Here is a 57,671-nt window from a genome sequence, read left to right on the forward strand (position 1 = left end):
TTTGTACCAAGAATTAATTACAAATAAAACAATTAAAAAAAGCTGAAAACCAAGTTTGCGAATGAAAGCAATGCTCTTGAGAATTCAAATTAGGATTTTGGAAAACAAAAACTATAATGCCAAAATCTCAAAACTGGAATGAAAAAAAGAACTTGTAAATAATGAAATCAAATATGAGAAAAAACTTTTTGTAGCTTATGCAAAGTCTCAGGCCAAAATGAAATTATTAGAACAACAACTTTTAAAAAATTATAAAAGTCACCGTAAGGTTCGCTTTCAAAGTGCTATCATAAAGTTATCGAAACGTATTAAAAAATATGAAGCCGAAATTGAAGCTATCAACGAAAGAAACCAAAGTGATTTAGAGTGAATTAAAGAAATTGATGAAGAGATTTTGGAAATTCAAGCCGAATGAAATGCAACAAGTATGTTGTCTAAAAAAGAGAATTTGCAATATCGTAAAAAAATAAAAAAATTAGAAATAAAACGTGACGAACTAAGAGAAGGGCGTAACCAATTAAAATTACGTTTAATTTTAGAAAAACTAAAAGACTTGCAACTGCGTTCTCAAGAGCAAATTCAAGATTTAGTTGAAAAGCAAAAAGATTTAAGTAAATTATTGTTCTTACAAATCTCGTTAACAAAAAACATTGATGATAAAATTCAAAAAATTAACTCTAAGTCAGAAATTACAGAAGATGAACAAAAAAATCTGGATAATCTTTTAATTGAGAAAAACGAATTACTAGAACATCGTCGCGATATCATCAAAGATAAAATAATTGACATAGAAAATAAAATCGAAACAATTCAAATTAAAACCGATCAAAAAAGAGAGAAACTTTTCCCGGCTTTAAGTGATGGGGATATTATCGCTAGCCATAACAAGGGGTTCTTACAACGTTCTTGAAAAAGTTTGTTAGTATTTATTCTATTTGCTTCATCTTTTACATTATTAACAGTTGCTTATGTAAGAAATAATATTTACGACCTAGTTATTGGAAATTGAGGATCTTACATTAATCCGGAATTGATTTCTGAATTTGAGAAAAAACATAACGTAACAGTTAATTACCAGCAATTTGACTCAAATGAATCTTTATACAACAAACTTTATACTTTTAACTATGATATTATGGTTCCAAGTGATTACATGGTGCAAAGATTAGTAACTGAAGATAAACTTTTAGAACTTGACTACAATAGAATTAATCTTTTTGGAAGTTTTGAGGATCAAAATCAAGTTAAACACTATTTCAAAGATGTTGAGGGAAATGATATTACCGAAAACCCTAATGGTAAATATAATGTTAATTCAGAATTAATGAAATTGATGTTCGAATCAACAACTGAGGAAAATGATCCAAAAGAACATTTAAATGGTAATATTACCGATTATGCCATCCCGTACTTTTGGGGAGATTTAGTTGTTGTTGCTAATCCTAATGAAAAAGTTTTAAAATTCTTGGAGTCTCAAAATGTTAAGTATGAAAATCAACAAATTGATTCATCAAGTTTAAGTTGGGATATTTTTTGGCAGGCGGCTAATGCTGGTTTAAATGTTCGTCTTAATGAAGATGCTAAAAATATTTTTGCAATTGCTTCTGAAAAAATGTATGGAACTATTCAACCAAAACTAAATCAAATTGATGAAACTGTTAAAGAACTGAAAAAACTTATTTTAAAATCTAATGTTTCTTTACTTGGGGATAACTTAATTGAAAAAGTTGCCCTTGGAGATTTTGATTTAGCATTAATGTACAATGGGGACGCAATATATGCAAACCAAATTTACAACGGTGAAGCTGAATTAGAAGACGAAGATGAAATGTTTAGTTCTAGACCAAAAGTGGATGAAAAATTCTTCATTTACGGAAGACCCGGAATGACTCATGAAGAAGGTCATACCGAAGGAACTAACGTTTTCTCTGATAATATGGTTATTAATAAAGTAAACCGTAATATTGATTTATCATATGAATGAGTTAACTTTATGCTTGAAAAATCAGCTGATTTAACTGAATATGTAGGAATTACATCTCCAGTTCAAGAATCAATGGATGAAATGACCAATCCCGGAGGACCTTTTGAAAGCTATGAATTCCTTTATAAACCTCAAATTACTTTTGACCCAAATGCCAAAGGAACTGCCTTTAAATTCACAAAACAGGACGAAGCTTTAAGTAATAAAATTATTGATGCTTTTAATTCGCTAGTGGCGGGTAAAAATTAACTATTTTTTTAAACATCTTAAAAATATTTTTGGTAACTTTACTTGTTTCAAAATATTTTGGGATGTTTTTATTTTATTTAATAAAAAAGTAAAATAGTTTAAATTATTATTATAATAATATAAACACATATAAGTTTATGCTATAATTATCTAAATCTAAATGAGAAGCGTCTGCTGGGAGTTTTGATTTAAAAAAGGAGAAACAAATATGAAAAAATTATTGAGTATTTTAGCGGCAGCAACTATGACAGTATCTGCCCCACTAAGCGTAGTAGCTTGTAAAAAAACAGATAAAAATTTAGAGGAAACTGAATTTGATTACCAATTTTGAACAAATAAATTGATAAATGAGTTGAATCAAGTTGTTAATTCTGGTCTGCAAAAACAACTAGGTGATTTGTATTTTCAGCCCCAAAAGTTTTTTGAAAATAATAAATATATAAACTATGAAAATATTATGAAAATTCTAGATGGGGAAAGTAGCATGGATTTAAAATCCGAATCCATAGAATTTAAACAAATTGATTCTGAAATTAGGGAGTTTATTGATTGAAATGAAATTTTGAAATCTGTCAATGATAGAATTATTGGTGAAGTTAATTACAAAAACATTTTAGTAAATGGTCAAAATCCCCTAAAAAACGGTTTTGAAATAAGCGAGATAACTTTAACAGAAAAAGCTGCCGGAATTGTTATGATTAATTTTAAACTGGATGTCTCTGTACAATTAAGAGATGAATCTGGAAGTGCTTTTTTTCAAAAGATTGAATATAAGTCTACCATAGGAATTTTTACTGATGAGGCTTTAGTTGAAGAAATTAATAATGCAATCAGCGACTTTAATGAACAATTAAAATTGTCAGAAAATGCCAATAATTTTAGATTCACAAGTTCATCGGGAAACTTTGATGAGAATGCTGCACAATTTTCTCAAAGCGACCACGGAGTTCAAAAATCATTTTCTGAATTTCTAGAAAAATTTAATAACCAGCAATCTGGAAGTAGTTTTGGAAATCTACAAATTAATCAAAATCAAAATAAATACAATTTCCAAAAGAGTGCCTTTTTAAGTGCTTCGGTTGTTGAAAGTAGCGTAAGATCAAAATGATACTTAGAAGATAATTTAAACACAACTCTTAAAAAAGGCTTGGTCGAAGGAGGGGGCGCTCTATTAAATACAATTGACTTAACTTTGGACACAAATGATCGCTCTGATGCTGTTATGGGTTCTAGAGATACAATTCCTGAAAATGTGAAAAAAAACCTAACCTCAAATGATGCTTGAATGTTTAACCATTTATATATTAAAGAAAAAATTGATAAAAAAACTAATTTGAGCTTTGATCAAATTCTTACTGATTCAGACTCAGAATTTGATATTTCAACAAATGATCGAAGCGATAGTAAAGTAATAGCAATTTTCCCAACTGAAGTTCAAAGTTTGTCAATTAGTTTAAATCAAGAAGGTTCTGAACTGAAATTTGACATCCCTAACGTTAATGTTTTTATCAAACAAGAGATGAGAGAAGAAAATTCAAAAAAATTGATGACTCAATGACTAACATTAGCTTTAGAACTATTCAGAGAGATGTTTGGTTTTGAAAGTGGTGAAAATAACGGTAATAACAATGTTGCAATGAAACTTCCAGAATCTTTTAAAAATGAATTTGAGTTTAACAAAACTTATAGCTACCATGAATTGATTGAAGGTGTATACAACGAGGCTGTTGAAAGAATTAAAACTAGATTTCCTGAGGCAAATTATGAATTAATCAGCGGATTCTACCAAAGTCTAAATCTAGATACAGGTAATGCTGACAAATTTCGAGTTGCTGATACAAATAATAACCTTTATTATATGAACACAAGTGGTGACACAGTTGCCTATCGCCAGGGTTTATCACCTAATTTAAAGTCTGTTTTTTGGCAAAAAAAACACAAGCACAATAGAAAAAAATGAATTGACATTTTTATTTATTGGCGGAGTAGCAGATACAATTCAGCCTGAATTTGGCATTGATAAAACTAATATAGTTATTTATAATACAGGGAAATAATTCTCTAAATTGTTCCGAAAACATTTTAAAACACATCTTTGATTGCGAAATGTAATGATTTTTGAGAAATTAACGATTATTTTAGTATAATAATATTTGGTAATGGTGGTATAGCCAAGAGGCTAAGGCGTGGGACTGCAACTCCCTGATCACCGGTTCGACTCCGGTTACCACCTCCAAATGAAAATTAAGAAGCACGAAAGTGCTTTTTTTAATAAATTGATAAAATTTTCAAAAAAATATAGATATTTTGTTATAATAAATAAGTCGCCATAATTGCAAAAAATTAAAAATTTCTTGTAATTATGCGTTGACTTGTAATATAATATCATAGGTATGTTTAATGCGCCCGTAGATCAATTGGATAGATCGTTTGACTACGGATCAAAAGGTTAGGGGTTCGAGTCCCTTCGGGCGCGCCATTTTAAACCCAAAACATGTGATTTCTAATGGACGGATCATGTGTTAAATACCGGGAAGTGGCTCAGTTTGGTAGAGCATTCGGTTTGGGACCGAAGGGTCGCAGGTTCAAATCCTGTCTTCCCGACCATTTATTATTTTATTTTTGGGCCCTTAGCTCAGCTGGGAGAGCACCTGCCTTGCACGCAGGGGGTCGACGGTTCGATCCCGTTAGGGTCCACCATTTTTATTTTTTTTACGGCGGGGTAGCTCAGTTGGTTAGAGCGTTCGGCTCATACCCGAAAGGTCAGGAGTTCAAGTCTCCTCCCCGCTACCATATTTAATTTTGGACCTTTAGCTCAGTTGGTTAGAGCATCCGGCTCATAACCGGACGGTCATTGGTTCAAGTCCAATAAGGTCCACCATGATTAGCTTAAAAAGGCGGATTGTGAAGGACCCAAAATACAACTTTTTGTGGAAGATTACCCAAGCCTGGCTGAAGGGGTCGGTCTTGAAAACCGAGAGTCGGGGAAACCCGAGCGGGGGTTCGAATCCCTCATCTTCCGCCATTTTTATATTATTATCGCGGGGTGGAGCAGTTGGTAGCTCGTCGGGCTCATAACCCGAAGGTCGCAGGTTCAAGTCCTGCCCCCGCAACCAATGGCCCCATAGCGAAGTTGGTTATCGCGCCTCCCTGTCACGGAGGAGATCACGAGTTCGAGTCTCGTTGGGGTCGCCATCATATGGTTTTGTAGCTCAGTCGGTAGAGCAATTGATTGAAGCTCAATGTGTCGGCGGTTCAATTCCGTCCAAAACCACCATTTAAGTAACTTAGAGATGCGCAGCATCTTTTTTTTGTTTAAAAGTAGTTTATAATTATATTTAAGTGATAAAGCGGGGGCATTATGTTTTTAAAAAAATCATTAAATTCTAATTTTATTTTAAACCGCGGTGAGTGACTGGCTTATTTTGACGAAAATAACGTTTTAAACAAGTCAAAGTTATCAATCCGCAGAAGTGGAAGAAAAATTAAAAATTACGAAAATTTCATTCTTTTTAAAAGATGAATATTATGAAGATGAATTACGAAAAACTTCACTTTCGATGAAAAATTTATTAATGGTTTTTTTAAACTCGTAAGGAAAATGGACATCTCGTTGACATCTGAAGAAAATAGATTTATTTTTAATGTACAAGAAATTTATTTCAACAGTTGAAGACCACTAAAAGAACTTCCGGTTCGTTTCCAAATAGAACCAAAGGAATTAATTAATTTTAAAGAGAGTTCTGTTAATGTCCATAAGCTTGTTAACAAGGACGGAAAGGTAAAAGCGGAATTTGAAAATAATTATGATTTATACTTTTCTTTTAAAAATATTTATTTTTGCGATTCAGAACAAAAATTTATCAAAAAAGTAGATTTAAAAAAAATTAGTAAAATTGAGCTTAAACATTTTGGAGTAATAATTACAATTTCTGGTCAAGAATATTTATTTAGGGGAGCAAATAAACTTTTGGTTTATTCAATTCTTCAAAGGGTGATGCCAACATATGTTGAGCCATTAAATAAGTTTCCTGACTTATATGGTTACTTTGACTTCTGGTCAAAAATTCAACAAAATATACTATAATAATTTTCTATACCTCTCTTTAAGAAGTTGTTTAGAAGTGTTATAATTTTTTGGTAATAGAAAAAAGGAGAAACTCATTATGAGAAAAAAAATTATTATTGGTAACTGAAAAATGTATAAAACTAATTCAGAAGCCCTAGAATTTATTAAGGCGGTTGACAGCAAAATTGTTAAAAACCCAGACTTAATTGCAGGAATTGGTGTGCCATTTACTGCTTTAAGTGATGCGGCAAAAGTGGCTAAAAATTTAGTTATTGCAGCTGAAAATGTTCACTTCGAAAAAGAAGGTGCATTTACGGGGGAAATTTCAATTCCAATGCTAAAAGACATCAATGTTAAATATGTAATTATTGGTCACTCAGAACGTCGTGAAATGTTCAATGAAACTGATGAAACTGTAAACAAAAAAGCAAAAGCTTTGTTAGAAAATAATATGGTCCCAGTTTTATGTTGTGGAGAATCACTAGAAATTTTTGAAGCTAAAAAAACTAAATCATGAGTTGAAAACCAAATTACAAAAGGTTTTGCAAACATTAGTGCTGAAGATGCTAAAAAAGTTGTTATTGCTTATGAACCAATCTGAGCAATTGGAACAGGAAAAGTTGCAACTCCAGAAATTGCTCAAGAAGTATGTAAAGTAGTTCGTGAAAAAATTGCAAGTCTATATAATCAAGATGTTGCAAACGAAATTTTAATTCAATATGGTGGAAGTGTAAAGCCTGAAAATATTAAAGAAATTTTAAGTCAAGCAGATATAGATGGAGCGCTAGTTGGAGGGGCTTCTCTAATTCCTGATTCATATTTAGGATTAGTAAACTATAAATAATGCCAGAAATTAAATTATTAGCTTTGGACATGGATGGCACAAGTTATGAGCCAATGGGTGAAATTGTTTTAGAAAATAAAGAAGCAATTATAAATGTTATTGAAAAAGAGATTCCTGTTGTATTTATAACTGGTCGTCCGATTAATAGTCCCAAAAATAAACTATTAGAAAATGGCTTTTTATCTAAAAATACTATAATGGCTGGATTTAACGGTGCCTGCATCTTTGATGTAAAAACTCAAAAAGTAATTGCTTCAAATCCCATTTCAAAAGACATCGTAAACCAAGCATTTAAGTTAACATTAAAAGATGAATATCGCGATGTAATCATTTGAGGTTATAGTACTGATTTTGACGAGTCGGTGATAAATAATTTAAAAACAAATAGTAAAGAAATTATTAAAGAACAAAACTTCTTTACGGGCAATTTTGTTAATTTTGAAGACCTTTCAAAACCTTATGATAAAGACTGTTACAAGTTTTTAATTTTCAATTTTGAAGATTCTTTTATTGAAGAACTTAAAAAGATGGGACTAGAAACCGCTATTAATGCAACTCATACAGCTTGTGAAGTCACTGCTTCAAAAATAAATAAAAAATATGCAATTCAAGAAATTGAAAAATTATTAAAAATTGATGCTAAAGATATTATGGCAATGGGAGATGGAACTAATGATATTCCGATGATGGAATATGTTGGATTTCCGGTTTCTTTTACAAACTGTGTTGATGAGGTTAAGAAAATTTCAAAAGCTCATATCGACTTAGATTGATCACAAGGTGCCGTGGCAAAAGCAATTAATAAATTTATATTAAACAAATAATTAGGAGAACAAGATGAAAACAAAACAACCAATTTTACTAGCAATTTTAGATGGGTGAGGAATCGCTCCAGATAATAAAGGAAATGCTGTTAGTTTGGCTAAAATGGACTTTGTGGAGTCTTTGAAAAAAGATTATCCATGAGTTCAAGCGAATGCAAGTGGAGAATGAGTTGGACTACCAGATGGACAAATGGGTAACTCTGAAGTTGGTCATATTCACTTGGGTTCAGGAAGAATTAAGTATGAATCACTAACTTTAATTAATCAAGCAATTAAAAATGCGACATTTAGCAAAAATGAGGAAATTATTAAAGCTGTTGAATTTGCTAAAAAAAATAACAAGGCTTTCCATATTATGGGTCTTTACTCTGATGGAGGAGTTCATGCGCATATGAATCATATTCTAGCTGCATTTGAAACTGCTGCCAACCTTGGAGCTAAAGAAATCTATGTTCATCTATTTGCTGATGGTCGTGATACAAAACCAACAGTATTAGAAACATACCTAGAACCTTTAGAAAAACTATTTAACCAATATAAAGTTGGGGCCATTGGTTCAATTAGTGGAAGATTTTATGCAATGGATCGTGATAAAAGATTTGAAAGAACCGCTCAAGCTTATGAAACATTATTCACTCGCAATGGTAAAACTTCATTTTCAAATCCAAGAGAGTACATTAAAAACCAATATGCTGCTGGAAAAGATGATGAAGGAATTATTCCTGCATTTAATAGTGAAGCACCAAATGGGTTTATCAAACCAGGAGATGGAGTTTTATTTGCAAACTTTAGACCAGATCGCGCCATTCAAATGGCAGCAACAATCACAAACAATAAATATTTAGCATGAGAAGATAAAGCATTCAAAGACTTGAAATTTATCGGAGATGATATTTATTTTGTTTCAATGATGGAATACTCACAAGTAGTGGGTTCACCAAAAGTTGCCTTCAAATCAATTGAAGTTGTAAATGGACTTGGGGAGTGATTAAGCAAAAAAGATTATCGTCAATTAAGAATTGCTGAGACTGAAAAAATTGCTCACGTAACTTTCTTCTTTGATGGAGGTAAGGACTACTTCAAAAATGGTTTAGCTACTCAATCAGAAATTACTTTAAAAGGGGCTAGTGCTGACTTAATTGCTTCACCAAAAGTTGCTACATATGATTTAAAACCAGAAATGAGCGCAAAAGAAATTACTGACAAATTAATTGAAGAAATTAACCGTAATGAATTTGACGTAATAATTTTAAATTATGCTAACTGTGATATGGTTGGTCATACTGGAATTTTAGAATCAACAATTAAAGCTGTGAAAACTTTAGATGATCAATTAAAAAGAGTTCATGAAGCAATGCAAAAAGTTAACGGGGTAATGATTATTACAGCAGATCATGGAAATGCAGAAATCATGATTGACCAAGAGGGTGGACCAAATAAAAAGCACACCAGTCAATTAGTACCGATAATTATTACTAAAAAAGATTTAAAATTGCGACAAAAGGATGCAGCAATTGCTGATATTGCTCCAACAATTTTAGATTTATTGGGAGAAGAAATTCCTAGCGAAATGACTCAACCAAGTTTAATTGAGGAAAAATAATTACTAATTTAAAATTAAATTTTAAAAAGTCCAAATTAATTTGGACTTTTTTTTATTATCATAATTTCGTACTTATTGAACCATTAAGTCTAATCATATATACTTAATATATAAAAAGTAACGGAGAAACAATTATGAAAAAATTATTATGTATTTTAGGAGCCTCAACAATGGTTGTTTCTGCTCCTTTAAGTGTTATTTCTTGCAAAAAAACAAAAAGTAGAGTGGATGATGAATTTGACTATAATCGAATAATAAAAGAATTTATTGATGAGGTCGCCTCAATTTTTAAAACTGAAATTTCAACTAGATTTAATGAATATCAATTTATAAGCGATCAACAATTACCAGATGAATTGGACTACAAAACAATTAAAGACAGTGATCAACAGTTTAAAGAACGCAAGGGTGAGGTTTACGACAATGTGGTAACTTGAATTTCTGATTTAATTCCTCGTGACAATATTAATAATGTAATCAAAGAAGAAGTTTTAACAAATGTTAACTACAACCCAGTTTTAATTGATAGAAATACCCCACTAAAGGATGGCATTTGGATTGATGAAGTTAATTTAAAAAGCCAAGAAGTTGCTTTAACTTTTACAGTAAAAATTTCTTCAACTATTCATTTAAAGGGCGGAAATGATGAAAAATATTTTGAGTCGATTGATTCATATGTTATTATAAATGTTTTTGATCAAGAGGCTATTTTAGAGCAGGCTAAAAAAATCGAAGCCGAATATGTGGATCTGATTAATAATAAAATCGCCAACAGTATTTTGTTTTTATCTGATTCAGGTAATTTAGATAAAACAACTCTTGAAATCCCGGAAAATGAAATTCTTAAAAAATACTTGAAAGATGAAATTAATAATTTAAAAATAGATGATGGTCAAATGAATGATAAAAATTTGAGTCTGAAAGTAGTAGATGGTGGAATTGTAGATGCAGGAACCGGAATGCATACAAATGAATTTGAGGCAAACGCCGTACCTTATCAAACTTTTTTAAAGGCACTCCAAGATGATCAAGAAGCTGAACAAACTTTATTGGAAAATATTAAGGGAAACGATGGTAAGTGAAAAAGAATTGAAAGTTTTACCTCAAGTGATTATGTTGAAATTGATAAAGCAATTGCTAGAGGAGAAAAAATTTCAAGAGCTCTAAACCAGTATGGACTATCAAGTCATGTTAAAGAGGAATCTATTTTCAAAAGACTTCTCTTAAGTTCGAAATCATCATTTAAAATTGATTTTGAAAAAGACGCGAATATAATTGCTGTTTTTGCAACCGAATTAAAAGGTTTGAGTTTCACTCTAGCAAAATCAGATTTTGAATTAAATAGCAGAACTATTTTTATTAGACAAAAAATAACCAGGGAAAATACTTTAGAATACTATGATGATTTTATTCAATCAGCCTGAGAGTTTCAAAAAACTTTTTTACAAGCTGAACGTGATAGAAACGGAGATGTTATTTTTAACCTACGTGCTCCTCAATTCTGACAGAAATCAAATTTTGCTGAAAAATTTTTCACTGGAGATGATTTTCCTATTCAAGAACTATTTTTAGCAAATGAACAAGCTAATGAGAAAAATTTGGTTTTCAATTTTAGCCAAGATATGCTTCGTTCAAATCAATATTTAGGATTTGCAAGGCCTAAATACATTTATGTCAACAAAGATTTTAATATTTTCTATTATGATTTACACCAAACCACAGGAAGAGTTGTAGCGCTAAATAACATAGCAATTACCACATCTTTATTTCCTGATGTATTAAAAAATTATGGCCAACCTCAGTTAACTTTCGAAACATATAATAAGTCGAATCCTAACTATAATCCTGACGATATTAAAGAGATTTTGGATTATATGAAATCTCCATTGAGTCTAAAGTTTTAAAATTTAAATATAGGATAAAAATTAACTTCGGTTAATTTTTTATTTTAGGAGTTAAAAAAAATTTAAACTTTAAGGTATAATATAAAAATAAGAATTTAAGGAGAAAAATATGAAAACAGATTTTGATTTAATAATTATTGGCGCAGGACCAGGAGGTATTACGGCTGGAATATATGCTGCTCGCTCAGGGCTCAAAACCGCTATTATTGAAAGAGAAGTTCCCGGAGGGAAGGTTAATAAAACTGCTGAAATTGAAAACTATCCTGGATTCACCTCAATTATGGGACCTGATTTAGCTGTTAGTCTTTTCTCGCAAGCCCAAGCGGTTGGTGCAGAATTTGTCTTTGACGAAGTTTTAAAAATACATAAAAATCCACAAAATATTTTTGAATTAAATTTAACAAATCAAGTTCTAAAATCTAAGTCTGTCATTATTGCTACAGGTACAAAGGAACGCAAACTAGGAGTCCCTGGAGAAGAACGCCTTTATGGAAAAGGGGTTTCTTATTGCGCTGTATGTGATGGAGCTTTCTTCAAAGAAAAACCTTTAATAGTTGTTGGAGGAGGATTAGCGGCAGTCGAAGAGTCGCTCTATTTAACTAAATTTGCTAGCAAAGTTACTTTAGTTCACAGAAGAGAGGAGTTCCGCGCGGCTGAATCGGTTGTTGATAAAACCCGTCGTCATGAAAAAGTTGAGTTTATGCTAAATTGTGTTGTTGAAGAAATTATCGGAGACAAGGTTGTTGAAGCCGTTATAGTCAAGGATTTAAAAAATAACACAACTAAAAAAATCGAGGTTGCTGGAATATTCCCGTTAATTGGTAGTGATCCTATTACTGATTTTGTTAAGGATTTGAAAATTCTAAATGAAACAAATAGTATCATCACTGATATTGAAATGAAAACATCAATACCAGGTCTTTTTGCGGTAGGTGATGTTAGAAACACTCCGTTAAAACAAATTGCAACTGCAGTTGGAGATGGTGCTATTGCGGCTCAAAAAGCAATTGAATACTGCGATAATTTTGAATAAAAAAACCCTTTATAAAAAAGGGTAAAATATTTGAATCACAACTAGGTTGTGATTTTTATTTTTCAACACCAAGCATTCCGCCGGCTAAATTAATAACATTACTAAATCCTTCGCTCTTTAGCTGTTCAAAAGCAATTTGCGAACGCATCCCGCTTCGACATATTAGGGCGAATTTTGAATCAAGTTTAAAGTTTTCTTGACAATGCTTAATTAATTCTCCTAATGCGATATTTTCAGCAATTTCAAGCTTGGGTAGCAATTCAAGTTCACTTGAATCACGCACATCAATAATCTTGTATCCTTCTTGAAAAAGTTTTTCGATTTCTTGATATTTCAAATCTATCACCCCTTGTTCGCTATTTTTTTGTGATTAATCATCATTTCGATTTTGCTTAAAGCAGTAACGGCTTCCTGAAAACCAAAGATTAAGTTTCTTTTTTTAGTTGGATAAATAACAGCATCTCCTGCTGCAAAAACCCCTGGAACACTTGTGCTCATTTCTAAGTCAACAATAATTTTATTCAAATCATTTCGATCCAAATTAAGCCCTTTTAATGGATGGGGTTTTATCACGGCCCCAAACTGTACTAAACATTCGTCAAACTTAACTTCTTTTTCCAGTCCATTATTTGCTACTACAATACTTTTAACTTTTTTGCCATCCGTTTTTCTAATTTCTTTAAATTCAAAAGGCGTTAAAATTTCAACATCATCTTTTATGCTATCTATTGGACCTCTAAACTCTTCTCTGCGATGAATTAAAGTTACATTTGCATTAGGTGAGAGATTTTTTGCTCAATCAATGGCAGAATCCCCACCTCCAAAAATAACAACTTTTTTATTATTAAAATCTTCTTTATTTTTTACAACATAATGAATATTTTCTCAATCATCGTCCACCAAACGGATTGACTGGTATTGTCCCAATCCTTCGCAAACCAAAATAGACTTGTAAGTGGCTTGACAATGGTCGCTAAATTTAACTAAAAAATGAAATTTGAAATCATCGGGAGTTTTAACCTTAATAACTTCAACCACAGAAGTGTTAGTTTTTAGTTCAATTTTTGAATTATCATTATTGGCATCATCAAGCATGTTGCGTACAAAGTCTTTGGCTTTAATTTCACTAATTCCAGGAAGGTTATGAATTGTTTTTTCTGGATAAGCTAAGTTTGCTTGTCCTCCAACTTCGTAATTAGCCTCAATTATAGTTCCGCTCAAAGATAAATTATTCGCGAACTTTCACGCATAAAGTCCGGTCGGTCCTGAGCCTATAATTAATAAATCTTTCACCATTTTTTATCATTCCTTCCCAAAAATTATAGCATATTGTTATAATAAGATTAGGTGAAATGATGGAAATAAAAAAAATCACAGATTGAGACCCCATTATAGAGGAATTGGATAATTTTAAAAATCAAGAATTTTTTTTATTGTTAACCGGTGACTTAGGAGCTGGGAAGACTACTTTTACTAAGGCACTTTTAAAAAAATTTGGAATTACCCAAGTTGTTAATTCCCCAACATTTGTAATTTTAAATCAGTATGAAATTAAAAATGGCTTGCTAAATCATATGGACGCCTATCGTCTGGATAAGACTGACGATTTCGAACTTTATGAAGAGCAATTTGAGAATTCTTTTAATGTAATAGAATGGCCTGAAAATTTAAATTTAGATTTCAAAAATAAATTAGGTTGACATTTAGATATAAAATTTAACCAACAGGGTAATCGAGAAGTCAGGGTTATAAAAAATTTGAAGGATTTTAGAGGAGAATAGTAATGGAACTTTTTATAGACACTTGTAACAACAATTTGGTTTTCTTACTAATACAAAATAATAAAATCATTGATGAAATTATTTTGAAAGACAATAAACGTATTTCAGATATTTTTCAATCAAATCTTGATGATCTTTTAAAGCGCAATTCAGTTAAATTGAAGGAAATTAAGTCGATTTATATAACAAAGGGTCCGGGAAGTTACACTGGTGTCAGAATTGGTTTAACAATGGGTAAAACTCTTTTTTGTATTAATCCAGTAGTTAAAATATTCACTATCTCTAGCTTGTTATTTCAAGCAGGATTGAAAAATGTAATCTCTATTTTGGATGCTCGATCACAAAAATCTTATTTTGGTGTTTATGAAAATGGAGTCTCAATTATAGAGGACCAAATCTTGCCAAATGAAACTGTTGAAGACATTAGCAAGAGTTTTGAAGGCTTTTTAATAGTCCAAGATCAAATCGATTTAGATTACGCTAGTAATTTTCTTGAATTAAAAACAAAATTTAAATTGGTAACAAAAGCTGAAGAATTAAATCCAAACTATATCAAAAACTTTATTTAATTTCAAAAAAACAATGTATAATAGTATTTGTATGGATTGATACTCAAGTTGGTGAAGAGGGCACCCTGCTAAGGTGTTAGGCCGGGCAACTGGCGCGAGAGTTCGAGTCTCTCTCAATCCGCCATTTAAAAAATATTAGGTCACTGCGGTGGCTTTTTTATTTTTTGGGGCATTAATTAATGGGTAATTTGAAAAATTTGTTATAATTAAATAATACTAAATATTTCAATAAAGAACGGATGGTGCAAGATGGCCAAAACACCAAAAAAAGAAATAAATTTATCAGAGGTTGCTCCAAAAAAAGGAATAATTCAAAAATTATTTAATAAACACTCAGAGCGAAAAACTATCTTGTCAAAAATTCGTGAACATAATGTCAAAAACTTTTTATTCTATACAAATGTTGATAATATCTACTTAATTTTAGAGAATGGCATCAGATTGCTTTCACAAAAGAATTTAAAAAAAGGTGAAGAATATACCGTCTGAACTTATTTGGAAAATGATAATTCAATTGGTTTAGAATTTGATTCTTCAACAAGAGCGTCTTTTTGAAAATGGGCATTGGAAGCCGGATTAAGTGTTGAAGAAGTTGGGGTTATTGGTATTAATCCAGCTAAACTTGCTGAAAATACAATTAAAGATTGATCGATTGATGAAAATAGTAATATAGTTTATGTTTATGAAAATATTCCAGTTAAAACAATTGAATGAATCATGGTAAAAGACAGAAAGAATTTAGATAAAATAAAAGTAATTGTGGAAAGTAATGATTTAGACATAGCAGTTTATTTTGGAGAAAAAGGAAATATTAAAGAGGTAGGAAAAAAATAATTATGGCACAACAATTAAAAAATATAACAAAACGATCAGAGGATTTTGCAAAGTGATATACTGACGTTGTTAAAAATTCAGGATTAATTGATTATGGTCCAGCCAAAGGGACGATGATCATCAAACCATATGGTTTTGCAATCTGAGAACTTATTCAAAAATATTTTGACTCAGAGTTTAAAAAATATGAAGTGGAGAACGTTTATTTTCCATTACTAATTCCTGCTTCGCTTTTTAATAAGGAAAAAGATCACATTGAGGGTTTTGCCCCCGAAACTTTTACCGTAACTAAAATTGGTGATAAGCAATTAGAAGAAGACTTATATATTCGACCAACTAGTGAGGTGTTGTTAGCGACTTATTTCTCTAAAGTTGTAAAATCTTATCGTGATTTACCTTTAATTTATAATCAATGAGTTAATGTTTTGCGAGGAGAAAAAACTACTAGACCATTTTTGAGAACAAGTGAATTCCTCTGACAAGAGGGACACACTGTTCATGAAACCAAAGATGAAGCTTTTTTAATGACTAAAAATATTTTAGAAGTGTATAGAAAAGTTGTTAGTGAAAAATTGCTACTCCCAGTAATTACAGGAGAAAAAACTGTTCATGAAAGATTTGCGGGAGCAGAAGCGACATTCACAATTGAAAGTTTAATGCATGATGGTCAAGCATTACAATGTGGAACTAGTCATTATTTGGGTAATAATTTTGCCAAGGCTTTTGAAATAAAATATCAAGGTCGTGATTCAAATTGACATGAAGCCTTTTCAACAAGTTGAGGAGTTTCAACAAGATTGATGGGGGCTATAATCATGACTCACTCTGATGATTCAGGATTAGTTCTTCCAAGTTCAATTGCACCAATAGAGGTGCAAATTATAATTGTTAAAGAAACTGATGAAGTAAACAAAGCGGCTGAGGAGATAAGAAAACAACTGAGTCATACATATCGCGTTAAGATTGATAAGTCTGATAAATCATTTGGATTCAAAATGTCTGAAGCGGAAATTAAAGGTATCCCAGTTCGAATCGAAGTGGGACCAAGAGATTTAGAGTCTAAAATTGTAGTAATTTCAAGAAGAGATACTAAAGAAAAAACCCAAGTTGAATTGAAAAATGTCGAAAAGCAAGTCAGAGAAATGATTTCCGAGTACGATAAAAATATTTATAACATGGCTTTACAAAATCGTCAAATGAGAACTTTTGAAGCTAGTTCTTTAAAAGAATATATTGACGTTCTAAATGAGAAGCAAGGTTTTGTGCTTGTGCCATTCTGTGGAGAAATGTCTTGTGAGGCTGATATCAAAGCAAAAACCCAAACAACATCAAGGTGTATACCAGATGGTGTAGACCAGTCAAAGGGTAAATGTTTTAACTGCGGAAAAGAATCAAATTTAAAAGTTTACTTTGCTAGATCTTATTAGGAGGAAAATTATGAAAGAATTTAAATTAACAATGCGCGACAAACAAGTGTTGCATATGACTGTTTGAGATGATGTTAAAAAGCCAATTGGTGTTATGCAATTGGTTCATGGTTCTTGTGAAGAGGCTTCTCGTTATGATGAGTTTGCCAAGTATTTGAACCAAAATGGCTATATAGTTGTAGCAGATGATCACCGTGGCCATGGTCACACAGCCAACTTGAAGGAAAATGAGTTAGGTTGATTTGCTGATGAAGATGGTTGACAGAAAATAATTGATGACTTAAAAGAAGTTAATGATTATATTAAGTCAAACTTTAAAGATTTGCCAATTACAATTTTTGGACATTCAATGGGAAGTTTTATGGTTCGTCACTATTTAACTTTATATGGAAACACAGTTACTAAAGCGATTATTTGTGGAACAGCTGAGCATAGTGCTTTATCATTAAAACTAGGTATCATGCTTTCAAAAAAATATCAAAAAAAACACGGGGCAAAAGAAGTTCCGGAAAAAATTTGAGAGTTAAGCTATAAAAATTTGAATAAGCGTTTTAAAGACATTCCTAACGCAACTGGTTTTGAATGAATGAATAGTTCACCAGAAGAAATCCAGGCTTTCATCGATAATCCTCGAGTTGGTCAAAAATTTAGTGCCAGCGCATTCAAGGATATGTTCACAGGATTGGCGTACATTCGCAAAAAAAGCAACTACAAACAAACTCCTATTAACCTACCATTATTTTTCATAGCTGGTTTGGCAGATCCGGTTGGAAATTATGGTAAAAGTGTTTATAAGGTAAGAAAAAAATATCTTCGCGCCGGTTATAATACTAAATTGAAATTATACCCACAATTGAGACATGAAATTCTTTTAGAACCCAAGCAATTTAGCGACATTGTTAAGAATGACATTCTAAATTTTCTTAACTCAGAAACAAGCAAATAAAATTTAATATTTCTTAAAACCAACTTTTTAGTTGGTTTTATTTTTCATAATTACTACTTATAAGATAATAAATAAGTTATAATTAAAGAGTATTCGATTAAACGATAATTGGTAAAAATATATTGCATTAAATACAGAATAGTCACGGAGGTCTTTTTATGGAAAGTCTTAAAAAAGGTGATTTAGTCCTAGTTCATGCATACAAACACAATGGAACTCTATATCGTTCCTGAGAACACTCAATAGTTCTAGAAAATGATGAAGATAATTTGATTTTGGTCAACGAAGAGGTAATTGTCACAGAATTAAATGGTAGAAAGTGAAAAACTAGCGAACCAGCAATTTGATTTTTTTCTAAAAAGGACTGATATAATGTTATTTGTATGTTCAAACAGTGAGGCATAAATTACTATTGTAATATGGCTTCCCCCCATATTGTTGAAGAAAATACTATTAAATATATCGATTACGATTTAGATGTCAAAGTGTTTAACGATAATAGTTTTCGCATTCTTGATTTAAAGGATTTTAACCGCAATCGTATTGCTTGGAGTTATTCTTCAGAAATCATTGAAAAAATTTGATCACAAATTGAAGTACTAAAAGAACGTATCAAAGAACAAGATGGAATTTTTAGTCATAGTAAAGTAAAAGAATATTGAAATCAATATGAAAAAGAATTAAAACCGGCTTCTAAAAAAGTCGACAAAGAATAGAGGGTTGTTTATGGACAAGTCAAAAATTAGAAATTTTAGTATTATCGCCCATATCGATCACGGTAAGTCAACTTTGGCAGACCGAATTTTAGAGTTGACTCACACCGTTGAAAAACGTGATATGCAAGCCCAACTACTTGATTCAATGGATATCGAAAGAGAGCGTGGAATTACAATTAAATTGAACTCGGTTCAATTAAAGTACAAAGCCAAAGATAACCAAGAATATATTTTTCACTTAATTGATACTCCTGGTCACGTAGATTTCACCTATGAGGTTTCTCGTAGTTTAGCTGCTTGTGAGGGGGCTGTTTTAGTGGTTGACGCTTCTCAAGGTGTTGAGGCCCAAACTTTGGCTAATGTTTACTTGGCCTTAGATAATAATTTGGAAATCATCCCGGTTATTAATAAAGTTGATTTACCAGCAGCTGATGTTGAAAGAGTTAAAAACGAAATTGAAAATGTTATTGGAATTGATACATCTGATGCCCCATTAATTTCCGCTAAAACGGGCTTAAATGTAGAAGATGTTTTAGAAGCGATTGTGGCTAAAATTCCTGCCCCAGCTAATGCTGATGATAGCGCTCCATTACGAGCTTTAGTTTTTGATTCTTACTACGATAAATATCGTGGAGTAATGGTTTCAGTTAGAATTAAAGAAGGAACTGTTAAGGTTGGTCAAAAAATCAAGATGATGGCGTCCAAGGCAATTTATGAAGTAACTGAATTGGGAATTAAAAATCCTTATGAAGTTAAAAGAGAATCTCTTGAAGCTGGAGAAGTTGGTTGAATTGCCGCTAGTATTAAAAATATCAAAGATATTCACGTTGGAGATACAATTACCACAGAAAAAAATGGAGCCACTGAATCGCTTCCTGGATACAAACAAATGAACCCAACTGTTTATTGTGGAATTTATACCGTTGATAATGCTCGTTACAAGGATTTAAAAGATGCTTTAGAAAAAGTTAACTTAAGTGATGCGGCTTTGGTTTATGAACCTGAATCTTCTCAATCGTTAGGATTTGGTTTTCGTTGTGGGTTTTTAGGATTATTGCATATGGATGTAATTCAAGAACGCTTGGAGCGAGAATATGATTTAACCTTAATTGCCACAGCTCCATCAGTAATTTATCATGTTTATCTGACTAATGGCACAAAAATTGAAATTGATAATCCTGCTAATTTACCAGATGTACAAAAAATATCACACATTGATGAGCCATTTGTTAATGTTAAAATAATGACCCCAGATAGATTCTTGGGAGACCTAATGGAATTATGTCAAAACAAGCGAGGGGTTTATAAAAATTTAGAATACATCGATGAAACTCGAAGAACTCTAACTTATGATATGCCGTTAAATGAAATAATTTTTGATTTTTTCAATAAATTAAAATCAATTTCAAAGGGTTATGCTTCATTTGACTATGAGCTAATTGGATATCAAACTAGCAAATTAGTTAAAATGGATATTCTACTAAATGGTGAAATTGTGGATGCTTTAAGTTTAATTGTTCATAAGGACTTTGCTTATGCTCGAGGAAAAGTTTTGACAGAAAAGTTAAAAGAAATTATCCCACGCCAAAACTTTGAAGTACCAATTCAAGCAGCCATCGGAAGCAAAATAATTTCTCGTGAAACAATTAAAGCGATGAGAAAAAACGTTTTAGCAAAATGTTACGGAGGAGATATTTCTCGTAAGAAAAAATTGCTTGAAAAACAAAAAGAAGGTAAGAAACGAATGAAGTCAATCGGATCGGTTGAAGTTCCCCAAGAGGCTTTTATTGCAGTTTTAAAACTAGACGATTAAAAACTTGATGAAATCAAGTTTTTTTTAAATTTTGTGGTAATATCAATTCTCTGCTAAAATTTTAATCTCAATTAATTGGTATTATTAGGCAGATTTTATTATAATAGAGTTATCTTAAAGGAGGTCTTATTATGAAAGCTTTAAAAATCGTCAATCAATTTATTCTGGCCTTGACAGTTTTTTTAATTGTTTTTGTCTCTCCTTTCGTTGATTTCTCGGCGACAAAGCCTGAAGAAATCATAAATTTTGACTGAGCTAAATACTTTATTCCTCAAATTGTTTTGGGAGTTATTTTTGGAATAGTCGGAGTTATGGTTATTTTAATCAATCATAAAATTTTTAAAAATATTTTATTATTTACAAATATAATAATTGCTTTGGTAATTTCTGGATTATTAGGAAGTAAATTTTTTCTAATTTGAAACATTGCTGTATTACGAGGAATCTTGCCATTGGTCTTTATGGTAATATTTTTATTTATCGAATCTTTGGTGATTGTCAGAAGTTTACCAAGTAAAAGTTTTGATAAAGTGAAAGTAAATAATTCTGTAAATGATGATTTTATTGAAACTTTGGTTCAAGATGATTTAAAAACTAAAATTTCAAACTTAAAAACAAATTTATCAAAACCTTCATTTGAGATTCTGGAAGAAATTGATTCTACTGGTAGTTTTTCAGGAATTAGCATTGAAAATATAATCAAAAAAGAGGATGAAAATCAAAATACGGCACCTGAAAAAAAAGAAATTAAAATTGATTTAATTAAGCCTGATTTACCAGAAACCAAATCAATTAATCCAGAAAACTCAGAAATTGTTTCAAGACCAGAATATGACTACAATGACTTAACAGAACTTTCTTTTGAACAAAATAAGACAAAGGAAGACTTTGAAATAATAAAATCAAGAAGAAATGACTCAAAAAATAAAAAAATAACTCCAGTTGAGGTTGATGATGAGTAAAAAAGAGGTTATTAAAGTTCAAACCGAAAGTAAATTAAAAGCCCCAGCGGTTTTATTTAGTTATATTACAAGATTCTTTGCATTGTTTTTATTCGTTTCATACATTATTACAATATTAATTCTATTAATTGGAGATAATTTAACTAGGAATTTTATAGGCTACATATTTTTTGCAATCGTTACAGCTTCAAATAAATTTGTAGATTCTAAAAATATGTTTGAGGCTTATGAAATTTTTGCAATAAGCATTAAAGTTGTTGTGCCATTATTTTTAACCCTAATATTATCGCTTCTTTATGTCTTACCGATTCTAATTTCAAAGTCGCGAGGATATCGTATCTTCACTGCGGTTATGGTTTTAATAGGATCCATTGTTACAATTGTTGGAGCGGTATTGCTTGTGGAATTGAAAAAATTATTCCCACACAGTGAATCTGGGGGCCAAACTGTAGATATTTTTTATAATGCTTTTTATGATTATTTGGTATATAAATCATTTTTAATTATATTTTTATTTACATCATCTGCTTTATTTTTTGTCTCAGCAATATTATTGTTAATTGAAGCTAGTTTTGTTAAAAATGGTTGAACCGACTTGAAGGGCCTAACATTTAACCATGACAAATCTAAACCCTTAATTATTAAATTCATTGATGGGGAAACTACTTTTAAAAATAAGGATAACAAAAACAAAAAGGAAAAAGTAATCGCCGTAGAAATCAAAGGTGAACAAAATAATGAGTCTAATTAAAAAACAATTGCATTATAAAGGTGGCATAATTGAGTATAATCTAAAATTTGGTGACCAAAAAAATATAATTTTAAAAGTCAAAGCGGGGGTTATTTTTATTTCTGCCCCTTACCATGCTCAAGATTGGGAAATTAATAATTTAATCTACAAAAATATTTCAAAAATACTAATTGTTCAAAACACATTTGAAACCATTCAGAAATTTTCATTTTCAGAACAAGATTCATTTGTGAAAATTTTTGATAAAAAAGTTAGTATAAAAATTATTCCAGAAAACATTCATGCAACTGCTAAAAAAGATGGTTTTTATATGAAGGATTATGGTGATAAAACTATACAATCTCAAAAAATGTACAACTTTTTGGCTAAATACTACTATAATTGATTTAATAAGAGATTAAGTCAATGGGCCCAAACAATGAATTTAGAATATAAAAATTTATCTATTCAGAACATGAAAACCAGATGAGGTGTTTGTTATCCTGAACGCGAAAAAATAATTTTAAATACTAAACTAATTCATTTTGAACCCGAAGTAATTGATTATGTTATTGTTCATGAACTGAGTCACTTATTGCATAAAAACCATTCAAAAGATTTTTGAAAAAATGTTGAGAATTATTTGCCCGATTATAAAGAAAGATCATCAGTTTTGAAAAAGTCAGGTATTTAATTAATAAATTGTCATATTATTAATAATGTTTATAATAGTAGTAAGAGGTGATTTTATGGGTTGAAAAAGTGGTTATAAAAAAATTATAAAAAATAATCAAAAATCTAAATCAAACATTAACTTTAATGTCACCGATAGTGTCCCGTATTTCATTAACTGAGAACGCGATCCAAAACAAGTGGATTCTTGGGACGAAAAGATTCTTATGGAAGTTATAAAAAAATACCAATCTAAAATTGCGACTTTTAAAAAAAACGAAAAAATGCCAGAGGAATTTAGGTCTGTTAAGGAAGCGATTTTTTTATCAGAAATTAAGGAACAAATTTATGGAGCTCCAGCAATTTCCAATTTCCAATTTGTCTATAATTACTGTGTCAAAGTCTATGGCAAGTATAAGGCCTTGCTTATATTGCTTGCAATCACAAAGTTCACTTATTTCACGACATCAAAATTTTGACAAATTTATTTAAGTAATTTTGAAACTTATGATGTTGAAAGTATTAATTTTAAAAGAATTTTTCAGGTAATGCAAAGAACAAGTTTTGAATCAATTGATAATTTACTTAAAAAAGTATTGATATTGGTTGGCAAAAATGAGATTAATCAATATCGCCATCACATGTTAATTGAAGAAATTATTGAAAGCGGCGAGGATCTGACATTCCACTGGTCAAGAATGCTTGAACAAATTGTTGAGTCTTGCTTTGAGAGTATTAAATTTGAAGCAAGATTTGGACGCGAATTTGAAGGATATTCTCAAGAAGAAACCTTGGATAATCCCTTTGAAGACGCAAATTTTGAAAACTTTTTTGAAAAAACTTACACAATGGTTGTTAATGACGAAGTAAATGAAGCTTTCAACTTTTTTGGAATTACCAAACTTACAGCACCGGTTGAGTTTAAAAAAGTATATCGAATTTTTGCTAAAAAATACCATCCAGATTTAAATGCGGGTGAAAATTCAGCAATTGAAATGAAAAAAATAAATATTTATAAACAAATAATTGAAGATTATTTCGAAAGATATGAAATAAACTAATCAGAAAGGGGATTAATTTATGGAAAAAAGAACCTGAGAAGACTATAAAATAATTGTTAATAAAATTGTTGGAGAAGAAATGTCTCTATTAAAACTTTCGCCAGAATTTTATGAATCTCCTGTAACGAAAAGTATCATAAAATATTGGGATAAAAATAAAGATATTTTTAAACTGCAAAAATTTTTAGATAAACAAATGTCTGAAATGAGCGAAGATTTAATAGAGTCAAACGATGAAATTGATGACTTTAGTGAAATAATTTTTATAAGAATGATGGCGCTTACAACAACTTTGATTGTTGTAATTAAAAACTTCAATCAAAAAACAGATCTTTTTTGAAATAAAAGATTTAAGGAAATAAATTCAGCAAACCATAATTTCTTAATTCACCTAGTTCCTAGAATTGTTGGTAGTCACTATTTGCAAAATTTTGCCTTAGAAATTAGAAATCTATTAATTCCTGAAAGTTTGAGTATTTTTGGAAACAAAGTACTAAACAAAATAAATCATATTGATCAAGAAGAAAATTTAGAATTATTTTTTGAGGAACTATATGATTTACAAGAATCCTTTGAGGATATGCTTGAGGGAGTTAGCGAAAGCGAATTTGATTTATCGGAGCAAGAAATAAATGATTCTGGAGTTTTTTTCAATTGAAGTATGTATGTTGAAGCAAGTCTCTACTATTTATTATTAATTCACGAAAATTTATTAGTAATTGAAGAAGCTAACACAAGACTACTGATTCAAGAGGAAAAATATCATATGACAAATCGTCAAGAAAAACTTGCTGAATTACGAATAATTCATTTCGGACCAGAAATTGGTAACGATTACAGCAAACTTAAAAATTAGTAACAAATTTTGATGAGATTTTTTTGCTATTTTACCAACAAATTGGTATTATTAATCTTGTGTATTTATTAGGAGAAGAAAAATGTCAAATCAAAAAATTATTAATATAGCCGTTATTGCTCACGTTGATGCGGGTAAATCTACTTTGGTAGATGCTTTTTTATCACAATCGGGTGTTTTTAGAGCAAACGAAGAAGTTAAAGAGCAAGTAATGGATAGCAACGACCAAGAAAGAGAACGTGGAATTACAATTTATTCAAAAAACTGTGCCATTGAGTATAAGGGTATTAAAATAAATATCGTTGATACTCCGGGCCATGCAGATTTCTCATCTGAGGTTGAAAGAATCATGAAAACTGTTGATACAGTTATTTTGTTAGTAGACTCATCTGAGGGTCCAATGCCCCAAACAAGATTCGTGCTTTCAAAAGCTTTAGATTTGGGCTTAAAACCAATTTTATTAATTAATAAAATCGACAAGAAAGATCAAAGAGCTCTTGAGGTTGTTGATGAGGTTTTAGAATTATTCATGGAGTTGGATGCTAACGATGAACAATTGGAATTCCAAACTCTTTTTGGAATTGCTAAGAGAGGAATTGCTCAACATACTTTAGAAGAAGAGGGAAAAGATTTATCACCTTTGTTTGATACAATAATCAAACAAGTTGGAACTTATCCTGAGGATTTAATTAACAATACAACAAGAATGCAAGTTTCTTCTTTGGCCTACGATTCATTTATCGGTCGTCTAGGAATTGGAAGAGTTTTTGAAGGAACCTTGAAAGAGGGGCAAACCATTGCTAACTCAAAAAACGATGGAACTGTAACTAAAGGTAAAATTTCAGGATTATTTGTATATCAAGGATTGAATAGAGTGGCGGTTAAAGAGGCTGTTGCTGGTGATATTGTCGTAATTGCCGGATTAAGTGATGTATCAATTGGTGATACTATTTGTGATCAAAACGATATCAGACCAATGCCCACCATTACTATTGAAGAACCAACAATGAGTATGAATATTTTGGTTAATACATCTCCCTTTGCTGGTCGTGTTGGTAAATACGTAACAACAAGAAACATAAAAGAGCGTCTTGATAAAGAACTTGAGGTAAACGTTGGTTTAAAAGTTGAAACACTTTCAGATTCATCAGCGGATGGTTTTAAAGTTTTAGGTCGTGGTGAGCTACACTTATCTGTCTTAATTGAATCAATGCGAAGAGAAGGTTTTGAACTAGGAGTTTCAAAGCCAGAAGTTGTTATGCACAAAAATGAAGCTGGGGAACTTGTTGAACCAATGGAAAAAGTAATTATTAATGTACCAACAGAATATTCTGGAACAGTAATCAATAAGTTAAACCTTAGAAAAGGTATGATGATGGACATGGATTCAGATGGAATTAGAGATAAAGTTGTTTACAACGTACCTATGCGTGGTCTAATTGGATTTAGAAGTGAATTTACAAATGATACTCACGGAGAAGGAATCATGGTTCGTAGTGCTAACGGTTTTGAACCATATAAAGGTAAAATTGATGGTCGCGCTAATGGTGTGTTGGTTTCAATGGCAAATGGAGTTACCTTGCCTTACTCATTGGCAAACCTTGAAGACCGTGGTAAGCTTTTTGTTGGACCTCAAGTTGAAGTTTATGAAGGTATGATTGTTGGACTTCATTCAAGAAGTAATGATTTGGACGTTAACCCAACAACTGGGAAAAAACTAACAAATACTCGTTCTTCAGGAACCGATGAATCAACAAGATTAACACCGTTCATTAATTTCACTCTAGAGGAATCATTAGAATTTATCGAATGAGATGAATTGGTTGAAGTTACTCCAGATGATATTCGTTTGAGAAAAAAATGATTAACTATTAATGATCGTAAACAACACAGAAATGACAAGTTTTAAAATTAATTTAACCCGAAAGGGTTTTTTCTTTTTATGGAATTTTTTTTATAAACAAGAGCTTATAAACGATTATTTTCTTGTTAAATAAGTTTGTAATTGTACTATAATAATTTTGTAGAGAAAGAGGAATAAATAATGTCAAAAATTATTAAAGTTTTAGGACGTGAAGTTTTAGATTCACGTGGAACTCCAACTGTTCAAGTTGAAGTTTGAACTGAATTTGGTGCATATGGATCAGCAATGGTTCCTTCAGGAGCATCAACAGGTTCAAGAGAAGCTTTAGAACTAAGAGATGGAGATAAAGCTCGTTTTGGAGGAAAAGGTGTTTTAAAAGCAGTTACTAACGTAAACACTAAAATCGCTTCATTAGTTGTTGGAATGGAAGTTACTGACCAAGTTGGTATTGACCACGCCATGATTAAATTAGATGGAACTGATTTCAAAAAAAACTTAGGAGCTAACGCAATGCTGGGAGTTTCATTAGCAGTTGCTCGTGCTGCTTCAGTTGAATTAGAAGTGCCATTATATCGTTATATTGGAGGAACAAACGGACGCCGTTTACCAGTTCCGATGTTAAACATCATTAACGGGGGAGAGCATGCTGACTCAGCAATCGATTTCCAAGAATTTATGATTATGCCAGTAGGAGCAAAAACAATAAGAGAAGCATTGAGATGATCATCAGAAATCTTCCAAGCTCTTAAAAAAATTCTTCACGATAAAGGTGATATCACAGCAGTTGGAGATGAAGGTGGATTTGCGCCACACTTTAACTGAGCATACAAAGATCAAAAAATGGAATCATTCCAAAAAAATACCCCAGCAGAAGTTGCTTTAGACTTAATTGTTGAAGCAATTAAAGCAGCCGGATACAAAACTGGTGAAGCTGGAGTTATGATTGCAATGGATTGTGCAAACAGTGAATTATACAAAGATGATAAAAAATACCACTTCAAAAAAATTGAAAAAGTTACAGGAAAAGAATGAGCTTTAACAACAAAAGAAATGAATGAATACTTAGCTAAATTAGTTAAAAAATACCCAATTATTTCAATTGAAGATGGATTAGCAGAATCTGATTGAGATGGATTTGTTGAACAAGTTAAATTACTTGGATCAGAAGTTCAAATCGTTGGAGATGACTTATTTGTTACAAACCCAAAAATTACAGCAGAAGGAATTGCTAAAAAAGCAGCAAACTCAGTTTTAATTAAACTAAACCAAATAGGTACTTTAACAGAAACAATCGAAACAATTCAAATGGCTCAAAAAGCTGGTTGAACAACTGTTACTTCACACCGTTCTGGAGAAACTGAAGATTCATTTATTGCCGATTTAGCAGTTGCTTTAAACACTGGACAAATTAAGACAGGTTCAATGTCAAGAAGTGATAGAATTGCAAAATACAACCGTTTATTAACTATCGAAGATGAACTAGGTGATTCAGCAATTTACGACGGAATTAAATCTTTCTACAATGTTAGATAATTAAAAAATCTTGAAAATCAATTTATTAAATAAATTGATTTTTTTATTTTTAAGTGATATGAGATAATGAATAAAAGAGGTAATTTATGAATAAACCACCAAAATTATTAGTAATAATTATTTCGGCATTTGCAGCCGTTAATTTTATTGGGATATTTATTATGGCAACACTTGCAGACTTGGAAATAAGCATTAACATCACAGTTTTAGTAGAACACTTTGCCTTTATAAAAGCATTTGCCAAACAAATGTCATATTTTGGTGATATTGGATTGTTTTTAGTTGTCTTAATTTTTGGATCACTTTTTATTAACTGGTCAGTTCACAGATTTAGCAAGAAGGAAAATTGGTTTACCCTTAAAATAATTTTTCAAATTTTACTATTTTTATTTTTTCTAACAGCTCTCACTTATAATCTCTGGTTGTTCAATGATGTTGACCCTGATGATTATGTCTACTATTTTTTAGCAATCGGACTTAACATTTTGTTTGCATTATTTATCCAGATTCTAGTAATGGTTAAAATAAAAGATGAGAGCGGCAGTGACGAACTTATTGTTCCTATTATTAATGGAGTAATTTACCTAGTGGCACTTTGGGTTATTATAACAGTGCTTAAGTATTCTTTTGGACGACCAAGATTCAGAGATTTAAAACCTGATTATTCCGACTATAAACCATGATATGGAAATATACTCTCAAGTGAAAATCGCGGAACAAGTTTTCCTTCGGGACACGTTGGAATTGTTTGTTCTTATTTGGGGTTAGTTTGATTGTTAAAACCATTAAAAATGGATAAAAAATTAATTAAAATTATGTTATCTATCTTATTCTCTATTATTGTAGTATCAATGTGTTTTGCTAGAATTGCCGTTAAAGCGCATTTTTTAACAGATGTTATGGCGTCAACAGTAATTCCCATTCCAACCATATGGTTAATAAATAAAATGTCTCCCAAATTGGGAGAACTAGTCACTAAGAAAAAACAGGAGGAGATTGAAGATGAAGTATATCGGGATCGACCTTGGCGCTAAAACTATGGGATTGGCAATTTCAAGCGGAATTGTGGCCAACCCTTTGGGAACAATTAGATTTGAAGAATATGACTTTGAAGTTGCGATCAACTTGCTTAATCAATACCTAGTTGATAATCAAATTACAGCTATAGTAATAGGTTACCCTTTAAATATGAATAGTAGTGCTGGTCATCGTGCTGAGATGGTTGATTATTTCATAGAAGTTTTATCAACAATTTATCCGCAATGAAATGATAATAATATTTTTAAAGTTGATGAACGTCTTACAACTAGAATGGCAAAAGCCATAATGATTGAAGCGGACATTTCTCGCAAAAAGCAAAAACAAAGTAAAGATAGCCTGGCAGCGCAGTTAATTTTAGAAACATATTTAGCACAAATTGATAATAAAAGTTTGAATTAGTAGCAATAATTTTGTATACTCAATTTATACTTAACTAATTAAAGTTAAAAATATATATAGGAGATAATGATGCACCCATTAATTAAAGAGGTTCTTCTCACCAAGGAAAAAATAGATTTAAGAACCAGCGAAGTTGCAAAAGAAGTCACGGAACACTACTTAAAAGAAGGCGTTGAAGACGAACCAATTGTTTTGGTTGGTTTTTTAAAGGGTTGTGTACCTTTCATGGGTAAATTTTTAGAGAATTTTAATTTAAATTGCCAAACTGAATACATGTTAATTTCTTCATACGGATCGGGAACAAAAAGTTCAGGCAAGCCAGAAATATTGCTTGACTTAAGGATTCCGATTGAAAATCGCCACATTCTTATTGTTGAAGATATTATTGATACAGGAATTACTTTGGATTTCATGGTTAATTACTTTAAAATGCAAAACCCCAAATCGATTAAAATTATAACAATGTTAGATAAATCTAAATCTCATAAAGTAGATATAAAAGCTGATTGAAAATGCTTTGATGTTGGCAACGAATTCTTAGTTGGTATGGGCTTAGACGTAAATGAAAGGTTTAGAAATTTACCTTACATCGGAGTTGTTGATGTTGAAAAACTAGCAACCTGAAAATGATAGATAAGAGAGAGTAAAAAAATATGATAAAAAAAATTGGAGTATTAACATCAGGTGGAGATGCACCAGGAATGAACGCAGCAGTTGGTGCTGTAGTTAAAACTGCTATTGCAAACGGAATCACCCCTTATGTTGTAAAAGATGGATATAAAGGTTTAATTAATAATTGAATTGAAGAAGTTAACGAAACTTTTGCTAACGATATTATTTCTCGTGGAGGAACTGTAATTGGAAGTGCTCGTTTACCCGAGTTTAAAGAAGTTGAAGTTCGCCAAAAAGCTGTTAAAAATTTAAAAGCTTTAGGAATTGAAGCTTTAGTTGTTATTGGGGGAGATGGAAGTTACCAGGGAGCTCAAAAATTAACCGAGATGGGAATTAATTGTATTGGACTTCCCGGAACTATTGATAACGATATTGTTTCATCAGACTTCACAATCGGTTTTGACACAGCCTTAAACACAGTTGTTGAATCAATTGATAAAATTCGTGAAACTGCTCAATCTCATAATCGTTGTATCGTTGTTGAAATCATGGGAAATGCATGTGGTGATTTAACTTTATATGGAGCAATAGCTACAGGAGCTGAAGTCATTTCTACTCCAGAATCAAAATTAACTGAAGAACAAATTTGTGAACAAGTTACTAAATTAGCAAAAGCTAACCGTCGTAGTGTAATTGTTGCTATTTCAGAAAAAATGTACCCAAGCGCTGATGAGTTAGCTAAGAAAATTCAAAAAGCTAGTGGTTATGATTCAAGAGCAACAGTTTTAGGACACACCCAAAGAGGTGGAAGTCCAACAGCTATGGATCGTTACTTATCAGTTACAGCAGGAATTTTTGCAGTAGAACAAATCATCGCTGGTAAAGGTGGTCTATATATTGGACTTTACAAAAATGAACTAGTAGCAAGAGACATTGATAAAACTTTAAACATGAAACACAAAGATGTTAGAGAATTTACTGATAAAATCCGTGCAATTAATGCTAATATTAAAAAGTAATAAAAAAAGAAACAAAGAGGCAGAATAATGAAGATTTATAATTTAGAAAATAAAATCAAACGTACCAAAATCATTACTACAATTGGTCCAAGTACACACAAAAAAGAAGATATTAAGGAACTATTTGAAAATGGAATGAACACAATTCGTTTAAACTTTTCACACGGTAACTTTGAGGAACACGGAGCTCGTTTAAAGGGTGTTCGTGAAATTAGAGAAGAAATTAAAAAACCAATTTCAATCTTATTAGATACTAAAGGTCCAGAAATTCGTATTGGTCAAATGAAAGACGGAAAACAAGAAATTAAAGCTGGAAGCGAAGTAACAGTTTACACAGATCCAAAAGATTTCTTAACTCGTCAATGTTCAGCAACTGAATTACAAATGTCATATGACATGAGTAAAGACGTTAAAGTTGGGGATACTGTTTTAGTTGATGATGGAAAACTTACAATGCACGTTACAGCTGTTGATAGTAAAAAAATGATTGTTAAAGTAAAAGCCTTTAACCACCACTTAGTAAAAACTAACAAACGTGTTAACTTACCAGGAGTTGACTTTACTCTCCCATTCTTAGCAGAAAAAGATTACAACGATATTAAATTTGGAATCGAAAATGGAATTGATTACGTAGCAGCAAGTTTTGTAAATAGTGCTGACAATGTAAATGAAATCCGTAAAATTCTAGTTGAAAACGGAGCAGAACACGTTCAAATTATTTCAAAAATTGAATCTCAATTAGGAATCGATAACATTGATGCAATTATCGATGCAGGAGATGGAATCATGGTCGCTCGTGGTGATTTAGGTTTAGAAATCCCTTACTATGAAGTGCCTTACTGAGAAAAACAAATTATTCGCAAGTGTCGTGAAAAAGGAAAAATCGTAATTGTTGCTACACAAATGTTGGAATCAATGACAGATAATCCAGCCCCAACTCGTGCTGAGGTAACTGATGTCTACTGAGCAACTGAGCTAGGAGCTGATGCAACAATGTTATCAGGGGAATCTGCTGCAGGGACTTATCCTTTCATTACTACTCAAACTATGGCAACAATTAATAAGCGTGCTGAAATTGAATTCTATGAAAAACTTTACTACGAAAAACAATTAGCAGATGCTCGTAAAAATACAACAGGTCCACGTGCTAAAATTGCAGACCAACTTTCAGAAAGAACTAAAACTGGAGATTATGAATTTGCGATTGTATTATCTCGTACTGGAGAATTATTGAAAACAATTTCAAAATTCCGTCCAAATGTTACAATTTTAGGAGTAAGTGCTGATCCAAAACTTTATAATGCATTTGGTTCTTGACATTCAATCTTCATGAACCAATGTAAAGACTTTGATGCTATCTTAAAAGATGAAGCAGAATTATCAAAAATTGCTAAATCTTGAGGAGCAAAAACTAAAGAAAAAGTTCTTGTTGTTCGTAACGAAGATATTAAAGAAATTATCGTTAAATAGTTTTATCTGAAAATTTTAAAAATAAAATCAAAATGAACCGGTTAATGGTTCATTTTTGTATATAATATTAATTCTTAAAAAGAAGGACTAGTACTAAATCAATTTTTATGTTATTATTTTGAAAATTAAATTATATAAAGATTTTTATAAAATTTTTTTTATCACTAATATGATAAAATTATAAAAATAAATATGCACAAGGAGGGGTTTTGTGAAAGTTGTTGTAATTGGAGGAGCTGCTATGGGAATGGGAGTAGTTGCAAAATTAAAGCGCCTTGACCCAAAGGCTGAAATTGTTGTTATTCAAAAAAATAATTATGTTTCACTTGGTGCTTGTGGAATACCTTATTACATTGGAGATAATTTTGCCGATGCAAATATAATGCTAGCAAGAAAAGTTGAAGACTTTGAAAAAATTGGTGTTAAAGTTCTAACTAACAGCATTGTAACAGAAGTTGATTTTAAAAATAAAAAAGTTATCGCTAAATCAAATGAAAATAATATTATAGAAAATTATGATAAATTAGTTATCGCAACCGGAGGAACTCCAATTATTAATGAAGTATTATCAAAACAATATAGCAATTGTTTTACAGTTAATTCTAAAGAAGACGGAGAAGACATTAAAAAAATTAAATCCAAAGCAAAAAATATTGTTATTATTGGAGCTGGATTAATCGGATTAGAAGTCGCAGAAAATTTAGCAAATAATAAAGTTAATATTTCAGTAATTGAAAAAGGAAGTAGACCCTTGGCTAATTTATTTGACCCAGAATTCACAGATTTAATTGAAACAGAACTTGAAAAAAATAAAGTTAATTTAATTAAAAACACCGAGATAAAAGAAATATTTAGTACAAACGATAAGATAACAGAAGTTGAACTAATTGATGGAACAAAAATTAAGTGTGATTTATTAATTTGTTCCATTGGTGTTCGTCCAAACACAGACTTCTTAATAAATACTAATCTAAAACTTAATGAAAGAAATGCTATTATTGTAGATAAAACCGGAGCCACTAATATTAAGGACGTTTATGCTGGAGGAGATTGTGTTCAAACATTTGGACGTACTTATAAAAATCCAGTTTACTCACCGCTTGCAACTGTGGCATCTAAGCATGCTGTAATTGTGGCTGAAAACTTGGTAGGTATTAAAAGTGAATTTGCCGGGGCCTTAAACACAGCAATTGTTAAAATTTTTGATTTGGAATTAGCTCGCACAGGAGAAAATTCAAGATTTTTGACAGAAAGCAAAATTAAGTATGAAGAAGTTTTAATAAAAGATAAGGATCATACCAATTATGTATCGGGTCAAAGAGACCTTTGGGTAAAATTAATAAAAGATGTTAAAAAGAACACATTAATTGGTTGTCAATTTGGAGGCTATGATAAAGCTATTATGAGAATCCATAGTATCATTGCAATGATTTGGAATCAAGATGTCTTAGATCCAAGTGTAAACCAAATTGACCTGCCATATGCACCACCATTTAGCCGGACAAAAGATATTATCAATATTGCTTTAAGCAAAATTATAGAAAAATAGAATCGAGGAAATTAAGTTGAGTAATCTATTAGCAAGTGCGCAAAAAGAAAGTAACCTATTGCGTGACTTTTTAGCAATCAGCACATGACAATCACTAGTTGCCATAGTATTATTATTTTCAATTGTTGCTGGTTTTTGAGTTTTTCTAAAATACGTTAAATTGAAATTCGTCTACCGAGTATTAATCGGATTGGGAATTGGATTAATTTTTGGTATTATTGTCCAAGCAATCATCGGTTTTCCAGCAGGAAATTGATTTACAAGCGGTCAAGGTGGATGATGAGCTAAAACCGAAGCGGGTAACTGAATTAATTTAAATAATTATTACTACGACTTTGGTAATGTTGATGGTCTTGTAAAATTTGCTGACATAGCAAAAGACGCAATTCCGGGAGAGATATTTTGAGGTCGAATTAAAAATGCTGCTGGTGTTGAGGTTTTCCAAGGTGCTACAGGAACCGCAAATGCAGTTTGACAAAATGAAATTCTATGAGTAAATGAACTTTCAATTTGAGCTTCATTATTTAAACAAGTATTTATTAATGGTATTTTAATGTTAACAATACCAGTAGTATTTTTAGCAATATTTAGAGTAACTTCAAAACCTAAAGTAAAGGGATTAAGCCGTATTACTGCAAAAGGGGTAGGAATTCTTTTATTAAATGTTACTGTAGCATTTGTTATTACATTTTGAATTGGTTATGGGCTAAAAGTTGGTAAAGGTTTAGAACTAGACCAACAAGCTCAAGGAACTGGTTCAGCAGTGACAAAACCAATTCCTCAAATTATTTGAGAGTACGTTCCAAGTAACTTTGTGGCAGCATTTACAACTGGATTAATTATTCCAGTAATGGTAATTGCCGCTTTAATGGGAACAAGTGTAAAAGTTTTATCAAAACGTCAATCTGAAAAAATGGAAAAACTACGTAATTCTATGGATACAGGTTGAGACATTATTATGTCGATGTTAATGACATTTATGAAAATAATGCCAATTGCTGTTATTTCAATGATCTTAACTTCAATTACAACAAGACCAATTGGGGCCTTGCAATCAATTGGATTAGTATTAGGAATTGGATACTTATCAATCATTATAATGATGATATTAATGACTCTATCGGTTTGAATGGCTGGGGTTAAAGTAGGACCTTGATGAAAAGCGGCATGAAAACCATTAGTTCAAGGTTTTGCTACTCAATCAAGTAATGCAACTTTACCAGTTTCGATTTCAACTTTAAAAGATGATATGAGAGTAAAAGATAATGTGGTTGGAGTAATTGCACCACTTTCAACAAGCATGGGGTTGGTTGCCTGTGCTGGTGTTCAAGCTGGATTAGTAACTAGTTTATTGTATACAGGAAGTGATAATGTAGCAGCATCATTTGGATTAGTAACTTTCTTCTTAATGGCATGATTTACAACAGTTATTGCTTCATTAGGAATTGCTGGAGTTCCGGGAACTTCTTCAGTTGTTACTGCTGGAGTACTTGGTGGTTTAGGGTTTGGAGCATATTATGCTTCAGTATATGCGATCATTGGGGCTTTAGATGGTCTATTTGATATGGGAAGAACAGGAGCCAATGTAATTGGGGGAATTCAAGCCAATACCTTGGTAGCTGTTAGTGAAGGACAATTTGAGCCAGACTCCCCACTATTTAGTGAGGCTAAGTTAAAAAAATTATCAGAGCGAAGTTTAAAAATCTCACAAAGAGACGACTTAAAAGAAGAGAAAATGAAGAATCAAGCTTTAAAATATAAAGAAAATTTAGCCAAAAAAGCGGAAGCCAAAAAAGCCAAATTAGAATCTAAAGAAACCAAATCTTAGTAAATATTATATTATTTAAACCAATCTTTTTATAGATTGGTTTTTTTATGATTAATTACATTTTTTAGGTTTATAATTATAATGTATTAAAATAAAAGGAGAATTAACTATGAAGATTTTTTTGAATTTATTAGCCTCGGTAACATTAACTGGTAATTGTGCATCTGGAGCAATTTTTTCAAGTAATGAAAGAAACTTGCTTGGCAATTACGAACAACATGCTTTATTTGAGAATAGTGTTGAAGTAGCTGATAGTGATGAATTTTATCAGTCAATAGAGGAAAGCGGTTCCGAAGACTACAAAGAGGAAATAAACTATTCTGACCATAAAGTTGGAAAGTTTAACAGGTTATACATAGATTCGGGTAAAGACCAAAACTTACCATATAAGAGTGATGCTGTAGATACAAAGTACAAAAAAGTAGAAAAAAATAAGGTTTATTCAATTAGTTATCAAATTGGATATTTTAATATTTTTGATTACTCACAAAATAAAGAAGATTTCTTATTGAATTACTCTACTATAAAGGTTGATTATGATATGGGTTATAATCTTTGAAACGGTCAAAATGGTTGAACAAGAAATATAGAGAAGAAAAAAGATGTAATAGGAAAGGATTTCCCATTGGATGAATATGAGGATTATGTGGAAATAAAATCTCAAAGTAACTACACTCAATTACATTTGTTTTCTGATAAAAAACACAGCAGAAAAGAGACTGTGGAAGTCGGTTTGGAGCAATTTTGAGATAATAATATTTTAAAAATTAATATAAGGCTATCAGCTTGAGTAAAGTGGGCAGCCGGAAGCGCGTGAAATCACGCAGCGATCATTGGAGCAAAAAATGAAAGTACTATGATTTATAAAAGAGGAGATAAAAGAATAGAGCATGAGACCATTATTACAAATTCTACGCTTTTCAGCCCAATTAAAAATAATGCAACTTTAGATTTAGCTAGTTGGTCTGTAAAAAATATTTCAGATAAAATTTTAAATAAAAAAAGAAATTCAAATTATAGCGAAGCTAAAGTACACTTACTAACTATAGGCTACTTTGGTGTAATTAGCGGGGGTGCTTCTGCGGGTACTTCTAGTATATTTCTAGACCCTTCATTAACATACTTAGTAGTAGACGCAATGAATGAATATATTAGTAAAAATAGTAATCGTGACTTGGAATTCAAACTCACATTAAAATTTATAGTGACATTTAGTACATTTTATGGTCAAGTTAAATTAAAAATAAATGATGACTCTTTTATTGCTCTTGCAAGCAATGTTCAACCTTACAGAAAGGGAATGTCTGTGACTTATAACGGAGGTTATACAGCCCCGGTAACTTATAGGGATCGCTAATGTTAAATGCAAAAAATGTAACAAAAAAATTTAAACAAAAATTAGTTCTTGATGATATAAGTTTAGAGTTTAAGAAAAGTAAGACTACAGGACTGTTAGGAAACAACGGGGCAGGTAAAACGACACTATTAAAAATAATATTTCAAGAATATCGATGCGATAGCGGAGAAATATTATTTGAAGGTAAAAAAATGACTAGAGTAGATTACCAAAAAATGTTTTTCTTTACCGAGAATACTGAACTACCAAAAAATATGTCGGTAGAAGAATACTTAGAGTATATTTTAAATTTAAATTCTTTAAAATTAAAGAATTCAACTGCAATCGAAAAATATAAATGAGTATTTAATTTTGAAAAATTTAGAAAATCCAAAATTGAAAAACTTTCTGACGGAGAAAAGAAAATGCTTTCTTTGTTTGTTTTATTTAATTTAAGCCCTGAATTAATTTGTTTTGATGAACCAACCGCTAATTTAGATTTTAAAAATAAGGATATTATGATCAGAGCAATTAAGTACCTAAAAGACTTGGGTAAAACAATTGTTATTATTACTCACTTGATTAGTGAGGTTGAAAAATTGCTAGACGAAGTAATTGTATTTAGAGATAAAAAAATCATTTTTCAAAACTCATTGGAAAAAATTGATAATTTACAAAAAACTTATGAGGATTTAGTTAGACAAACTGATGAGGAATTTCTAAAAGAAAGGTTTGGATAAAATGAAAAATAGTTACTTTATACTTTCCAAATCGTTATTCTTAAACATCTTAAAAAATAAGTCCTTGTGAATAATTTTCTCAACTATTAATCTACTTAATTTATTAATGATTATTTTAGTAATTGGTTTGAAAAATCCAAATAATTATTTAAATTTTTATGTATTTATAACTTCGCTGCCAATAATAATTTCAATAATCTTTGGTGTGTACATAATTTCTTTAACTGTAAAGTTATTTAATGAACATGCTAAAGATAAAATTATAAATTTGGAATCTCGCAACGGATTTTCAAAAAAAACTATATATTTTTCAAGAGTCACAATTTTAATATCATTTTATGCAATTATTCTATTAGCGCTAATTTTAGTAAATTCACTTTCTTATGCGATATCCAGCAGAGACGTTCTCTCTTATAGAGTTTGCTTTATTGCTTTGGGATGATATGCAATTATAGGATTAGTAATATTTTCAATTTCGTTGTTTTTCTCAATTTTATTTAATTCAACTTGATCTTCACTTTTAAGTATTTTGATGATGTTCATTATTTCTATTGGAATATCTTTGTATTCAATTGTTCCAGTTAATTATCAAAAAATAGATTCAGCTGACGTAAAAGATGAGCATTCGTTAGGATTTAACACAATATGAATTAAATATTTTACAAATATAGAGCGGGAATTTGAGAGAATTCCAGAAAACCAAAAAATATTAGAACAATGCCAAGAGTTCTATGAGAACGCTTTTGGCGACGCCCCCTTAAACAACAAATATCTTTTTAAAGAAGGACCGGCTTTTTGAAATGAAGATTTCAAAGAAATGGAAGAAAGTGACAATGAGTACTTAAACATGATTGCTTATTTTCATAATATCTTTGAAAAAAACAATAATTCTAAAAGTAAGTTTTCAGATTTCAACATATTTAATGATCAAATAAATTTAAGCAAGACAAAGCCGATGGTTAATTTTTTAAAACAAAATAATACTGAATATCGTTTTATAACCAACTTAGTTGAAAACTTTTTAAATAATTTTAAAATTCAAACTGCAGCAAATATTCCTGATAAAAATGAAAGGCTGTATTTTGGCGACAAAAATAATTTATTTGAAGAAGTTGAAAAAACTTATCACAATGCAGATGAATTCTTATTTTTTCAAATTTTACAAATAATATTTTACAATCAATTAGATTTATCAAACGAACCGAGAGTCAATTCGAGCGAGGATGAAGAAGATATAAGAGAAATTAACGCATTTTCACAACTTATAAAAATGCGCAATTTAACTAACCCCTTGGGCCATTTTAATTTAATGTACTTTGGTAAAATTTATTCAGATGATAATATTGATTATAATTCAATCAATGCCTCACTATATCTTTTTGGACAAAAATATAATTTAAAGGCTTTTAAAGATAGTGAAGGCTATATTGCTTTTGAAACAAATCTTGATATTGAGTGATTCTACTTCAGTTACTTTATTTTATCAGCCTCTTTAATCGGGGCACAATACTTTTTATTTCAAAGAAAAGTTTGAAACTAAATAGCGTTTGGGTATAAATAATATTAATAAATATATAAAGACATTATTTTATTTTTTAGTGATTTTTTAATCAAATTTAGTTATAATCTAAAAGATAAAAGAAATAGGAGATAAAAATGAAAATTCACGATTTAAGCAACAAAATCAAACGTACCAAAATTATTACAACAATTGGTCCGAGTACTCACTCAAAAGAGAACTTATTTAAACTATATGAAGTAGGGATGAACACAATTCGTTTAAACTTCTCACATGCAGACTTTACAGAGCACGGAGAAAGAATTGAATGAATTAAAACTCTTCGTAAGGAAATTAAAAAACCAATTTCAATTTTATTAGACACAAAAGGTCCAGAAATTCGTATTGGAAAAATGAAAGACGGAAAACAAGAAATTAAAGCTGGAAGTGAAGTAACAATCTTTACAAATCCTGAAGATTTCGGTAAAAAAGAATGTACAGCAACAGAATTACAAATGTCATATGATATGAGTAAAGATGTTAAAGTTGGAGACACAGTGTTAGTTGACGATGGAAAACTAACAATGTATGTAACTGCGGTTGATACTAAAAAAATGGAAGTTAAAGCAAAAGCCTTTAACCACCACTTAGTAAAAACTAATAAACGTGTTAACTTACCAGGAATTGATTTTACTTTACCATTTCTAGCAGAAAAAGATTACAACGATATTAAATTTGGAATTCAACAAGGTGTTGATTACATCGCAGCAAGTTTTGTAAACACTGCTGAAAATGTTCATGAAATCCGTAAGATTTTAAAAGAAAATAAAGCTGATCATATTCAAATTATTTCAAAAATTGAATCTCAAATTGGAATTGATAATATTGATGAAATTATTGAAGCAGGAGATGGAATCATGGTTGCCCGTGGTGACTTAGGTTTAGAAATCCCTTACTACGAAGTTCCTTACTGAGAAAAACAAATTATCCGTAAATGTCGTGAAAAAGGAAAAATCGTAATTGTAGCAACTCAAATGCTAGAATCAATGACAGATAACCCAGCTCCAACTCGTGCTGAGGTAACTGACGTTTATTGAGCAACTGAATTAGGTTCAGATGCAACAATGTTATCTGGAGAATCTGCAAATGGAGATTACCCATTCATTACAGTTGACACAATGGCGACAATTAATAAACGTGCTGAAGTAGAATTTTATGGAAAATTGTACTATGAAAAACAATTAGAAAATGCTCGTAAAAATACATCAGGACCACGTGCTAAAATTGCTGATAAATTAGCAGAAAAAGCAAAATCTGGTTCATATGAATTTGCGATTGTTTTATCAAAAACAGGGGAATTATTGAAAACTATTTCAAAATTCCGTCCAAATGTAACAATTCTAGGAGTATCAGAAGATCCAAAACTATATACAGCATTTGGAATTTGACATTCAATCTTCATGAATCACAGTAATGACATTAATAAAACTCATGCTGATGAAAAAGCTTTAGCAGATATTGCTAAATCATGAGGAGCTAAAATTGGTGAAAAAGTTTTAGTTGTAAGAAACGAAGATATCAAAGAAATAGTAATTAAATAATAATCAAATAAAATTAAATATTCTTAATTCTTAAAGGACGAGATTTTAGGGTTTTGATTTCAGAGAGCTAGTGGTTGGTGTGAACTAGTATTCAAAATTAAAATTACTACCTTTTTTCAGGAATTACGCTAACGCGATAAAATTAAATTAAGATGCAAGTTTTTAGCTTGTAAATTAGGATGGTACCGCAGAAAATGCTCCTTTTATGGGAGTATTTTTTTGTTTAAATTTAAAGGAGATAAAAAAATGAAAATAATACTATTAGATGGATCAGTTAGAGAGTTTAGTAAACCTCAAACTATTAAAGAAATTGCAACTTCGATTGCAACAAGCTTGGGTAAAAAAGTTGTTGGAGGAATAATTGATGAAGAATTCATTGTCGCTAGTGAATTCACTATTGACTTTGATTGTCAATTGGAATTAATAACAGATCGTCATGAGCAATACTTAAATGTAGTAAACAATACTGCCGCTCTTGTTTGTGCCTTGGCAATTAAAGAACTTTATCCAAATGTAAATGTAGCAGAAGTTGCTGTTGAAGATGATGATGAATTTGCTTTGACATTTGATTGTGAACCACGCTTGCGCCTAGAAGCATTAGAGGAAATCTCAAATAAAGCAAAAGAGTTAATTAAAGAAAACATTGAAATTAAAGTTGAAGTTATTGATGCCAAAGACTTTTCAAAAATTTCAAAAAACAATCCTTATCTTGCTAGTCTGTTGGGAAAACATCAATGCAAAAATAAGAAAGCTGTTTTATTTAAACTAAAAGAACTTTACGTTATTGGGAACTTTGCTTCCTTAAGTAAAACTTCAGATTTAAAAGTAATTGAAGCACAACAACTTTCAGGAAGTTATTTCTTAGGAAACGAAAAAAACAAAATGTTGCAAAGAATTAATGGAATGGGTGGCATTAAAGTTGAAGAATTTAACGCCCGAATTCAAGCAAAAGAGGAACGTAAAGCTAATGATCACAGAAAAATTGGTAAAGATTTAGAAATATTTCATCTTGATCAATTGGTTGGTCAAGGATTGCCAATCTGATTACCAAATGGAACCGTTTTAAAACAAGAAATTAAAAAATATTTAATGGAAAAAGAATGAGAGTATGATTTCATCCAAATTGAAACCCCAGTTCTTGGTTCAAGTGACTTGTATAAAACTTCAGGACATTGAGATCACTATCGCGAAGACATGTTTGCTCCAATGGTGATGGGAAACGAAGAATTGGTTTTAAAACCAATGAGTTGTCCGCACCACGTTTCAGTATACCGCCAACAACCTCGAAGTTATCGAGACTTACCAATTCGCTACGCAGAACACGCCCTACAACATAGATATGAATCTTCGGGAAGTTTAACTGGTTTAGAACGAGTTAGAGCGATGGAATTAACTGATTCACATATTTTTGTTCGCCCTGATCAGTTAAAAAATGAATTTAAACGTTGTTTTAAATTAATTACTGAAGTATTAAGAACTTTTGATATCCAAATTGATTACTTATCACTTTCACTAAGAGATCCCGAAGATAAGGAAAAATATTTCCCAGATGATAACATGTGAAATAAGGCGGAAGCGGAATTAGAAGAAACTTTAAAAGAGTTAAATCTGGTTTACAAAACTATGATTGGTGAGGCTGCTTTCTATGGACCTAAATTGGACATTCAAATCCGAACAGCTTTAAATCATGAAATCACTGTTTCAACATTACAATTAGACTTCCTATTGCCAGAAAAATTTGATTTAAGCTACATTAATCAAATCAATGAATTAGAACGTCCAATTATGATTCACCGTGGACTAATTGGTACTTATGAAAGATTTATCTCAGTTCTTTTAGAACAAACTAAAGGGGTTTTACCACTTTGATGTTCACCAAAACAAGTTAAGATAATCCCTGTTAATTTAGAAAATGATACTGTGTATTGTGAAGAAATTCGTGATATCCTTAAAAAGGAATTTATTCGTAGTGAAGTTGACCTTAGAGATGAACGTTTAAACTATAAAATTCGTGATGCTCAGGTTAATAAAATACCGTTCCAATTAGTAATCGGTAAAAACGAAAGAGAAAATAAAACAATCACTTATCGTCGCTATGGAAGCGAAGAGCAAATTACACTTCCAGTAGCTAAATTTTTAGAATTAATTAAAAACGAAATTAATTCAAAAGGAAAATTTTAGTCTAAAAATCTGCAAATAACTTTTATTCGTTTTTGCTTATTTTTATAAAATAATAGACAAAAATTTTAATTATGATATTATTATAAAAGTTATTTTTAGAGGTGTAGTTTAATGAACAAAACAGAAAATGATATTTATATTGCTAAACTAAACGAAACAATTGCAGATTTAGAAAAAATAGACTACTCAGCACTTAATGTTTCTCACGGTTTCCAAACAGATGGATTTCTGGGTGGTTTTTCAGCAGTAATCAAAAAAATTAAATATGCCTTTCACCTCCAAATATTATTAGGAATCCTTGGGGGGATTGTTGCAGCTTCAGCGTATGTTGCTGTTGTTTATAGTACAAAAGGGATGCCAGCGAGCTTAGGGTGATTAAAAACCCTTTTATCGGGACTAATTTTCCCAGGTGGAATTATTATGATTACTTTCCTAGGTGGTTCGCTATTTACTTCTCATAGTATGGCAACCTTACCAGTAATGCTGAATGCCTTAGATCGTCGACCATTTTTGAAAGCATTATTTGCAACCTTGTTAGGAAACATGATTGGAGCACTAATTGTTCCTCTTGTTTTTATGGGAACTGGAGCATTTACTGATTCTGCTTTTTATAATGCGATGGTTAGCACAATTACTCATAAGATGTTTCAATTTGGTGAGGAATTAGAGCATGCCAGTTATGCAGTTCCTCATTTAAAATTCTGAATTATGGCAATGGTTTCATCACTATTTTCGGGAATTTTATGTAACTTCTTAGTATCAACAACCTTACCAATTACTTTTTCTTCAAAACACCCAATGGCTTCAATCTTGGTTATGTTTTTCAGTTTAAGTTTCTTTGTTATCTCAGGTTACAATCATGGTCCAGCCAATTTCTTCTTTTTTTGAAGTTGAATTATAATGTATATCCAACATCCAGAAACTTATCATGCTTTTGCTTGATGAGCGCCATTAGCATTTTTACTTGTTAATGTTATTCCTGCATTGTTTGGTAACTGATTGGGTGGAGGACTAATCATGCCTTTAATCCTATACTCAAACAATAAAGACCTAACACAATTATTGGTTAAAAAAATAATTTACGAAAGAGCACAAGTTGCTTTAAAAGAAGCTAAAGGTCAAGTTGTTATCACAACTACTGGAGCTGCGATTGACACTGAAATTATTAAAGATATTAAAAAACGTCAACTAGAAGAGGCTCAGCAAAAAAATAATAGCGAAAGCGAAAATATCAGGACGAAATTTAAAAAAAATATTCAAAGTAAAGGGAAAGAGTCAGAATAGGAGGTCGCGTTATGAAAATGAATAAAAAAAATGCTAAGCTAAAAGCTAAGTATGAAAAACAAATTGCAGATTATCAAAACGTTGACTACTCTACTCTTGATGTTTCTCATGGTTTTGCCACTGACGGAGTTCTTGGGGGATTCAGAGAAGTTGTTAATAAAATTAGATATACCTTTGCTTTACAGTTCTTATTAGGAATCCTTGGGGGATTGTTATTTTCGGTTGCGATTGTGGCGGCTGTTTATGGAACTAAGGCTATTGGAACCGATGTAGCTCAATCAGAACGTTTATGAATAAGAAATATGATTTCAGGAATTATCATTCCTGGGGGAATAATCTTGATGACTTTTCTTGGGGGAACTTTATTTACTAGACACTGTTTTGCTACGCTACCAACAATGCTTGGAGTAACAAAAAAACGTTTACTATTTAAGGGAATGGTTGCAGTATTAATTGGTAACTTTGTTGGATCATTAATTCTTGCTGTGATCTTTCTAGGAACCGGAGCTTATAAAGATAATGATTTCTCTGCTCGAGTTTTAGAAATTGCTAACCAAAATCTTTTTGGGGCAGGAAATAAGCTTTTCCCAGAATTTACAAGTACTGGAAACTTTGATTACTCACCAATTAAAACCGGAATTTGGTTTCAAGCAATTTTTGCATCATTGATTTCAGGATTTTTATGTGGAATTTTAGCTTCAGGAACCGGAGTTGTTACTCATGCTGATAAAAATCCAGTTGTTGGAATTGTTGTAACTTTCTTCTGCGTACTATTTTATGTTTTATCAAATTATAGTCATGGACCAAGTAACATGTTTTACTTCTGAAGTTTATTATTTATGAAATGATCTCACCCAGAAAATTTAACCATCTTTAATGAGACAACCAACGCTGTTGGCACAATTAGTAGCTGACAGGGAGTTGATGTAAGTTTTGCTTTCATATTTTTTGGAGTAGCTTTAATTCCTTCAATTATAGGAAACTGAATTGGTGGGGGAATAGTTATGCCATTTGTTTACTACTTAAACAATAAAGAATATGTTCAATTGCTTGCAAGAAAAATGAAACTTGAATATTCACAAGAAAACCTTAGAGAGCTGATTGCCTTTTATGAAGGACCGATTAATCAGGGTCTACCAACCTTAGAATCAACTAATACTCTTTCAGAACCAAAATTAGATGAAAATTTTTCAAATACCTTTGGTGTTGAAGAGGTCTTTATGAAACCCAAAACTGTTAAAAAAACTAAAAAACCAAATAAAGAATAATATAAAGCCAATCTAAAAGAAACAAATGTTTCTGGAAGATTGGTTTTTTATTTACTTTAAGATTTTTTTTAAATTTTGATTATTCAGATAAAAAGGTGCTAAAATAATCTCGTGAATTAGATTTTAGACCTCACCTAATATACTAATAATTAATAAATTATCATATCAAATTAATAAAAATGTAATATATAAAATCCTCCATTTTTTATTTCAGTAAAAAACCAAAATTAATATAACAATTATCTTTAACTAATATTCATAAACTACTAAGACTAATTTTTATGAAATTAGTCTTTTGAAATTGAAAATATAATTGATCACTTTGGTTAATTAAAGCAAATTATCTTAATTTATAGGAAACTAGAAAGGTGTATTAAATATGTTAGAAATTAGCAATATTAGCAAAAAATTTAATCAAACTCATGTTTTGAAAGACATATCATTTAGTCTAAAAAGTGGTCAAATTTACGGGCTGCTAGGAAATAATGGTGCTGGAAAAACGACACTTACCAAAATAATTTTTCAGGAGTATTTGCCAAACTCGGGAGAAATTATTTACAATTCAAAATCAATATCAATTTCTAATTATTCTGAATGATATTTTTTTTCAGAAAATAATGAACTTCCCAAAAATGTCAGGGTGGAAACATATTTGATTCTAATAAAAAATCTATCTAAAATTCAAACTAAGGTTTATAATCAAAGAATTGTAGAAATTTTGAAATTTCTAGACATAAAGCCTTTTTTCAAAAAGGAAATTTCAAATCTTTCTGCTGGACAACAAAAATTGCTTTCTTTATTTGTTTGCTTTTTAATTAGGCCAAAAGTTATATTCTTTGATGAGCCAACTGCGAATTTAGATATTAAAAATAAATCTCTAATAATAGAAGCTATAAAAAATTTCAAAAATCCAGATGTTACAATTGTAATCATCACTCATTTGATTGAAGAGGTTAAGGATATTTTAGATCATATTTTAATTATGGATCAGGGTAAGGTTGTTTACGATGAAATCAATTTTGAGCCAAAAAATTTAAAGGATATATTTAATAGATATACAACCAATAAAGTTGAAAAGATTCATGACATTAGGAACTACTTAGATGCAAATTAATTTTACACAAACCCTGGTTCTAACTAAAAATCAAATTGCACTACTTTTAAAAAATAAAAAATATTTATTAACCATTACCCTCATATCAGCCATGATTACTTTAATAAACTTTGTGTCAATATTTGTCTGTACTTCAACCAATAAAGCGGAAGCAAACTTATTTCTAATTAATATTTTGATTGCTTTAAATACACTACTATTTGGACTGGTAGCTATTTTAACTACTGTAAACTGTTTTATAATTCAAATTAAAAATAACATAACAAATTTGGAAGCACGTTATGGATTTAAAAACTTTTCAATTTACTTTAGTAGAATATTTTTAATCATGATAGTTAATCTAGTAATATATTTCATTAACTTTTCAATTGCAATGATATTTTTTGCAATAATTTATAAAAATAAAGACATCCTATCCTATCGTATGTTTGTATCGTCTCAAGGATGATACATTATTGTAATAATTTTGCTAATTTCAATCACTTTGTTGCTCTCAAAATTTTTTAACGAATCATTAGCAACAGCTCTGGGGGTAGTTTCATTATTTTTGCTATTAATAATTTCAGCTTCAAGTGCAATATACAATTTGCAGTCTAATTCTAGCTACAATGACATTATTGAAGATAGTTTCAAAGAAGCTGCCTGAAATAAAATAATTGAAGACGAAACGTTCAAAGAAATCAGTGATGAAATCAGTGAACAAACATTTCAAGAAACAATAGCTTGAGGTTTTGTAGAATTTGATGAAGACGAAAAAAATTCGCAAGTAAATTATCTAAATTTTCAAAATCAGGTCGGCAAATATCTTGTTTCTGATAATCAATTTTCAAAATGGTATCCTCGAGGTGAGGATTACACCCAAGAAGATAAAATTATTGAAATCAATAAAAGTTTATTAAAGATTAAAGAATTGGAAAAATATAAAAAGATTTTTGAAGCACAAATTGAACTTTATAAAAATAATAGTTTTTTAAAATTGCTATATGTCGTTAACTCCGGTTGATTTGGTGCTGAATTTGAGCAATCATTTGAGATAATAGAAAATAAATTCACTACACCAGACAACTATCTTTTTAATAGATACTTTTTGAACACAATTTTTTTAGGTAAACAGTTTGGGCAGTACAACTGAGATACAAGGGATTTTTGAGCAGATGCTGGAAAAAATCCAAAAGAAATTATTAAGGAAGATAAAATTAAAAATATTTTAAATCCTTTCAACCATGTAGCTTTAATGTTCTCTGGAACAGATTACAACAATCCAATTTTATATAATTATGTAAGTCATCTACAAAATATATTTCAAAATCCAATTAATATTGATTTCTCAAGCAAGCAAAAGAAAAGTGACTATGGACCATTTAAAGGAGTAAAACTTTATTCAAGCGTTCGCGTAGAGGTTTATTATTTTATCTACGCAATGATTGATATTGCTATAATAAATTTATGTTATATTAATTTTTCAAAAAAAATAAGAGGCTAAAAATTTTATTTAATAAAATATAAACTATACTTATTTAAATATTAATTGGTTTCAAATTAACTATAATTAAATTAAATAAAAAATATCTCGCAAAAACTCCATTTATGTGGAGTTTTTATTTTATAGTGTTATATTAAAGGTGTGGAGTAATTCACAAAGGAAAGGAGATTTTTTATGTCAATATGAGTTTCACTATTAATTACTGAATTTTTAGGAACTGCAATATTAGTTATCTTAGGTAACGGAATTGTTGCTAACGTTTTGTTGAAAAATACAAAAGGTAATAATGCTGGATGATTGTCAATTACCATTGGATGAGGTGTTGCTGTTACAGTCGCTGCAATGATTTCTTCAGCTTTTGAAGGTGGTGCAGGATATTTAAATCCCGCAGTCGCACTGGCGATGGCTATTTCAAATTTTCAAGGATCATTTGCAAATATTGCAGGAAGCACAGCAGCGGGAGTTGGAGTATTTTTCTTAGTTATTTTGATTGAAATTTTAGGAGCTATGGTTGGTCAGATTGTTGTTAATTTGGTTTACTTTAAACATATTAAAATGACCTTAACTGCTGAAGAAAAAGATGCAGCGGCAAAAGTTTTAGCAATTCATTCAACTGGACCAACAACTAGATCTTGTCTTTTTAATTTTATTGCTGAATTTGTGGGAACAACAGTTTTGGTTATCGGAATTTTAGCAATGTCAAAATATAAAGGCGTAACAGATTTGGTCGGACCAATGATGGCGGGATTGATAGTTCTTGGAGTTGGATTGGCCCTTGGGGGAACAACTGGTTATGCTATAAATCCAGCTAGGGATTTAGGACCAAGAATTATTCACTCTCTAATGAGATTAAAAGATAAAGGAACGTCGGATTGAGGATATTCATGAATTCCGGTTTTAGCACCATTAAGTGCAGGAGCTGTAATTGGAGCAATATTTTTAGCCCTATAGTAAAATTATTTTTAAGATAGGAATCAGAAAAATGATAAATGAATTTGATATTTGTATTATTGGTGGTGGAATCATTGGCGCTTCTATTGCCAGAGAATTAGCAAAATATGATATTAGCATACTTGTTTTAGAGGCTAACCCAAGGGTTGCACAAGAAACAAGTGCAGGCAATTCGGGTTTAGTTCATGCGGGTTTTGATCCAACTCCAGGACGCTTGAATGCCCAGTTAAATATTAAGGGTAAGCTTCGATACGAAGATTGAATAAGAGAAATGCAATTCCCATATTTGAGAATTGATTCAACAATTGTTGCATTTACCCAAGAAGAGATGGATCACATAAAAATGTTATATGATCGCGGACTACAAAATGGTCTTCATAAAAAAGAATTAAAAATAATTGATGCACAGGAGTTACAAATCCGCGAGCCCAATATTTCCAAAGAAGCTATTGGTGCTCTGATTGCTAACTCTTCCATTGCAGTTGACACTGTTGAGTTAACAAAAACATTATTTACAAACGCTATTCGTAATGGAGTCAAATTAAAGGTAAATTCAAAAGTTGTTGCTATTAATCGTAAAGATAACAAATATATAATTACAAATTCAAAAGAAGAAATATTTACTAGTACCTATATTATAAATGCTACTGGCCACTATGCAGATGAAATTTCAAGCATGGCTGGTTATCCAGATTTTAAATTAAAAGCTCGTCGCGGCGAGTACCGCATTTTAGAAAAAAGTGAAGCTGGTATTGTGAACTCAGTAGTTTTCATGGTGCCGACAATTCACGGAAAAGGGGTTATTGTGTCCCCGATGCTAGATGGTCGAGTAATGGTAGGACCAACGGCTGTTGAGGGTGTTGCCAAAAATGAAACACGATTAGTAACCCAGGAGCAATATGATTTGATTGGTGAAATTGGAAAAAAATTAATTCCCTCAATCAATATGAACAAAACAGTGACCACATTTTCGGGGTCTCGACCAATTGAAACCCAAACTGATGATTTTTGAATAAGATTTGCCAGTGGTGATGATCATTTCATTAATGTGGCAGGAATGAAGTCACCAGCAATTGCCTCAGCTCCAGCCATTGCAGATTATGTTATTGAATTGGTTGAGCAAACTTTTGGGACTTTAAAAATCAAGCCCAACTATCAACCTCAAGAAGTTTCACTAATTCCTTTAGTATAAAACTATTTATTAAATAAAAGGAGATTATATATGGAAAAATATATTATTACTCTTGATGAGGGAACGACCTCAGCTCGTACATTAATTGTTAACAAACAAGGAGAAATCGTGGCTGTTGATCAAAACGAATTTACTCAATACTTTCCTAAAGAAGGATGAGTAGAACATGATGCAGTTGAGATCTGAAACACCCAAAGATCAACTTTAATTCAGGTTTTGAATAAGAGTGGTATCATGGGAAGTCAAATTGAAGCTATTGGCATTACCAATCAACGCGAGACTGTTGTGGTTTGAAATGTTGAAACTGGTTTACCGATTTACAATGCGATTGTTTGACAAGACCAAAGAACCGCCAATTATTGTGAAACCATGGGCCAAAAGGAAACTGATATGGTTAAGGAAAAAACCGGTTTGATCTTAAATCCATATTTTTCAGGAACTAAAGTAAAATGAATTCTAGATAATATTGATGGAGCCAGAGAACTTGCAGCAGATGGTAAATTAATGTTTGGAACAATTAATACTTGGCTAATTTATCGTTTGACTGGTGGAGAAGTATGTGTAACAGATCATACAAACGCCCAAAGAACTTTGCTTTATAATATTCATACCAATGATTGAGATGATGAATTATTGGCCTTATTTGATATTCCAAGAAATATGTTGCCAGAAATTAAATCTTGTTCTGAAGTTTATGCTAAGAGTTATCCAGGTTTGATTTCAAAAAATGACAAAACTCAAATAAAAATTGCTTCTTCAATCGGAGACCAACAAGCAGCCTTATTTGGTCAATTGTGTTTTAACTCTGGGGAATCTAAAATTACCTATGGTACTGGTTGTTTTATTTTAATGAACACTGGAGAAGAAAAAGTTTTATCAAAACGAGGTTTACTTACAACTGTGGCGGTAGCTTATAAAAATAAGATTACTTATGCCTTAGAAGGTTCGGTAATGGTAGCGGGAGCAGCAGTGCAATGGTTAAGAGATAATTTAAGAATTATTTACAATGCTTTAGAAACAGAGTGGTACGCTGGACAAGTCAAAGATGATCGCAGAATTTATGTGGTCCCTTCATTTACAGGTCTAGGTTCCCCATACTGAGACCCTTATTCTCGAGGAGCCATTTTTGGACTAGATCGAGGAACTAAAAGGGAACACATTGTGAGAGCGACTCTTGAATCAATTTCTTATCAGGCCAATGATGTATTAACTGCAATGGCCAAAGATGTTGGTAAAAAGTTTTTAACCATTAAAGTTGATGGGGGAGCTTCTAATAATCGCTTCTTGATGCAATTTCAAGCAGACATTTCTCAAGCGCAAGTTGTTAAACCAATTAATGTTGAAACAACCGCAATGGGGGCGACTTATCTAGCGGGATTAGCAGTTGGGTTTTGAAAAAGTTTAGATGAAATTAATGATAGCTATAAAGAGGATTTCACACTAAAACCAAATTGAAATCAAGAAGAAGCTGATAAAAATATCAGAGGATGAAATTCTGCGGTTCAAAGAACTTTCTCGTGAACTAAGGATATTGAATAAAAAAGTAAAAGAAGTTATTTTTAAAATAACTTCTTTTTTTAAATAAAAATGTTTTCAATATGGCGGAAAGGTGCAAGAATCGAACTTACCTAAGAAAACTTAATTCCTCAACATAGCTTCGGAGGCTAGTGGGAGCACCAGCTACCCAATCCTTTCCAAAAAGCTCATATTTATGAGCGATTTATTTAATATACAAAAATATTATAACATTTATTTTTTAATATGAATTTCAAAACCTACTTGAGCTTCTTTAACTCTGAAGTCACTCACTTTGATAGCAGTTAACATTTTTGAAACATTATCACGACCATTAGTCGAACCAACTATAACTTTGAACTCATCTCCATGTTTAGCGGCTTCAATTATTTTTCTGGTTTCTATAACAGGGACAGGACAACTTTGTCCTAAAAAGTTTAATTCTTTAATATTTGAACTCATTTATGGCATCTCCTACAACTTCTAAATCTTGTTCTAATACTGTCTTAAAATCTATTAAGACTTCATCTTTTCTAATAATAGTAATTATCGGTATTTGATAATTTTTAAAATAATCGTAAATCTTTTGAACTTTTATTTTTGAACTTTTTATGGCCAAGGCTTTGCTTGGAAAGAAAGTTTGAGGACAACTACCACCACCAATTGTGGCACTACTATCAACTACTTCTAAACTAAGTTCTGGATTAAAAACTAGTTTAAGGCAATCTTGTAAACGTTTTTCTACTTCACCAATTGGTTCGCAAATCATTCTTAGCGTTGGAATTGTTTTAATTGCCTCTTTTTCATCTAAATAAATTTGTAAAATAGTTTCCAAGCTTGCTAAGACCAATTTGTTAACCCTTAGTATCCTAAACAATTGATTTTTCTTAATCTTGTTAATTAATTCTTTGTTACCAACAATAATTCCTGCTTGCAATCCACCCAGTAGTTTGTCCCCGCTAAATAAAACTAAATCCGCTCCTTGAGCTAGTGATTTTTGAACAGTATTTTCTGAAACTAAATCTGGGTGATATTTTCCTAAATCAATTAAGGTTCCGCTGCCTTGATCTTCAATAATAATTTGCTCTAAGTTTGTAATGCTTTTTAGTTCATCAATTTTAACCGATTTTGAAAATCCATCAATTTTATAATTAGACTGGTGAATTTTTAAAATACCTTTAATGTTGTTTTCATTGATAGCATTTTGATAATCTTCTTTATGAGTGCGATTGGTTGTTCCAATCTCAACTAGTTTAACTCCGGCAGCTTTCATTATTTCAGGTATTCTAAAACTTCCCCCAATCTCAACTTCTTCACCTCTTGAGATAATTACTTTTTTGGACTTAAATAAGCTATTAAGAGTTAAGAATACAGCAGCAGCATTGTTGTTAACAACAATACAATCTTGAGCACCAACTAGTTTGGACATAAGCTGACTTACACCCAAATCTCTAGCACCACGTTTTCCGGTTTCTAAATCTAATTCCAGATTGGAGTATCCAGAACCAACGTTTATTAAATTAGAAATAACTTGATGGGGCAAAACGCTTCTCCCTAAGTTGGTGTGAATAATTGTTCCGGTTGCATTTATTACTCTAGTTAAAATATTTTTGTTATTTTCAAAAGCTGTAATTACCTTTTGAATAATAAATTCTAAATTTGGTTCGAACCGCTTGTCTTTAAGAATTTCCTCGCGTAAATATTTAAGAACTAAATTGATAATTTGTTTTTTCTGAGAATCGAGTAGGGGAAATTTTTTAATTTCATCTGAACCTAAAAGTAAATTTAAGCTAGGAATTAATTGTAGTCGTGAATTTTGCATTATTGAATGTAAATTTTGTTTTTCTTGTCTGACTTAATATGCCCGATTTCAAAAAAGTTACCTTTATCTTCTTTGCTCATTTTTTCTCAATTTTCTTTTGTAAAGGTACAAATCAAACCTCCACTGGTTTGGGGATCGAATAATACTTCTTCGTATGAAAGTCCGATAGGATTTAAATATTCAACACAGTGCTCATAGTTTCTTCGGTTGCTTGCCCCAGCTCCTGAGAAATAAAAGTTATCAAAAAAATATAAAACATCATCGATAATTGGCAGTTTTTTTGAATCAATATACGCACTGTTTTGTGTATTTGTTAAACATTCTTTTAAATGACCAATCAAACCAAATCCGGTAATATCAGTTGAGCTAGTTGCTTGATGCTTAACTCCTAAAGCGCTTGTAATATTATTGGGAGTTGTCATTCACTTTAAGGCTTTTTTATAGGTTTCGGGTTTTATGTCATCCACTGATTTGGCTGTCATACAAGCTCCAAAACCTAAGGGTTTAGTAATTGTTAATATATCACCATCTTTGGCTGTATTATTTTTCTTTAAATCTTCTTTATTAACAATTCCAGCAACATTAAGTCCGCAAAGCAATTGTTCTCCAACAATGGTATGACCACCTTCAATGGGAATATTCAAAGGATCTAGGATTGATTTTACTCCTTTCAATAATTCAACAATTTCTTCGTTTGTCATTCCTTTGGTCACGCTTAAAATATTTAAAGCATATAAAGGTTTTGCTCCCATGGCGTAAATATCGCTAATTGAATTACAAGCAGTGATTTGTCCGAAAGTGAATAAGTCGTCACTTATCATTGGGAAAAAGTCCATCGACTCAACTAGAAATTGGCTTTCACTAATTGGATAGATTGAACAATCCTCGTTATTTAAGCCAGTTAATTGACTTTTACTGTTCTTATTAATTTCTTTTAATATGTTTACTAAACGTTCACTATCCAACTTGGTTGAACAACCCCCTAAACAAGTTTGTTTCATATTTTATTTTCCTCCTTTTTAAAGTTCTAATAAATTTTTAATCACGACGGCAAGTCGTTACTTTTCTTTGAATGCAAAGTCCTAATACAGCCCCAATAACCATAAAGATTGTAAAGAATCAACCACTACCTTTGAAAACTGAAATTCCAAATCACATAGCTCCTAAATTACATCCCCCAGCAATCTTGGCACCAATTCCCATTCCCAATCCTGCTACTGCCAAAATTATTGGTTTTAATCATGTTTTAGGTCTCCCAAATTTGAAATTATTACTTGATAGGAAATAGAACATCGCCCCAATGATAATACTTAAGTTAAACATCGCTCCGGTATCTTTTAATGGACCAGCGCTAATTTTTGCTGCTGAAATAACTTCTTTATTATTAATTACTAAACCGTGAATACCCAAATCGTGATATCCAAATAATCAAAGAATTCACGCTCCTCAATTTGTGTAACCCCCGGCAACACCGCTTGTTCCTTTTGTAGCTGAAATATAAGCCCCAAATCATAGAGCTAATAAAATGGCTCCAATGTGTCAACTTCACTTTTCTACAAAAGCTTTATAGTAGAGTTCTTGTCAAAAGTTTTTTTTATCATCAGTTTCAACATTATTTTCAGTCTTTCTGACATCTTGTTTAATATAAAGAGGGTTTGTTTTTTGTTTTTTTATTTCCACTAGTTTTATTACTACTAGTAGAATTGAAAATAAAACCAAGTTAATGATAATTCCAATCAGTCATCCATAATTACTACTTAAATTACTATAGTTGGTACCATCTCCTTGCAGAAAGTTTAACTCTGATGTGTAAACATTAAGTATAGCACCAATAAATGCTCCAAGACTAAAGAATATTATAACTATAAAAGCTCCTAAGGTTCCTTTTCCTCCATCAGTTAAAATTCCTGAAGCACATCCCCCGGCAAATACCATTGCTAATCCGAATACAAATCCCCCAAGTATGACACCAAGTCCGATGCTGGCGTTACCAGCCAGAGTAGTTCCAAAACCTGCGATAATAAATCCGGCTATCAGAGTTGATAAGGTCATCATTAATATCATTAATCTAGCTTGGCGGCCATCACCGTTATTTACTAACCTTTTAATTGGTCCTAAAAAACCAAATCGACATCGACTCAACAAATAACCTAATAAACCTCCAAATATTCAAAATAGAATAATCGTCTGACCGGCTCCTTTATAATAATCCGCAAAAATTCACTGTAAAATCATTACAATAAAAAACGCTAAAAGAAAAAAACTAATAAATTTTTGCCAGTTGTAAGTTTTTTTGGAATCTAATTTCTTTTCCATTATTTCTCCTTTATAAGTATCTTACTCCTAAAACAAAAAAAATTCTATTTTTTGTGCAAATTTTAAAAAAAATACAAGGACTTAAAATACTATTTTTATCATAAAAAACACAAAATATACGATTAGAAATATTTCTATTTTTTTTATATTTTTATAAAAAAAGGTTGAATTTTTACAATAAAAGGAATAGTATAAAAATATATATGGGAGATGATGAATACGGCTTTAAAATTATTATTAAAGCAACATGTTGGTCCACCTTGTAAACCGATTGTTAAAATTAACGAGCAGGTAAAAAGAGGTCAGTTGATAGCTGTTCCAGACGGAATCGGAGTTAACATCCATGCCAGTTTTAGTGGTAAGATAGTTGAAATAACTAGTGATTATATTGGGATTGAGGATTTTGATCTAAATGAACCACTAGATAATTTTGTGAAATTAGACAAAAATTTAAATCATTTGCAACTTATTGAAGCCGCAGGAGTGGTTGGTGCCGGAGGTGCCGGCTTCCCCGCATTCATCAAATACGCACATCCATTCGAAAATAATGACGGAACTGTTATTATTAACGCTGCGGAATGTGAACCAAGTTTACAACATAATATTTATCAAATCGAAAATGATTTTGACACAGTTTTAAGAGGTCTTAAATACATGATGGAAGTGACAAATGCCAAAAAAGGTGTTGTTGCCACTAAACATAAGTATAAAAAAGCCTTTTTAACAATTCGTAAAGCCTTAGAAAAGGAACCAAATATTGAATTATTTGACCTAAGTGATATGTATCCTGCCGGAGATGAGCGAGTAATAATTCGCGAAGTTTGTGGGATTCAATTGGCACCAGGGGAATTACCTTTCAAGGCCAAAGCGATTGTAAGTAACGTTGAAACATTCAAAAATATTACAAGAGCGATTGAAGATTTACGACCAGTTTTTACCAAAGACTTAACAGTTGGAGGGAAAGTTAATTTAAATTCTTCAGGAAAAGTATTTATGGATGTACCATTAGGAATAACTGCGCGTGAGATGTTAGAAAAAGTCAATGGAGTTATAGAACCGATCGGACCCTTATATGTGGGAGGTCCGTTTATGGGACAAATAAAAGACATTGACACACCGATTACCAAAACTACCGGTGGATTTCTTGTTGCGATGCCTTTATTAGATTTAAAGGAAGA

The 57,671-nt window shown here is 31.1% G+C and carries 48 protein-coding genes and 12 tRNA genes (2 of these 60 running past the window's edge); 53 read left to right on the plus strand and 7 right to left on the minus strand.

The genetic code is table 4. The features are described 5' to 3' along the window. The 18 genes from potCD to trxB form a co-directional block, all read left to right on the plus strand. On the plus strand, positions 1-2,233 hold the 3' portion of the coding sequence (gene potCD, locus SALLE_RS00790; protein ID WP_115557749.1) for a spermidine/putrescine ABC transporter permease/substrate-binding protein. Its footprint begins 839 nt before the window's first position; only the last 2,233 of its 3,072 coding nucleotides appear in the window; the start codon falls outside the window, past its left edge; its stop codon occupies positions 2,231-2,233. A 208-nt stretch (positions 2,234-2,441) separates the two neighbouring features. Then, on the plus strand, positions 2,442-4,256 hold the full coding sequence (locus SALLE_RS00795) for a lipoprotein (protein WP_115557750.1): 1,815 nt from the start codon (positions 2,442-2,444) through the stop codon (positions 4,254-4,256). Between the two features lie 138 nt (positions 4,257-4,394). Beyond that, positions 4,395-4,469: transfer RNA gene (locus SALLE_RS00800), tRNA-Cys, on the plus strand. Positions 4,470-4,635: 166 nt separating this feature from the next. After that, positions 4,636-4,712, plus strand: a tRNA-Arg gene (locus SALLE_RS00805). Between the two features lie 51 nt (positions 4,713-4,763). Beyond that, positions 4,764-4,840: transfer RNA gene (locus SALLE_RS00810), tRNA-Pro, on the plus strand. A 17-nt stretch (positions 4,841-4,857) separates the two neighbouring features. Further along, positions 4,858-4,933, plus strand: a tRNA-Ala gene (locus tag SALLE_RS00815). 16 nt (positions 4,934-4,949) lie between these two features. Continuing rightward, a tRNA-Met gene (locus tag SALLE_RS00820) sits at positions 4,950-5,026 on the plus strand. A gap of 11 nt (positions 5,027-5,037) precedes the next feature. Continuing rightward, a tRNA-Ile gene (locus SALLE_RS00825) sits at positions 5,038-5,114 on the plus strand. Between the two features lie 51 nt (positions 5,115-5,165). Beyond that, positions 5,166-5,258: transfer RNA gene (locus SALLE_RS00830), tRNA-Ser, on the plus strand. Positions 5,259-5,273: 15 nt separating this feature from the next. Then, positions 5,274-5,349: transfer RNA gene (locus SALLE_RS00835), tRNA-Met, on the plus strand. 2 nt (positions 5,350-5,351) lie between these two features. Continuing rightward, positions 5,352-5,428, plus strand: a tRNA-Asp gene (locus SALLE_RS00840). Positions 5,429-5,434: 6 nt separating this feature from the next. Then, positions 5,435-5,510 (plus strand) — tRNA-Phe (locus SALLE_RS00845). An 84-nt stretch (positions 5,511-5,594) separates the two neighbouring features. Continuing rightward, on the plus strand, positions 5,595-6,320 hold the full coding sequence (locus tag SALLE_RS00850) for a hypothetical protein (protein WP_115557751.1): 726 nt from the start codon (positions 5,595-5,597) through the stop codon (positions 6,318-6,320). A 79-nt stretch (positions 6,321-6,399) separates the two neighbouring features. After that, positions 6,400-7,146, plus strand: coding sequence for a triose-phosphate isomerase (gene tpiA / locus SALLE_RS00855; protein WP_115557752.1), 747 nt, complete (start codon positions 6,400-6,402; stop codon positions 7,144-7,146). Next, a complete protein-coding gene (locus tag SALLE_RS00860) occupies positions 7,146-7,970 on the plus strand; it encodes an HAD-IIB family hydrolase (RefSeq protein ID WP_115557753.1) in 825 nt (274 codons plus the stop codon). Before tpiA ends, SALLE_RS00860 begins: the two co-directional genes overlap by 1 nt. A gap of 13 nt (positions 7,971-7,983) precedes the next feature. Beyond that, positions 7,984-9,573, plus strand: coding sequence for a 2,3-bisphosphoglycerate-independent phosphoglycerate mutase (gpmI, locus tag SALLE_RS00865; protein ID WP_115557754.1), 1,590 nt, complete (start codon positions 7,984-7,986; stop codon positions 9,571-9,573). Positions 9,574-9,707: 134 nt separating this feature from the next. Further along, positions 9,708-11,477, plus strand: coding sequence for a hypothetical protein (locus SALLE_RS00870; RefSeq protein WP_115557755.1), 1,770 nt, complete (start codon positions 9,708-9,710; stop codon positions 11,475-11,477). Between the two features lie 109 nt (positions 11,478-11,586). After that, positions 11,587-12,510, plus strand: coding sequence for a thioredoxin-disulfide reductase (trxB, locus tag SALLE_RS00875; protein WP_115557756.1), 924 nt, complete (start codon positions 11,587-11,589; stop codon positions 12,508-12,510). A gap of 55 nt (positions 12,511-12,565) precedes the next feature. On the opposite strand, the gene SALLE_RS00880 is transcribed toward trxB, so the two are convergent. Both SALLE_RS00880 and SALLE_RS00885 read right to left on the minus strand, forming a co-directional pair. Next, a complete protein-coding gene (locus SALLE_RS00880; protein ID WP_162807917.1) occupies positions 12,566-12,847 on the minus strand; it encodes a rhodanese-like domain-containing protein in 282 nt (93 codons plus the stop codon). A gap of 2 nt (positions 12,848-12,849) precedes the next feature. After that, positions 12,850-13,806, minus strand: a complete 957-nt coding sequence (locus tag SALLE_RS00885) for an NAD(P)/FAD-dependent oxidoreductase (RefSeq protein ID WP_115557758.1) — start codon at positions 13,804-13,806, stop codon at positions 12,850-12,852. Positions 13,807-13,865: 59 nt separating this feature from the next. On the opposite strand from SALLE_RS00885, the gene tsaE reads away from it, so the two are divergent. The 34 genes from tsaE (at position 13,866) to glpK (ending at position 52,379) form a co-directional block, all read left to right on the plus strand. Beyond that, positions 13,866-14,291 carry a tRNA (adenosine(37)-N6)-threonylcarbamoyltransferase complex ATPase subunit type 1 TsaE gene (gene tsaE / locus SALLE_RS00890; protein WP_162807918.1) on the plus strand — a complete coding sequence of 142 codons (426 nt, stop codon included), beginning with the start codon at positions 13,866-13,868 and terminating at the stop codon, positions 14,289-14,291. Between the two features lie 2 nt (positions 14,292-14,293). Beyond that, positions 14,294-14,860: a tRNA (adenosine(37)-N6)-threonylcarbamoyltransferase complex dimerization subunit type 1 TsaB gene (gene tsaB / locus SALLE_RS00895; RefSeq protein WP_115557760.1), complete on the plus strand. Its 567-nt coding sequence runs from the start codon at positions 14,294-14,296 to the stop codon at positions 14,858-14,860. A 33-nt stretch (positions 14,861-14,893) separates the two neighbouring features. After that, positions 14,894-14,984: transfer RNA gene (locus SALLE_RS00900), tRNA-Ser, on the plus strand. Between the two features lie 125 nt (positions 14,985-15,109). Further along, the gene (locus SALLE_RS00905) at positions 15,110-15,694 is read left to right on the plus strand and encodes a hypothetical protein (protein WP_115557761.1); all 585 of its coding nucleotides are present in this window, start codon (positions 15,110-15,112) and stop codon (positions 15,692-15,694) included. Between the two features lie 2 nt (positions 15,695-15,696). Next, on the plus strand, positions 15,697-17,121 hold the full coding sequence (gene proS, locus SALLE_RS00910) for a proline--tRNA ligase (protein WP_115557762.1): 1,425 nt from the start codon (positions 15,697-15,699) through the stop codon (positions 17,119-17,121). 10 nt (positions 17,122-17,131) lie between these two features. Further along, the gene (locus SALLE_RS00915) at positions 17,132-18,067 is read left to right on the plus strand and encodes an alpha/beta fold hydrolase (RefSeq protein WP_115557763.1); all 936 of its coding nucleotides are present in this window, start codon (positions 17,132-17,134) and stop codon (positions 18,065-18,067) included. A 158-nt stretch (positions 18,068-18,225) separates the two neighbouring features. After that, positions 18,226-18,783: a DUF402 domain-containing protein gene (locus SALLE_RS00920; RefSeq protein WP_115557764.1), complete on the plus strand. Its 558-nt coding sequence runs from the start codon at positions 18,226-18,228 to the stop codon at positions 18,781-18,783. 10 nt (positions 18,784-18,793) lie between these two features. Beyond that, positions 18,794-20,596 carry a translation elongation factor 4 gene (gene lepA, locus SALLE_RS00925; RefSeq protein ID WP_115557765.1) on the plus strand — a complete coding sequence of 601 codons (1,803 nt, stop codon included), beginning with the start codon at positions 18,794-18,796 and terminating at the stop codon, positions 20,594-20,596. 131 nt (positions 20,597-20,727) lie between these two features. Continuing rightward, complete coding sequence (locus SALLE_RS00930) at positions 20,728-21,558, plus strand: hypothetical protein (protein ID WP_115557766.1); 831 nt, start codon at positions 20,728-20,730, stop codon at positions 21,556-21,558. Next, positions 21,551-22,309, plus strand: coding sequence for a hypothetical protein (locus tag SALLE_RS00935; protein ID WP_115557767.1), 759 nt, complete (start codon positions 21,551-21,553; stop codon positions 22,307-22,309). The genes SALLE_RS00930 and SALLE_RS00935 overlap by 8 nt, the downstream gene beginning before the upstream one ends. After that, positions 22,296-22,982, plus strand: a complete 687-nt coding sequence (locus SALLE_RS00940) for a YgjP family zinc-dependent metalloprotease (RefSeq protein WP_115557768.1) — start codon at positions 22,296-22,298, stop codon at positions 22,980-22,982. Before SALLE_RS00935 ends, SALLE_RS00940 begins: the two co-directional genes overlap by 14 nt. A 55-nt stretch (positions 22,983-23,037) precedes the next feature. Next, positions 23,038-24,021, plus strand: coding sequence for a hypothetical protein (locus SALLE_RS00945; RefSeq protein ID WP_115557769.1), 984 nt, complete (start codon positions 23,038-23,040; stop codon positions 24,019-24,021). Positions 24,022-24,040: 19 nt separating this feature from the next. Beyond that, positions 24,041-24,877, plus strand: a complete 837-nt coding sequence (locus SALLE_RS00950; RefSeq protein WP_115557770.1) for a hypothetical protein — start codon at positions 24,041-24,043, stop codon at positions 24,875-24,877. A gap of 82 nt (positions 24,878-24,959) precedes the next feature. Further along, a complete protein-coding gene (typA, locus tag SALLE_RS00955) occupies positions 24,960-26,786 on the plus strand; it encodes a translational GTPase TypA (protein WP_115557771.1) in 1,827 nt (608 codons plus the stop codon). Positions 26,787-26,921: 135 nt separating this feature from the next. Beyond that, positions 26,922-28,274, plus strand: a complete 1,353-nt coding sequence (gene eno / locus SALLE_RS00960; RefSeq protein ID WP_115557772.1) for a phosphopyruvate hydratase — start codon at positions 26,922-26,924, stop codon at positions 28,272-28,274. Between the two features lie 86 nt (positions 28,275-28,360). Continuing rightward, positions 28,361-29,308 (plus strand): phosphatase PAP2 family protein, encoded by a 948-nt coding sequence (locus tag SALLE_RS00965; protein ID WP_115557773.1) that lies wholly within the window; start codon positions 28,361-28,363, stop codon positions 29,306-29,308. Continuing rightward, positions 29,271-29,714 (plus strand): Holliday junction resolvase RuvX, encoded by a 444-nt coding sequence (gene ruvX, locus SALLE_RS00970; RefSeq protein WP_425451051.1) that lies wholly within the window; start codon positions 29,271-29,273, stop codon positions 29,712-29,714. The genes SALLE_RS00965 and ruvX overlap by 38 nt, the downstream gene beginning before the upstream one ends. A gap of 66 nt (positions 29,715-29,780) precedes the next feature. Continuing rightward, positions 29,781-30,347 (plus strand): hypoxanthine phosphoribosyltransferase, encoded by a 567-nt coding sequence (hpt, locus tag SALLE_RS00975; protein ID WP_245886016.1) that lies wholly within the window; start codon positions 29,781-29,783, stop codon positions 30,345-30,347. A gap of 20 nt (positions 30,348-30,367) precedes the next feature. Further along, entirely contained in the window at positions 30,368-31,345 is a 978-nt protein-coding gene (gene pfkA, locus SALLE_RS00980; RefSeq protein ID WP_115557776.1) for a 6-phosphofructokinase, read from the plus strand. Positions 31,346-31,372: 27 nt separating this feature from the next. Continuing rightward, positions 31,373-32,815 carry a pyruvate kinase gene (pyk, locus tag SALLE_RS00985; RefSeq protein WP_115557777.1) on the plus strand — a complete coding sequence of 481 codons (1,443 nt, stop codon included), beginning with the start codon at positions 31,373-31,375 and terminating at the stop codon, positions 32,813-32,815. A gap of 211 nt (positions 32,816-33,026) precedes the next feature. Continuing rightward, complete coding sequence (locus tag SALLE_RS00990) at positions 33,027-34,364, plus strand: FAD-dependent oxidoreductase (protein ID WP_115557778.1); 1,338 nt, start codon at positions 33,027-33,029, stop codon at positions 34,362-34,364. A gap of 16 nt (positions 34,365-34,380) precedes the next feature. After that, positions 34,381-36,192, plus strand: a complete 1,812-nt coding sequence (locus SALLE_RS00995) for a dicarboxylate/amino acid:cation symporter (protein WP_245886017.1) — start codon at positions 34,381-34,383, stop codon at positions 36,190-36,192. Positions 36,193-36,301: 109 nt separating this feature from the next. Then, on the plus strand, positions 36,302-37,549 hold the full coding sequence (locus SALLE_RS01000; protein ID WP_115557779.1) for a hypothetical protein: 1,248 nt from the start codon (positions 36,302-36,304) through the stop codon (positions 37,547-37,549). Beyond that, entirely contained in the window at positions 37,549-38,268 is a 720-nt protein-coding gene (locus tag SALLE_RS01005; RefSeq protein ID WP_115557780.1) for an ABC transporter ATP-binding protein, read from the plus strand. Before SALLE_RS01000 ends, SALLE_RS01005 begins: the two co-directional genes overlap by 1 nt. A gap of 1 nt (position 38,269) precedes the next feature. Next, the gene (locus SALLE_RS01010) at positions 38,270-39,808 is read left to right on the plus strand and encodes an ABC-2 transporter permease (RefSeq protein ID WP_162807919.1); all 1,539 of its coding nucleotides are present in this window, start codon (positions 38,270-38,272) and stop codon (positions 39,806-39,808) included. Positions 39,809-39,924: 116 nt separating this feature from the next. After that, the gene (gene pyk / locus SALLE_RS01015; RefSeq protein WP_115557782.1) at positions 39,925-41,367 is read left to right on the plus strand and encodes a pyruvate kinase; all 1,443 of its coding nucleotides are present in this window, start codon (positions 39,925-39,927) and stop codon (positions 41,365-41,367) included. Between the two features lie 246 nt (positions 41,368-41,613). Then, positions 41,614-43,548, plus strand: a complete 1,935-nt coding sequence (thrS, locus tag SALLE_RS01020; protein WP_115557783.1) for a threonine--tRNA ligase — start codon at positions 41,614-41,616, stop codon at positions 43,546-43,548. Between the two features lie 111 nt (positions 43,549-43,659). After that, positions 43,660-44,832 (plus strand): formate/nitrite transporter family protein, encoded by a 1,173-nt coding sequence (locus SALLE_RS01025; protein ID WP_115557784.1) that lies wholly within the window; start codon positions 43,660-43,662, stop codon positions 44,830-44,832. A gap of 11 nt (positions 44,833-44,843) precedes the next feature. Next, the gene (locus SALLE_RS01030; RefSeq protein WP_115557785.1) at positions 44,844-46,100 is read left to right on the plus strand and encodes a formate/nitrite transporter family protein; all 1,257 of its coding nucleotides are present in this window, start codon (positions 44,844-44,846) and stop codon (positions 46,098-46,100) included. A 379-nt stretch (positions 46,101-46,479) separates the two neighbouring features. After that, a complete protein-coding gene (locus tag SALLE_RS01035; RefSeq protein ID WP_115557786.1) occupies positions 46,480-47,214 on the plus strand; it encodes an ABC transporter ATP-binding protein in 735 nt (244 codons plus the stop codon). Then, complete coding sequence (locus SALLE_RS01040; RefSeq protein ID WP_115557787.1) at positions 47,204-48,697, plus strand: hypothetical protein; 1,494 nt, start codon at positions 47,204-47,206, stop codon at positions 48,695-48,697. Before SALLE_RS01035 ends, SALLE_RS01040 begins: the two co-directional genes overlap by 11 nt. Before the next feature lie 180 nt (positions 48,698-48,877). After that, positions 48,878-49,648 carry an aquaporin gene (locus SALLE_RS01045; RefSeq protein WP_115558710.1) on the plus strand — a complete coding sequence of 257 codons (771 nt, stop codon included), beginning with the start codon at positions 48,878-48,880 and terminating at the stop codon, positions 49,646-49,648. A 31-nt stretch (positions 49,649-49,679) separates the two neighbouring features. Beyond that, positions 49,680-50,840: a type 2 glycerol-3-phosphate oxidase gene (gene glpO, locus SALLE_RS01050; RefSeq protein WP_115557788.1), complete on the plus strand. Its 1,161-nt coding sequence runs from the start codon at positions 49,680-49,682 to the stop codon at positions 50,838-50,840. Between the two features lie 30 nt (positions 50,841-50,870). After that, positions 50,871-52,379, plus strand: coding sequence for a glycerol kinase GlpK (gene glpK / locus SALLE_RS01055; RefSeq protein ID WP_115557789.1), 1,509 nt, complete (start codon positions 50,871-50,873; stop codon positions 52,377-52,379). 60 nt (positions 52,380-52,439) lie between these two features. On the opposite strand, the gene SALLE_RS05935 is transcribed toward glpK, so the two are convergent. The 5 genes from SALLE_RS05935 to SALLE_RS01075 form a co-directional block, all read right to left on the minus strand. Then, positions 52,440-52,536 (minus strand) — tRNA-OTHER (locus tag SALLE_RS05935). A 53-nt stretch (positions 52,537-52,589) separates the two neighbouring features. Continuing rightward, positions 52,590-52,817 carry a sulfurtransferase TusA family protein gene (locus SALLE_RS01060; RefSeq protein ID WP_115557790.1) on the minus strand — a complete coding sequence of 76 codons (228 nt, stop codon included), beginning with the start codon at positions 52,815-52,817 and terminating at the stop codon, positions 52,590-52,592. Continuing rightward, positions 52,801-54,177 (minus strand): L-seryl-tRNA(Sec) selenium transferase, encoded by a 1,377-nt coding sequence (gene selA / locus SALLE_RS01065; protein WP_115557791.1) that lies wholly within the window; start codon positions 54,175-54,177, stop codon positions 52,801-52,803. The genes SALLE_RS01060 and selA overlap by 17 nt, the downstream gene beginning before the upstream one ends. After that, the gene (gene selD / locus SALLE_RS01070) at positions 54,177-55,178 is read right to left on the minus strand and encodes a selenide, water dikinase SelD (RefSeq protein ID WP_115557792.1); all 1,002 of its coding nucleotides are present in this window, start codon (positions 55,176-55,178) and stop codon (positions 54,177-54,179) included. Before selD ends, selA begins: the two co-directional genes overlap by 1 nt. A 37-nt stretch (positions 55,179-55,215) precedes the next feature. Beyond that, positions 55,216-56,493, minus strand: a complete 1,278-nt coding sequence (locus SALLE_RS01075; RefSeq protein ID WP_115557793.1) for a YeeE/YedE family protein — start codon at positions 56,491-56,493, stop codon at positions 55,216-55,218. A gap of 210 nt (positions 56,494-56,703) precedes the next feature. Between SALLE_RS01075 and prdC the strand changes: the two genes are divergently transcribed. After that, positions 56,704-57,671, plus strand: the 5' portion of a protein-coding gene (gene prdC / locus SALLE_RS01080; protein ID WP_342768165.1) for a proline reductase-associated electron transfer protein PrdC. 349 nt of this gene lie beyond the right edge of the window; the window shows 968 of its 1,317 coding nt (coding positions 1-968); its start codon is at positions 56,704-56,706; its stop codon lies off the right edge, out of view.

Source organism: Spiroplasma alleghenense, from assembly GCF_003363775.1.
GTDB lineage: Bacteria > Bacillota_I > Bacilli_A > Mycoplasmatales > Mycoplasmataceae > Spiroplasma_B > Spiroplasma_B alleghenense.